General features: G+C 72.4%; 46 protein-coding genes and 1 tRNA gene (1 of these 47 only partly in view). 19 read left to right on the top strand and 28 right to left on the bottom strand.

Features of this window, described 5'->3' with window-relative positions:
* The 4 genes from ABTZ03_RS07905 to ABTZ03_RS07890 all read right to left on the bottom strand — a co-directional run.
* On the bottom strand, nt 1–1204 hold the 5' portion of the coding sequence (locus ABTZ03_RS07905) for a tyrosine-type recombinase/integrase (protein WP_350511984.1). 2 nt of this gene lie to the left of the window's left edge; 1204 of the gene's 1206 nt are visible here — the first part of the coding sequence; its start codon is at nt 1202–1204; the stop codon is cut by the window's left edge — 1 of its three bases falls inside, at nt 1.
* Nucleotides 1204–1422, bottom strand: a complete 219-nt coding sequence (locus ABTZ03_RS07900; protein ID WP_350511983.1) for an excisionase family DNA-binding protein — start codon at nt 1420–1422, stop codon at nt 1204–1206. Before ABTZ03_RS07900 ends, ABTZ03_RS07905 begins: the two co-directional genes overlap by 1 nt.
* On the bottom strand, nt 1407–2828 hold the full coding sequence (gene repSA / locus ABTZ03_RS07895) for a replication initiator protein RepSA (protein WP_350512068.1): 1422 nt from the start codon (nt 2826–2828) through the stop codon (nt 1407–1409). Before repSA ends, ABTZ03_RS07900 begins: the two co-directional genes overlap by 16 nt.
* A 334-nt stretch (nt 2829–3162) precedes the next feature.
* Complete coding sequence (locus ABTZ03_RS07890) at nt 3163–3930, bottom strand: GntR family transcriptional regulator (protein WP_350511982.1); 768 nt, start codon at nt 3928–3930, stop codon at nt 3163–3165.
* A gap of 908 nt (nt 3931–4838) precedes the next feature.
* Between ABTZ03_RS07890 and ABTZ03_RS07885 the strand changes: the two genes are divergently transcribed.
* Nucleotides 4839–4910, top strand: a tRNA-Arg gene (locus tag ABTZ03_RS07885).
* Nucleotides 4911–5049: 139 nt separating this feature from the next.
* Here ABTZ03_RS07885 and ABTZ03_RS07880 read toward each other — a convergent pair.
* From ABTZ03_RS07880 to ABTZ03_RS07865, 4 genes are all read right to left on the bottom strand, one after another.
* Nucleotides 5050–6045: a trypsin-like serine peptidase gene (locus ABTZ03_RS07880; protein ID WP_350511981.1), complete on the bottom strand. Its 996-nt coding sequence runs from the start codon at nt 6043–6045 to the stop codon at nt 5050–5052.
* A 103-nt stretch (nt 6046–6148) separates the two neighbouring features.
* Nucleotides 6149–7084, bottom strand: coding sequence for a carbohydrate kinase family protein (locus tag ABTZ03_RS07875; protein ID WP_350511980.1), 936 nt, complete (start codon nt 7082–7084; stop codon nt 6149–6151).
* A gap of 81 nt (nt 7085–7165) precedes the next feature.
* Complete coding sequence (locus tag ABTZ03_RS07870) at nt 7166–8710, bottom strand: MFS transporter (RefSeq protein WP_350511979.1); 1545 nt, start codon at nt 8708–8710, stop codon at nt 7166–7168.
* A gap of 209 nt (nt 8711–8919) precedes the next feature.
* Complete coding sequence (locus ABTZ03_RS07865) at nt 8920–10629, bottom strand: DUF885 domain-containing protein (RefSeq protein ID WP_350511978.1); 1710 nt, start codon at nt 10627–10629, stop codon at nt 8920–8922.
* Nucleotides 10630–10803: 174 nt separating this feature from the next.
* Here ABTZ03_RS07865 and ABTZ03_RS07860 point away from each other — a divergent pair, with 174 nt between their 5' ends.
* The gene (locus ABTZ03_RS07860) at nt 10804–11562 is read left to right on the top strand and encodes a TetR/AcrR family transcriptional regulator (RefSeq protein ID WP_502894409.1); all 759 of its coding nucleotides are present in this window, start codon (nt 10804–10806) and stop codon (nt 11560–11562) included.
* A 154-nt stretch (nt 11563–11716) separates the two neighbouring features.
* Here the strand turns inward: ABTZ03_RS07860 and ABTZ03_RS07855 are convergent, their stop codons facing one another.
* The gene (locus ABTZ03_RS07855) at nt 11717–12568 is read right to left on the bottom strand and encodes a fumarylacetoacetate hydrolase family protein (RefSeq protein ID WP_350511977.1); all 852 of its coding nucleotides are present in this window, start codon (nt 12566–12568) and stop codon (nt 11717–11719) included.
* Nucleotides 12569–12864: 296 nt separating this feature from the next.
* Between ABTZ03_RS07855 and ABTZ03_RS07850 the strand changes: the two genes are divergently transcribed.
* Nucleotides 12865–13605, top strand: coding sequence for an MBL fold metallo-hydrolase (locus ABTZ03_RS07850; RefSeq protein ID WP_350511976.1), 741 nt, complete (start codon nt 12865–12867; stop codon nt 13603–13605).
* Here the strand turns inward: ABTZ03_RS07850 and ABTZ03_RS07845 are convergent.
* The 7 genes from ABTZ03_RS07845 to ABTZ03_RS07815 all read right to left on the bottom strand — a co-directional run bounded on the left by ABTZ03_RS07845 (nt 13519) and on the right by ABTZ03_RS07815 (nt 20340).
* Nucleotides 13519–14769: a serine/threonine-protein kinase gene (locus ABTZ03_RS07845; protein ID WP_350511975.1), complete on the bottom strand. Its 1251-nt coding sequence runs from the start codon at nt 14767–14769 to the stop codon at nt 13519–13521. The genes ABTZ03_RS07850 and ABTZ03_RS07845 overlap by 87 nt on opposite strands.
* A 123-nt stretch (nt 14770–14892) precedes the next feature.
* A complete protein-coding gene (locus tag ABTZ03_RS07840) occupies nt 14893–15879 on the bottom strand; it encodes an ABC transporter substrate-binding protein (RefSeq protein ID WP_350511974.1) in 987 nt (328 codons plus the stop codon).
* A 36-nt stretch (nt 15880–15915) separates the two neighbouring features.
* Nucleotides 15916–16668, bottom strand: a complete 753-nt coding sequence (locus ABTZ03_RS07835; protein WP_350512066.1) for an amino acid ABC transporter ATP-binding protein — start codon at nt 16666–16668, stop codon at nt 15916–15918.
* A gap of 23 nt (nt 16669–16691) precedes the next feature.
* Nucleotides 16692–17693 (bottom strand): amino acid ABC transporter permease, encoded by a 1002-nt coding sequence (locus ABTZ03_RS07830; protein ID WP_350511973.1) that lies wholly within the window; start codon nt 17691–17693, stop codon nt 16692–16694.
* A gap of 28 nt (nt 17694–17721) precedes the next feature.
* Entirely contained in the window at nt 17722–18666 is a 945-nt protein-coding gene (locus ABTZ03_RS07825) for an ABC transporter substrate-binding protein (protein WP_350511972.1), read from the bottom strand.
* A 10-nt stretch (nt 18667–18676) separates the two neighbouring features.
* Nucleotides 18677–19198 carry a GNAT family N-acetyltransferase gene (locus ABTZ03_RS07820; protein ID WP_350511971.1) on the bottom strand — a complete coding sequence of 174 codons (522 nt, stop codon included), beginning with the start codon at nt 19196–19198 and terminating at the stop codon, nt 18677–18679.
* Nucleotides 19195–20340 carry an LLM class flavin-dependent oxidoreductase gene (locus tag ABTZ03_RS07815; protein ID WP_350511970.1) on the bottom strand — a complete coding sequence of 382 codons (1146 nt, stop codon included), beginning with the start codon at nt 20338–20340 and terminating at the stop codon, nt 19195–19197. The genes ABTZ03_RS07820 and ABTZ03_RS07815 overlap by 4 nt, the downstream gene beginning before the upstream one ends.
* 639 nt (nt 20341–20979) lie before the next feature.
* On the opposite strand from ABTZ03_RS07815, the gene ABTZ03_RS07810 reads away from it, so the two are divergent.
* Both ABTZ03_RS07810 and ABTZ03_RS07805 read left to right on the top strand, forming a co-directional pair.
* Nucleotides 20980–21933: an amino acid ABC transporter permease gene (locus tag ABTZ03_RS07810; protein ID WP_350511969.1), complete on the top strand. Its 954-nt coding sequence runs from the start codon at nt 20980–20982 to the stop codon at nt 21931–21933.
* Entirely contained in the window at nt 21930–23855 is a 1926-nt protein-coding gene (locus ABTZ03_RS07805; protein ID WP_350511968.1) for an FAD/NAD(P)-binding protein, read from the top strand. The genes ABTZ03_RS07810 and ABTZ03_RS07805 overlap by 4 nt, the downstream gene beginning before the upstream one ends.
* A gap of 25 nt (nt 23856–23880) precedes the next feature.
* Here ABTZ03_RS07805 and ABTZ03_RS07800 read toward each other — a convergent pair whose 3' ends face one another.
* Nucleotides 23881–25728: a serine/threonine-protein kinase gene (locus ABTZ03_RS07800; RefSeq protein ID WP_350511967.1), complete on the bottom strand. Its 1848-nt coding sequence runs from the start codon at nt 25726–25728 to the stop codon at nt 23881–23883.
* A gap of 140 nt (nt 25729–25868) precedes the next feature.
* Between ABTZ03_RS07800 and ABTZ03_RS07795 the strand changes: the two genes are divergently transcribed.
* Nucleotides 25869–28154, top strand: a complete 2286-nt coding sequence (locus tag ABTZ03_RS07795) for an FdhF/YdeP family oxidoreductase (protein WP_350511966.1) — start codon at nt 25869–25871, stop codon at nt 28152–28154.
* Nucleotides 28155–28219: 65 nt separating this feature from the next.
* On the opposite strand, the gene ABTZ03_RS07790 is transcribed toward ABTZ03_RS07795, so the two are convergent.
* Nucleotides 28220–29788, bottom strand: coding sequence for an NlpC/P60 family protein (locus ABTZ03_RS07790; protein WP_350511965.1), 1569 nt, complete (start codon nt 29786–29788; stop codon nt 28220–28222).
* A 382-nt stretch (nt 29789–30170) separates the two neighbouring features.
* On the opposite strand from ABTZ03_RS07790, the gene ABTZ03_RS07785 reads away from it, so the two are divergent.
* Together ABTZ03_RS07785 and ABTZ03_RS07780 are read left to right on the top strand one after the other, a co-directional pair.
* Entirely contained in the window at nt 30171–31355 is a 1185-nt protein-coding gene (locus tag ABTZ03_RS07785) for an inorganic phosphate transporter (RefSeq protein ID WP_350511964.1), read from the top strand.
* Between the two features lie 29 nt (nt 31356–31384).
* Nucleotides 31385–31639: a hypothetical protein gene (locus ABTZ03_RS07780; protein ID WP_502894408.1), complete on the top strand. Its 255-nt coding sequence runs from the start codon at nt 31385–31387 to the stop codon at nt 31637–31639.
* Between the two features lie 118 nt (nt 31640–31757).
* Here ABTZ03_RS07780 and ABTZ03_RS07775 read toward each other — a convergent pair whose 3' ends face one another.
* Nucleotides 31758–33254: an MDR family MFS transporter gene (locus ABTZ03_RS07775; protein WP_502894414.1), complete on the bottom strand. Its 1497-nt coding sequence runs from the start codon at nt 33252–33254 to the stop codon at nt 31758–31760.
* 202 nt (nt 33255–33456) lie between these two features.
* Nucleotides 33457–33906: a MarR family winged helix-turn-helix transcriptional regulator gene (locus ABTZ03_RS07770; protein ID WP_350511962.1), complete on the bottom strand. Its 450-nt coding sequence runs from the start codon at nt 33904–33906 to the stop codon at nt 33457–33459.
* 112 nt (nt 33907–34018) lie between these two features.
* On the opposite strand from ABTZ03_RS07770, the gene ABTZ03_RS07765 reads away from it, so the two are divergent.
* Nucleotides 34019–35068 (top strand): ABC transporter permease, encoded by a 1050-nt coding sequence (locus tag ABTZ03_RS07765; protein WP_350511961.1) that lies wholly within the window; start codon nt 34019–34021, stop codon nt 35066–35068.
* 84 nt (nt 35069–35152) lie between these two features.
* Here the strand turns inward: ABTZ03_RS07765 and ABTZ03_RS07760 are convergent, their stop codons facing one another.
* The 4 genes from ABTZ03_RS07760 to ABTZ03_RS07745 all read right to left on the bottom strand — a co-directional run bounded on the left by ABTZ03_RS07760 (nt 35153) and on the right by ABTZ03_RS07745 (nt 40455).
* Nucleotides 35153–36394, bottom strand: coding sequence for an ROK family transcriptional regulator (locus ABTZ03_RS07760; protein WP_350511960.1), 1242 nt, complete (start codon nt 36392–36394; stop codon nt 35153–35155).
* Nucleotides 36395–36447: 53 nt separating this feature from the next.
* Entirely contained in the window at nt 36448–37002 is a 555-nt protein-coding gene (locus ABTZ03_RS07755) for a GtrA family protein (protein ID WP_350511959.1), read from the bottom strand.
* A gap of 76 nt (nt 37003–37078) precedes the next feature.
* Nucleotides 37079–39475: an endopeptidase La gene (lon, locus tag ABTZ03_RS07750; protein ID WP_350511958.1), complete on the bottom strand. Its 2397-nt coding sequence runs from the start codon at nt 39473–39475 to the stop codon at nt 37079–37081.
* A gap of 164 nt (nt 39476–39639) precedes the next feature.
* Complete coding sequence (locus tag ABTZ03_RS07745; protein WP_350511957.1) at nt 39640–40455, bottom strand: rhomboid-like protein; 816 nt, start codon at nt 40453–40455, stop codon at nt 39640–39642.
* 563 nt (nt 40456–41018) lie between these two features.
* On the opposite strand from ABTZ03_RS07745, the gene ABTZ03_RS07740 reads away from it, so the two are divergent.
* The 6 genes from ABTZ03_RS07740 (at nt 41019) to ABTZ03_RS07715 (ending at nt 49545) form a co-directional block, all read left to right on the top strand.
* On the top strand, nt 41019–41756 hold the full coding sequence (locus ABTZ03_RS07740; protein WP_094742879.1) for a response regulator transcription factor: 738 nt from the start codon (nt 41019–41021) through the stop codon (nt 41754–41756).
* A 79-nt stretch (nt 41757–41835) separates the two neighbouring features.
* Nucleotides 41836–42966, top strand: coding sequence for a sensor histidine kinase (locus tag ABTZ03_RS07735; protein WP_350511956.1), 1131 nt, complete (start codon nt 41836–41838; stop codon nt 42964–42966).
* Between the two features lie 314 nt (nt 42967–43280).
* On the top strand, nt 43281–47015 hold the full coding sequence (locus ABTZ03_RS07730; protein WP_350511955.1) for a multifunctional oxoglutarate decarboxylase/oxoglutarate dehydrogenase thiamine pyrophosphate-binding subunit/dihydrolipoyllysine-residue succinyltransferase subunit: 3735 nt from the start codon (nt 43281–43283) through the stop codon (nt 47013–47015).
* Nucleotides 47016–47184: 169 nt separating this feature from the next.
* Nucleotides 47185–47367 (top strand): DUF6104 family protein, encoded by a 183-nt coding sequence (locus tag ABTZ03_RS07725; RefSeq protein WP_350511954.1) that lies wholly within the window; start codon nt 47185–47187, stop codon nt 47365–47367.
* A 197-nt stretch (nt 47368–47564) separates the two neighbouring features.
* Nucleotides 47565–48488: a DUF4097 family beta strand repeat-containing protein gene (locus tag ABTZ03_RS07720; protein WP_350511953.1), complete on the top strand. Its 924-nt coding sequence runs from the start codon at nt 47565–47567 to the stop codon at nt 48486–48488.
* Between the two features lies 1 nt (nt 48489).
* The gene (locus ABTZ03_RS07715; RefSeq protein ID WP_350511952.1) at nt 48490–49545 is read left to right on the top strand and encodes a PadR family transcriptional regulator; all 1056 of its coding nucleotides are present in this window, start codon (nt 48490–48492) and stop codon (nt 49543–49545) included.
* 145 nt (nt 49546–49690) lie between these two features.
* Here ABTZ03_RS07715 and ABTZ03_RS07710 read toward each other — a convergent pair whose 3' ends face one another.
* The gene (locus ABTZ03_RS07710; RefSeq protein WP_350511951.1) at nt 49691–50653 is read right to left on the bottom strand and encodes a zinc-binding dehydrogenase; all 963 of its coding nucleotides are present in this window, start codon (nt 50651–50653) and stop codon (nt 49691–49693) included.
* A 215-nt stretch (nt 50654–50868) separates the two neighbouring features.
* Complete coding sequence (locus ABTZ03_RS07705) at nt 50869–52062, bottom strand: NAD(P)-dependent malic enzyme (protein WP_350511950.1); 1194 nt, start codon at nt 52060–52062, stop codon at nt 50869–50871.
* Nucleotides 52063–52651: 589 nt separating this feature from the next.
* Between ABTZ03_RS07705 and ABTZ03_RS07700 the strand changes: the two genes are divergently transcribed.
* From ABTZ03_RS07700 to ABTZ03_RS07685, 4 genes are all read left to right on the top strand, one after another.
* Nucleotides 52652–53578: an ABC transporter substrate-binding protein gene (locus tag ABTZ03_RS07700; protein WP_350511949.1), complete on the top strand. Its 927-nt coding sequence runs from the start codon at nt 52652–52654 to the stop codon at nt 53576–53578.
* 457 nt (nt 53579–54035) lie between these two features.
* Nucleotides 54036–54965 (top strand): ABC transporter substrate-binding protein, encoded by a 930-nt coding sequence (locus tag ABTZ03_RS07695; protein ID WP_350511948.1) that lies wholly within the window; start codon nt 54036–54038, stop codon nt 54963–54965.
* Between the two features lie 37 nt (nt 54966–55002).
* On the top strand, nt 55003–55977 hold the full coding sequence (locus tag ABTZ03_RS07690; RefSeq protein WP_350511947.1) for an amino acid ABC transporter permease: 975 nt from the start codon (nt 55003–55005) through the stop codon (nt 55975–55977).
* Nucleotides 55974–56777 carry an amino acid ABC transporter ATP-binding protein gene (locus ABTZ03_RS07685; protein WP_350511946.1) on the top strand — a complete coding sequence of 268 codons (804 nt, stop codon included), beginning with the start codon at nt 55974–55976 and terminating at the stop codon, nt 56775–56777. Before ABTZ03_RS07690 ends, ABTZ03_RS07685 begins: the two co-directional genes overlap by 4 nt.
* A gap of 81 nt (nt 56778–56858) precedes the next feature.
* Here ABTZ03_RS07685 and ABTZ03_RS07680 read toward each other — a convergent pair whose 3' ends face one another.
* Entirely contained in the window at nt 56859–57173 is a 315-nt protein-coding gene (locus ABTZ03_RS07680; protein WP_350511945.1) for a hypothetical protein, read from the bottom strand.
* Between the two features lie 69 nt (nt 57174–57242).
* Nucleotides 57243–57578 (bottom strand): hypothetical protein, encoded by a 336-nt coding sequence (locus ABTZ03_RS07675; protein ID WP_350511944.1) that lies wholly within the window; start codon nt 57576–57578, stop codon nt 57243–57245.
* Between the last annotated feature and the right edge of the window lie 93 nt (nt 57579–57671).

Here is a 57671-nt window from a genome sequence, read left to right as displayed (position 1 = left end):
AGTCCTGTGCCCCAGCCGTGCCCGTGGGCTCCTCCGGGGGCTTCCGTCGGCTTCGAGGCTTCTTGGCCTTGCCCCGCGCCTTCTTGATCGCGTCGTCCATGCCCTTGGCGATCAGCCTGTCCCGCTCACCGCGCATGTGCTGGTAGCGCAGGGCCGCGTCCATGGTCGAGTGCCCCATCCGGTGCATGAGTTCACGGGTGCTGGCCCCGGTGTCGGCAGCCAGGTTGTTGCCGGTGTGCCTCAGGTCGTGGAACCGGACGCTGTCGGCCCCGGTCTCCTCCAGGGCCTGTGTGAAGTCGAGACCGGTCTTCTCCAGGGCGGCCGTCCAGACGTCGTGGAAGTTGCTGCGACGCAGGCGCCCGCCACGGGGGCCGACGAAGACCCGGCCGGCGGACCCGGATTCACCGAACCAGCGCAGGTGCTCGGCCAGCTCCGCGAGGATCGAGACCGGGAAGGCAACCGGCCGAACGCCCGCATCGCTCTTGGGCCGCTTCACCTTGAGCTGGCCCGTCTGGAGTTCGGCTTGGGCACGACGGACGCGGACGATGCCCCGCTCCAGGTCGATGTCCCGGCGCTGAAGTGCGGCGAACTCCCCGAAGCGCAAGGTGGAGAAGGCCGCCATCAGCACGAGTGCCCGGTAGCGCGGCTCGATCGCGTCGGCGATCGCGTAGACCTCCTCGATCGTCAGGACCGGCCGCTCGGCGGAGTCCTCCTTGTCGGCCCCGGGAATCCGGCAGGGGTTCCGCTCGATCAGTTCGTCATCCACGGCGGTGGTCAGGATCGCCCGTAGCACGCGGTAGGACTTGGCGACCGTCGCGCCGCCCACCTTGACCTCCAGGAGCTTCGCACGCCAGGAGCGCACCTTGGCCGTGGTGATCTGGCTGACGAAGGCCGCGCCGAAGGTGGGCTTGATGTAGAGCCGGAGGACGCCCTCGTACCGCTCCAAGGTCCGGTCGGCCAGGCCCCGCTCCTTGAGCCAGGTGTCCGCGTACTCGCCGAAGTTGGTCTTCCCGGCGTCCGGGTCGACCCACTTGCCGCGCGTGATGTCGGCTTCGAGCTGGCTCAGCCTGATCTCAGCGTCGGTCTTGGTGGCGTAGGTCTTCTCGTCGGGCCGCCGGAGCCCGGTCACCGGGTCGCGGTAGCGCACCTGCCAGCGGCCGGACGGAAGCTGGCGAACCGATCCGAAGCGCTTCTTGCCAGCCATCAGGCCACCACCCGCAGGCGACGGGACCGGGTGACCGGCTGAACGGTGTTCGCGGACACGAAGTCGGCGAGGGCCGTCTCCGGGATGCGGACGTGGCGGCCGACCTTGACGAAGGCTATCCGGCGCTCTTCGATCAGGCGGCGCGGGAAGCGCTCCTTGCTGATCTCCCAGGTGCCGAGGCGCTCGGCCACCTCCTTGACGGTCAGCAGGCGGTCCATGCCTGTTCCCCCTCTTCTCGCGCGAGCTGTGCGCGCATCTCCTGTCGGTCGGTGGTGTGGCGTTCGTGCAGGTCCCGGGCGATCGAAGCGGCGAGCATCGACTCTCCCGGGGAGTTCCCGGCGCCGGCGAAGGCCCAGTGGGCGACGACCAGCGTTTCCGCTTCGGGCAGGTCGTCCAGGTCCGGGAGCCCGGCGGCGAGCAGGCGTTCCCGGAGTTCGGTGCGAGCCTGGTCGGCGCGGTAGTCGGCGCGGACCTGCCGCAGGGCACCGAGCGTGGTCGAGTACGCCGGGGACTTGGACGAGAAGTGCCCCCGGAAGCCGAGCATGTGGGACCAGTGCGCCAGCAGGCGGCCGGGGAAGTATCGGTCGAGGTCCCAGCAGGCTTCGATCAAGCGCCGGGTGTGGGCGGGCAGGTCGTGCCGGTCGAGTTCGTGGCGCTCCAGGATGCGGCGGTCCACGGTCTCGGTGGTCTCGGCGGACTTGGTGGCGTACTTGGCCACGTACGAGGCCACCGCGCGCTCCGTGATCTCCCCACCAGCGAAGGCGCCGATCGGGCGGACGTCGACCTGCGTGCCCCACTCCAGGACCCGGGCGGGCTGGTCACCACCGGCGGCGATGGGGAGACCGGCGCGGCGGGCGGCGGCCCGGATCGCGGCGTCCAGCAAAGCGACCGTGGCCCATACGGGCGGAGGCGTGTCGGGACCATCCGGGCCGTCGATGCGGATCACGGCGTGGAAGTGCACGGCGCCCCGGCGTTGGTACTCGGCGACCTTGCCGAACGAGATCCGGGCCCGGTCGCGGAAGTCCTGCTGCGTGAGCCCGACCATCTTCGCCATGACCCGGAACAGGTAGATCGTGAAGCGCCGCCACAGGTCCGGGGCGTGGTTGTTCCACAGCACCGCGTGCCCGTACTCGTACTTCTCCGGGTCGAGCGGCGTGCCCAGCACCGGGGAGCCCTTCGGGTGGTCGAAGCCGCAGCGGCAGGTGCCCTTGTCGGGCCGGTTGTGGACCGGGCCGAACGAGGGGGCCGTGAGGGTGGCGAAGACCCGGGGATGGGAGCGGACCGCGACCGGCACTCCCTTGGCGGTGTCTCCGGCGAGCCCGGCGCGGATCAGGTGGAAGGTGTCCGCCGAGTACGTCCGCGCGCACGACGGGCAGCGGGAGGCCCGGCGGTTGCCGCAGGCGACCTTGAGGCGACCTCCGGGTTCGTGCTCCGTTGAGTAGCGGTGCCAGACGGCACCAGTCGGGGCATGAGTGAGGGTGCGGAAGCCCTTGAGATGGACCGGGTTCGAGCACCCGCCAGTACGCCGTAACTGATCCTGGAGGCGGGGAAGGTCGCCCCGGGAGGCGAGCCGAGCCAGATCCGCAAGCGCAAGCGAGTGACTGTGAGCGGAAGCGGCACACACTGCGCTCAACCCTCCAGTGTCTTCGAGCCGCCGCAGGTCAGACACCAGATGTCGGCACCGGTCGTGTCCCACCCCGTACCAGCGCAGTCCGGGCACGGGATCCAGGTGCGGGCGGCGAGCGCGGCCGAGCACGTGTCAGGAACCGCCCGGTGGGTCTCGGAGCAAGCAGCGCACTCACGACCAGAGCGGGAACGGGCGATGGGGGCACGCGAAGCAGACACAACCGCCTCCAGCGGGTAGGACCTTCACTCAAGTACTCCTCTACTGTTATAGAGGAGTTTCCAGACGCAAGCAAGCCCCTGCCGACAAGAGACAGGGGCCTGGGCGAGTTAGGTCAGTCCGCCGGGAAGTCGTACTGGAACAGGTGCTTGTCGGCCGACACTACCGAGTCGAAGACCTCGACGGCACGGCCACCCATGTCGATCGCCGTGCGAGTCAACGAGACCACAGGTACTCCCGGCTGAAGCCGCAGAGCCCTCTTCTCCTCATCCGACGGCATTCGGGCTTGCAGTTCCTCACGGAAGGAGGAAAGGCGATGCCCACGCTCCTCCAGCCTGGCGTAACTGCCACCGGGGCCGGCGTTCTCCTCCCGGATCGGCGTTCCGTCGACCAAGTCCAAGGGGTAGTAGCTGTCAGCCAGCTGCATTGGCTCGCCACCGCCCCACATCCGTCGGCGCCGTACAAACACCAGACTGCCTTCGGGAACGTTCAGCCGCTCAGCGATTCGCCTAGGAGCGGGCACCTCGCCCAGGTGCAGCATCTCCTGCTTGTAGTCGAGACCAAGCGCCCGCATGTCGGCCGCAAAACCACCGAGGCCGGCAGCACGATTCGCGCGCGTGAGTCGCTGTGACGCCAACCGCAGAAGCGGACCTCGCTCCCGAACCCGAGTGCCCCGTCCGTGCTCGGTGACTACCAGGCCCTCACTGCGAAGGACCTCCAGGGCCCGGCGCGCAGTTCCGCCAGCAACACCAAAAGTCTTCATCAGCTGTGACTCGCTGGGCAGTGCCGCCCCGGGGGCAAGTTCACCTCGGTCGATGAGATCGCGGAAGTGATCCGCAATCTGCTTGAACACCGGCCTGTCGCTGTTCGGGTCGATCTCCATCGGTCCTCCTACGTGCTCTTCTACAAGAGTAGCGAAGCCTGTCAAGGGCTGCCAGCTAACTCGTGTACTCCGCGAAAGGACCCGGAAGGCACGTAGCCGAGCCGTCCGACTGCACCCAGGTCGACCCACAGCACGGGCACACCGGAAGTTGGTCAGGCACTCGGGAGATCTCCTGAGCAGGGCACATCGGGCACCTGCCATCCAGCAAAGACCGCTCAGCATTGCCGGACACGTCCAGGAGCGAGTAGCGCTCCCGAACCCCGTCGTGGTCGGTATTCACGCAGCGAAGAAACACCCGCTGAGCCTAGCCGCCGAGACGCCCGGCGGAGTGATACGAGGGGAAGGTAGGGGGTTGTTACGAGTTTCGCTACTGGTTCAAGGGCGCGCACAGCGCGCCAGCGCGCGGCCCTGCCGCTCGCCGTCGCTCCTGTCTGCGCCCCGCTTCGGCGGCGGCCAGCCGCGCACGCGAGCGTGCGGCCTTGGATGCCGATATGAGAGAGCCCGCCGGACGGCCAGTGGGCGTTAGAGCTATGGGGCGCTGCCCCAAACCCCGGCCCTCCTCGGAGGGGACCAGGGGCATGCCCATAAGTGCGGCTTCGACGTGGTGATCGTGGACGGGTCGCGGGAGGCCCCCTCCTCGACCAGGCACCCAGGGGCGTACCCGGAACCTCCAGGGGCCGCCAAGGCCAAGCGCACGCGTCACGGAGTGAGCCTTGGCGGCCCCTGGAGAACCCGGGTGCGGCGAAGCTGCCCGATCGAGGAGGGAACCACCCGCTCAGCCCGGAGTCTGCCGGCGGCGCCAAGGCCGTGCCCCGCGTGCCCCCAACCGTGCCCGATCGGGCGGGGAGCCACGGGGAACAGCGGCTCATCAGAGGTAGACCGGGCAGTACCGGCCCAGCAGGCATAAGGCCAGGTCACAGCCAGTGACTACCTCCCGCCCTCCGGAGGCGGGTGCGTAGGTTCGAATCCTACCGGGGGCACTTCGCAGGAAGTGCGACTGAGGCCCAGATCAGTGGAGTTGATCCACGGATCTGGGCCTTCGTCATGTCCGGGCGCGGGTCGGCCCCGGACGTTCCGACGGGCCCCGGCCCCGTGGGGGCGAGGCCGGGACCCGCCGGGTCAGGGGGCGCTGCCCTCGACCTGGGTGTACAGGGTGGCGATGGTGTGGTCGAAGTAGGCGCTGTACGAGGTGTCGTCGCTGTCGCCGCCCTGCTGGTAGCCGCCGATGGCGCCGACCACGTCACCGGTGGCGGTGTTGATCCACGGGCCGCCGCTGGTGCCGGACGGGTAGGACGGGCACTGGATGACGCGCTGGTAGGAGCTCTGCTGCCCGGTCGAGTTGGTGCAGAGGATGGGCTCCTCGGAGGCCGCCGGGTAGCCGTAGAGGCGGACGGTGGCACCGAACGGCTCGTCGGTGCCCAGCTTGTTGCCGCCGACCACGTCCTCGACGTTGCGGCCGTTGTTGGGGGCGGTCTCCAGGATCGCGAAGTCCTCGTCCACGTCGCCGTTCTGGGTCCAGCCGGCGGCGGTGTGCACCGCGGTCACCTGCCAGGTGCCGTACGGGGCGGAGCCGTCCCGGTAGCCGGGGGCGAAGGTGACGCCGTTGGCGCTGCTGAGGCAGTGCGCGGCGGTCAGCAGCAGATTGCCGGTGGCGCTGTGCAGCACGCTGGCCGTGCAGAAGTGGTTGCCCGGGCCGACCGGACCGCTGAACAGGGCGCCGACGGTGGAGGTCTCCCGGTTGTCGGCGGGGGCGGGGGCGGTCGTGCCGAGCACGACGTCGCGCACGGCGGGGGCTGCGGGGGCGGCGGCCGCGGTCGTCGGGGTGTCGGTGGGGGTCGGCGCGGCGGTCGGGGTCTGGGTCGGGGTCGGACTGCCGCTCGGGGTGGTGTCCGCGACCGGGGCGGGCTCCGCCGTACCGGCGGGCGCGGAGGACGACGGGGCGGTGGCGACGGTCCGGGTGGAGCGGGCGACCTTCCCGGCGGCGGTGGCGTCGGCCAGGCTGAACCCGTGCGTCCCGGCCACCACCCCGGCCACCACGACCGCGGACAGCGCGGTGAACAACGAGGGGGCCAGCAGACGGTGACGGCGTGACCTCGCGCGGCGGTGCTCGCCCATTCCTGACTCCCCTGCCTGGTCGGTGGCGCCTCGTACGGCCATGACTATGACGCGTCAGCCTGGAAGGCTCGTTACCGCAGGCTTGGAGCACGATGAGAATCCCTCACCGGTTCAGGAGCGTATCCAAAACGGCGGCCCCGACGAAGCCGGTGTGCGTCCCGGCGGTCGTGCAGGCGAAGGCGCCCGCCGCCGACCCGGCCCGGGCGCAGTCCAGCGGCGGGTGGCCGCGGAACCAGGCGTACAGGAAGCCGGCCACGAAGGCGTCCCCGGCACCGTTGCTGTCCACCACCGGACGGCCCGGGTCGACGGCGGGCAGGTGGTGCAGCCGGTCGTCCGCGCGGGTGAGCAGGTGGCAGCCCTCGGCGCCGGAGGTGGCGACCACCGCGGTGGCCCGGCCCTCGGCGAGGATCCCGCGCATCACCCGCTCGTAGCGGTCGCGGCAGCCGGCCGTGGAGAGGAAGACCAGGTCGGAGCCGAGCGCGTAGTCGCGGTGGTGCGGGTCCTCGCCGTCCCAGTCGTGCAGGTCGGTGGAGGTGCCGCGGCCCAGCCGGTGGAGGTCGGGGTAGAGGTCCCGGTTGACGCTGGTGATCGACAGGTGGACGTGCCGGCTGCGCTCCACGTACGGGAGTTGGAAGGCGCGCGGCAGCCGCAGGTCGGCGGGGTGGCGGCCGTCGAAGAAGGAGAACCGGCGGCCGGTCCGGTCCACCAGGTTGACCCCGCGCGGGGTGCCGTACGGGCTGACCAGGTGCGCGAAGTGCAGGCCGGACCGGTCCAGGGCGGCGCGGGCCAGGTCGCCCTGCGGATCGTCGCCGAGGAAGTCCAGCAGGGCGGTGCGCAGCCCGAGGTGGTGGGCGCCGAGGGCGACGCCGCTGCCGGTGTGGCCGAGGTGGTCGCGCACCGGCTCGACGTACGTCGAGTCACCGGGCGGCAGTTCCAGCCGGTCGACCCGGACGACGGTGTCGACGCCGACACCACCGACCACCAGCAGGTCGAACTCGGGTGCGTCGGGCGCACCGGGTGACGCGGTTGCGGGCAGCACGGCGGCGCCTCCTCGATCCTGGACGGTGGCCAGGAGTCAAGCAGGCGCCGGAGGTTGACTGCAAGACCTTGCTGAAAGCTTTCAGTCGGTTCGTGGCCGCTCCGTCCCCGCCTCCGCCCTCGCCTCGGCGGTCGGCACGGACTCCGGCCCGACCGGGACGGCGGTCACCCGGACCGGCGCCGGACGGTGGTCGATCACCAGGAAGGCCACCAGCGCGGCCGCCAGCAGCACGCCCATCGCGACCCAGGTCGCGGACACGTAACCGTGCACGGCGCCCTGGGCCCGCACCAGCGGATCGCCCGCGGCCCGGGTCGCCAGCCAGCTCGCGGTGGCGCTCGCGGCGATCGTGTTCAGCAGCGCCGTACCGAGCGAACCGCCCACCTGCTGGGCCGAGTTGATGGTGGCCGAGGCCGCGCCCGCCTCGTTCGGGGCGACCCCGAGGGTGGCCAGGCTCATGGCCGGCATGAACACCAGGCCCATGCCGAAGCCGATCAGCAGCACCGAAGGCAGCACCGTGGCGGCCCACGGGCTGTCCACCGTCATCCGGGTCAGCCAGGCCATCCCGCCCGCGGCCAGCAGCAGCCCGGGGGTGATCAGGTTCCGGGACGGCACCCTGGTCATCAGCCGGGCCGCGACGCCGGTCGAACTCAGCACGATGGCGGCCGTCATGGGCAGGAAGGAGATGCCGGAGACCACCGGCGAGAAGTGCTTGACGGCCTGGAGGTAGAAGGTCAGGAACAGGAACAGGCCGAACATGCCGATCATCGCCAGGCCCACCGAGAGCGCGCCGCCGCCACGGTTGCGGTCGGCCACGATGTGGATCGGCAGCAGCGGGTGCGCAGTGCGCTTCTCGACCAGGACGAACACCGCGATCAGGGCCGCGCCCAGCAGCAGCGAGCCGATCACCAGGCCGTCGCTCCAGCCCCGGGTGACGGCCTCGGAGGTGCCGAAGACGATCGCCAGCAGACCGCCGCAGCCGAGCAGCGCCCCGGGCAGGTCGAGCTTGATCCGGCGCCCCTTGGCGATGTGGTCGCGGTCCAGCACCCGGAACGCGGCGAAGGCGGTGGCCGCGGCGATCGGGGTGTTCACGAACAGGCACCAGCGCCAGTCCAGGTACTCGGTCAGCAGACCGCCGGCGATGAAGCCGATCGCGGCGCCGCCACCGGCGATCGCGCCGAAGATGCCGAAGGCCGTACTGCGTTCCTTCGGGTCGGAGAAGGTGGTGGAGAGCAGCCCCAGCGCGGAAGGGGCGAGCAGGGCGCCGAACGCGCCCTGGAGGGCGCGGGCGCCGAAGAGCATGGCCGGACCGGCCGCCGCGCCGCCGAGGGCGGAGGCGAGGGCGAAGCCCAGCAGGCCGACGGTGAAGACGCGCTTGCGGCCGAAGAGGTCGCCCAGCCGGCCACCGAGCAGCAGCAGCCCGCCGAAGGCGAGGGTGTAGGCGGTGATCACCCACTGCCGGTCGGCGTCGGAGATGCCCAGGTCCCGCTGGGCGGACGGCAGTGCGATGTTCACGATGGTGACGTCGAGGACGATCATCAGCTGGGCGACGGCGATGACCGCCAATGCCCACCAGCGGCGCCGGTCCGCGCTCTGGTGACCGATGACGGTTGCGGTGTGCGGAGACACTGGTCGAGCCTTCCGGAGCGGTTGCGGAGAAGGTCACGCAGTCGCCTACCAGCCAAACGCCGGGGTGGACGAAAGGCAAGGAAAAACCTTGCCAAATCGACCCATATTGGACAAAAGGACCAAGCCCTGGGACTCGCGGCGGAGGTCCCGGGGCCCGGTCCGTCGGGGCCCGATGGGGGCCGGTCCGTCAAGGCCCGGTCCGTCGGGGCTCAGAGCGCGGACAGCTCCGCGACCAGGTCGTCCAGGCCGAGCGAGCCCTGCGAGAGCGCCGCCATGTGCCAGGCCTTGAGGTCGAACTCCTCGCCGCGCGCCTCGTGCGCCGCCCGGGCCGCCGCCCGGCCGCGCAGCCAGGCGCGCTCGCCCAGCTTGTAGCCGATCGCCTGGCCGGGCATGCCCAGGTAGCGGACCAGCTCGCTGTCCAGGAAGTCGGTGGACAGCCCGCAGTAGCGGCCGAAGAAGTCCCGGGCGTGCTCCGGGCTCACCGGCTCGCCCGGCCGGTACGGGGAGTCCGCCGGGAAGTCCAGGCCGGCGTGCATGCCGATGTCCACGATGACCCGCAGCGCCCGCATCATCTGGGCGTTGAGGAAGCCCAGCCGGTGGCCCGGGTCGGTGAGGTAGCCGAGCTCGTCCATCAGGCGCTCGGCGTACAGCGCCCAGCCCTCCAGGTTGGCGCTCACCCCGCCGAGGCTCACCTGATAGGTGGAAAGCCGGTCGGCCACGTAGTTCCACTGCGCGAGCTGCAGGTGGTGGCCGGGGACGCCCTCGTGGTACCAGGTCGAGACCAGGTCCCAGACCGGGAAGCGGTCCCGGCCCAGCAGCGGCAGCCAGGTCCGGCCCGGGCGGCTGAAGTCCAGGGAGGGCGCGGTGTAGTACGGCGCGGCGGCACTGCCGGCCGGGGCGATCCGCGACTCGACCCGGGTGATCGGCTCGGCCAGGTCGAAGTGGGTGCCCTGGAGGTCCCGGACCGCCTGGTCCATCAGGCCCTGGAGGAACTCCCGGGCCGGCTCGGCGCCCTCGATCGCCGGGCCGTCCTCCTCCAGCCACTTCATCGCGTCCATCGGGTCGGAGCCCGGACGGACCTTCCCGGCCTCGGCGGTCATCTGCGCGTACAGGTCGTGGAACTCGCTCCAGGCCCAGGCGTAGGCCTCGTCCAGGTCCAGCTCGGAGCCGGTCCAGTAGCGCACCCAGCGGCCGTAGCGCTCCCGGCCGACCTGGTCCGGGGTGCCGGCGGCGGCCGGGCCGTACACGTCGCGCAGCCAGTCGCGCAGGGCGGCCAGCGCCTCCGCGGCGGCCACCGCGTGCCCGGACAGCTCGGCCCGCACGCCCTCCGGCGCGCCCTGGACGAACTCGCCGAACCAGCCGCCGGGGGTCTCCCCCGCCAGCCACTCGCCGTACTGGCCGAGCACCGTCTCCACCTGGCGCGGGCCGGACAGCAGACCGCGCTCGACGCCGGCGGCCAGCGTCCGCCGGTACTGCTCCAGCGCCAGCGGGATGCGGGCCAGCCGGCGGCCGATCCGCCGCCAGTCGTCCTCGGTGTCGTTGGGCAGCAGGGTGAAGGCCTCCCGCACGTTGTGCACCGGGGAACCCAGGTTGCGCACCGCGCGGTAGTTCTCCCCCGCGTCGTGGACGGCGAGTTCGGCGGTCAGCCGCTCGCGCAGCAGCCGGGCGCAGCGGCGCTCGGCCTCCTCCTCGGCGAGGCCCGCCCGCTCGGCCTCGTCCAGCCGGGCCAGGGTGCGCCGGGCGAGGTCGGCGAGCGCCTCGTCGCCTTCCGGGGAGAGGTCGGGCAGCCGGTCGTCCTCGGGGTTGATGCCGAGGTAGATCGCGGTCAGCGGGTCGAGGTCGGCCAAGGACCGGACATAACCGTCGGCGATGCGGCGGGGAGTGTGGTCGCCGCCGGAATTGATCAGTTCTTCAACCATTCGGACATCATCGCGTTGCCCGGGCCGATTGCAAGCCCCGTCACCGCCCGGTTGACCTGCCGTGGGCCGGGATCCGACGCACGTTGACGCACGGCGGGTGGGGCAAACACCCGTTCGGGGAGATCCGGCGCGCGACAGGTCCCGATCGGCCCGACGCCCATTACGCTGACCGCCATGGAAGCCCGCCCCACCACGGCGACCGACCCGGCCCCCATGCCGGCCGTCCCCGCACCGCGACCGCGCCGCGCCGGCTACCGGCGGCTGCCGGTCGAACAGCGGCGCGAGCAGCTGATCGCGGTCGCCCTGGAACTGTTCGCCGCCCGGCCGCCCGAGGAGGTCAGCCTCGACGACGTCGCCGAGGCCGCCGGCGCCTCCCGGCCACTGGTCTACCGCTACTTCGCGGGCGGCAAGCAGCAGTTGTACGAGGCCGCGCTGCGCACCGCGGCGGACGAGCTGACCGGCCGGTTCGCCGTCCCGCCGAGCGGGACGCCGTCCGAGCAGCTGGCGGCCGCGCTGGACGGCTACTTCGCCTTCGTGGCCGAGCACGACGCGGGCTACTCGGCGCTGCTGCGCGGCGGTTCGGTGGTGGAGACGGCCCGCACCTCGGCGATCGTGGACGACGTCCGGCGGGCGGCGCTGCGGCGGACCCTGCGGCACCTGGGCGTGCGGGAGGCCGGACCGCGGCTGACCCTGCTGGTGCGCTCGTGGATCGCGGTGGTCGAGGGGGCGTCGCTGAGCTGGCTGGACGAGGGACGCGTGCTGCCGGTGGCGGGGCTGCGGGACTGGCTGGTGGACCAGTTCACGGCGATGGCGGCGGCGACGGCGCTGCACGATCCGCAGACGGCGGAGGTGCTGGCGGGGCTGCTCGCGCTGGAGGGGCCGCGGGCGGAGCGGGCCGAGCGGCTGCGGGCGGTGCTGGGCGGCGGTTCGTAGCGCCGTCCGACGCGTTCGTCACGCCTTGCGGCGCGGCGGCGGTCCGTAACGCCTGCCGGTGCGAACGGCGGTCCGTAACGCCTGCCGGCGCGGCGGCAGTTCACCGCGCGGGGACCTCCCGACCCCCGTGCCAAGGGTCGGGCGGCGACGGCCGTCAGGCCTTGCCGAGCACCTGGCGCTGCCGGCCCAGACCGTCGATCTCGATCTCGACCACGTCGCCCGGGGCGAGGAACGGCGTGCCCGGACGGCCCAGGGTGACCCCGGCCGGGGTGCCGGTGATGATCACGTCACCGGGCTCCAGCACCATGAACCGGCTTGCGTAGCGGACCAGTTCGAGCACCGGGAAGATCATCTCCGCGGTGTCGCCGTGCTGCCGCTGCTCGCCGTTGACCCACAGCCGCAGCGCCAGCGCCTGCGGGTCGGCCACCTCGTCGGCGGTGACCAGCCAGGGCCCGAGCGGGGTGAAGGTCTCCGCCGACTTGCCCTTGTCCCACTGGCCGCCGCGCTCGAACTGGAAGGCCCGCTCGGTGACGTCGTTGGCGATCGTGTACCCGGCGATCACCCCGGCGGCCTCGGCGTGCGAGTCCAGGTAGCGGGCGGTGCGACCGATCACGACGGCCAGTTCGGCCTCGTAGTCGGTCTTCTCGCCGTCGCGCGGCACCAGCACCTCGTCGTACGGGCCGACCACGGTGGAACTCGGCTTGAGGAAGATCACCGGCTCGGCCGGGATCGCGGCCCCGGCCTCGGCCGCGTGGTCGCGGTAGTTGAGCCCGATGCCGACCACCTTGCCCGGCCGGGCCACCGGCGCACCCACCCGCAGGCCGGCCAGGTCGACCACCGGCAGGACGCCGGCGGCCACCTCCCGGGCCAGCGCGGCGGTGTCCAGCCCGGCGAGGAAGGCCCCGTCGAGGTCACGGGCCCGCCCGGAGAGGTCGTACGCGGTGCCGTCCTCGCCCAGCACGACCGGGCGCTCGGCCCCCGGGGGTCCGACGCGGAGGAGCTTCATCGATCCGTCACCAGCCTTTCGTCGCAGCTCACCGGGGCGGCACGGACACCGCTCCCGAGTCTGGCAACGAGGTATATCAACGGCCCGGGCCACTCGACCAGACCGTCCCGATGGGCGGATTCCCATCAAATCGCACCAGGGCGCGGGGGCCGGAATCGGCGGCCCGTACGGTTGACACCCGGGCGCCGTCGCCCGGGGACCGCCGCGCGACATCCGGGATCCGCCCGCAGCGAATCCGGCCACGCCCAGGGCGAACGCCCGCGTGCCACGCGGCCGCGGGGCGCAGGATCCGAGGCATGGAGATCACCCGCGTACGCGACGAACTGCACATGATCACCCTGGAGTTCGGCACCGCCTACCTCTGGCGGGACGACCACGGACTGACCCTGGTCGACACCGGCATCGCCGGGTCGGCGGACGGGATCGAGCAGGGCATCCGCAGCATCGGGCTGGAGCCGACGGCCGTCCGCCGGATCGTGCTCACCCACCACCACGAGGACCACACCGGCTCGGCCGCCGAACTGGCCCGCCGCTGGAGCGCGGAGGTGGTGGCGCACCGGCTGGAGGCGCCAGTCGTCCGGCGCGAGCAGCCGGCCGCGCCGCCCGTGCTCAGCCCCTTCGAGCAGCAGCTGTGGGACGGCCTGCCGCCGGTCCCGCCCGCCGAGCCCTGCCCGGTGCACCGCGAGGTCGAGGACGGGGACGTGCTGGACATCGGCGGCGGCGCGGTGGTCGTGCACGTGCCCGGGCACACCGACGGCAGCATCGCGCTGCACCTGCCCGGGCCGGGGGTGCTGTTCACCGGGGACATCGCCGCCAACGTCCAGGGGCAGACCCGGCCCGGGGTGTTCCACACCGACCCGGCGCGGGCCCTCGCCTCCTTCCACCGGCTGGCCGCGCTGCCGGTGGAGACGGCGGTCTTCGGACATGGCGACCCGATCGCCACCGGCGCCTCAGCCGCGCTGCGCGCCGCCGCGGCCGCCGCCCCCGGTTCCGCCCCCGGTTCCGCCGCCGGTGGCGAGCAGCGCGCGCAGGCTTAGCGGCCGCGCCCGGCCCGGGCCGAGCCGGGTGGCCTCGCCCTGCCAGTGGGCGAGGTCGCGCCGCAGGTCGGCCCGGGCCTCCGGGCCGGTGCCGGGCTCCGCCGTGAGCGCCTCCAGCAGGTCGGCGGCGGCGCCCGGGCTGCCGTCCCGGGCCAGCCAGAGGGCCAGGTCGTGGCAGGTGCGCAGGGTGCGCGGGTCGGCCGGACCGCAGATCCGGGCGAACTCGGGGACGAGCTGCACCAGCATGTCCACCGCGTCCCCGGCCCGGCCCTCGACGCCGTGCTGCCAGGCCTGGTCGGCCCGGCGGCGCAGCTGGTCCGGGCTGGCCCCGGGCGGCCGCATCCCGGGCCGGATCCCGCGCAGCCGCTCCAGCACCTCGCCGGCGGCGGCGGGCCGGTCCGCGGGCTGCTTGGCGAGCAGTCGGGCGATCAGGTCGGCCAGCGCCGGGTCCTCGCTGCGCACCCGGGGCGGGGTCTCGTCCATGTGCTTGCGCAGGTACTCGTACGGCGAGTCGGCGCGGAACGGCCGCCGGCCGGTGCTGACCTCGTACAGCATCACGCCGAAGGCGTAGAGGTCGGCCCGGCCGTCCACGCTGCCGCCGGACCAGCACTCGGGCGCCAGGTACGGGACGGTGCCGACCACGCTGCCGGTGGAGGTGAGCCCGGTGGACTGGGCCATCATCCGGGCGATGCCGAAGTCCAGCACCTTGGCGCGGTCGCCGCTGTCCGCGATCATCACGTTCTCCGGCTTGATGTCCCGGTGGATCACCCCGTCGCGGTGCGCGACGTCGAGCGCCTCGCAGATCTGGGCCATCCAGGTCAGCGCCCGGCCGTGGTCCGGCAGGCCGTCCTTGAGGACCGCGGAGAGCGGGCGGCCGCGGACCAGCTCCATCACCAGGTAGCGGATCTCCCCCTCCTCGTCGGTGACCCGGCCGTAGTCGTGCACCGTGACGATGTACGGGTTGGAGAGCTTGCTGGCCAGCTGGGCCTCGCTGACGAACCGGCCCACCGCCTCCCGGTCCTCGGCGTGCTCCGCCAGCAGCAGCTTGACCGCGACCGAGCGGCCCAGCACCAGGTCGGTCGCCCGCCAGACCACGCCGAAGCCGCCCCGGCCCAGGAACTCGTCCAGCCGGTAGCGACCGCCGAGCACCTTCCCCTTGTGCATGCGCTCCCCCAACATGCCCGTGCCCGAACGGCGTTCGCCGTCGGCGGGGCCACCATAGCGGCGGGCGGGGACGAACGGGTGAACGACGGGACGCGTCCTGTCACGGCTCGGTCCCGGGCCGGCTCACGGCTTGGGCTTGGGCAGCCCCACCGGGTTGATCTCGGAGTTCCGCACCGCCTCGTTCTCCAGGCCCCAGCGCTTGAGCACCTGCCCGTACGTGCCGTTGCGGATCACCTCGTCGAGCGCGCCGTTGAGCGCCTTGACCAGGCCGTTGTCCTTGCGGGTGGTCGCCGCGATCTTGCCCAGGACGTCCGCGCCGCCGCCGGAGTAGGTGCCGACCACCTCGGTCTGGCCGGTCTGCACGGCGTGGAAGGCCAGGCTGGGGTTGGGGCCGGTGTAGACGTCGATCCGGCCGGAGGAGAGCGCCAGGTAGTACTCGGTGCCGGAGAAGTACTTGATGTCGATCGGCTTGAGGCCGTTGCGGACGTTCTCCGCGCTCCAGGAGGTCAGCAGCTTCTCCTGGTTGGTACCGGTGGAGACGCCGACGGAGCGGCCGGCCAGGTCCTTGGCGCCGGTGACCTTGATCCCGCTGCCCTTCTTGGTCTCGAAGCCGAGGACGTCCAGCCGGTAGGTGGCGAAGTCGTACTTCTCCTTGCGCTCCTCGGTGACGGTGATGTTGGACAGGCCCGCGTCGTACTTGCCGCTGTCCAGGCCGACGAAGATGTTCTCCCAGGAGACCGGGTTGAACTCGACCTTGAGGCCGAGCACGTCGCCGATCAGCGAGGCGATGTCCGGCTCGACGCCGATGATGGTCCTGTCGTCGTCGGCGTAGAAGTCCAGCGGCGGGGTGGTGCCGATCGAGTCGACGACCTTCAGGGTGCCCCGCTTCCTGATCTCCTCCGGCACCAGCGCCGCGATCGCGTCGACCTTGGCGGTGCTCACCCGGTTCTGCTGCGGCGACAGGTTCACCACCGTGCCGTTCGGCGCGGTGCTGCCCCGGGCCCCGGCGAGGTCCGCCGAGGCGCCGGTGGCGCCGCTGCCGCAGCCGGCCAGGACGAGGACGGCGGCGAGCGGTCCGGCGGCCAGCAGGGCGCGACGGGGTAGGGACATGGTGGAACTCCTGCTCGGTGAAGGGGACGGGGTGGTTCAGAGGACCTTGGCCAGGAAGGCCCGGGTGCGCTCGTGCCGCGGGCGGTCCAGGACCTCGGCGGGCGGGCCCTGCTCGACCACCGCGCCGCCGTCCATGAAGACCACGGTGTCGGCGACCTCGCGGGCGAAGCCGATCTCGTGGGTGACCACGATCATCGTGGTGCCGCTGCGGGCGAGGTCCTTGATGACGTCCAGCACCTCGCCGACCAGCTCGGGGTCGAGCGCCGAGGTGGGCTCGTCGAACAGCAGCACCTTGGGCTCCAGGGCCAACGCCCGGGCGATCGCGACCCGTTGCTGCTGGCCGCCGGACAGCTGCCGGGGGTAGGCGGTGGCCTTGTCGGCCAGCCCGACCCGCTCCAGCAGGGCCTCGGCCGCCGCCCTCGCCGCGGCCCGGGGGCGGCCCAGCGCGGCGATCGGCGCCTCGACCAGGTTCTCCAGCACGGTGAGGTGCGGGAACAGGTTGAAGTTCTGGAACACGAAGCCGATGCCGGTGCGCTGGCGCAGCACCTCGCGCTCCTTGAGCTCGTACAGCCGATCGCCGGAGCGCCGGTAGCCGATCAGCTCACCGTCGATCGCGACGTAGCCGCGGTCGAGCTTCTCCAGGTGGTTGATCGCCCGCAGCAGGGTGGACTTGCCGGAGCCGGACGGGCCGAGCACCACGGTGACCGAGCCGGCCGGGACGTCCAGGTCGACTCCGCGCAGCACCTCCAGCCGGCCGAAGCTCTTGTGCAGGCCGCGGACCTGCACCATCGGGGCGGCCTCGGTCAGGGTGGTCACGGGGTTCCTCCGGAGGTGCTGGTGCGGGTCCGCGCGAACGCCCGCAGGCGCTGCAGCGGGGTGGGCGGCGGGGTGCGCCGGGCGCCGCGGGCGAAGTAGCGCTCGACGTAGTACTGGCCGATCGACAGCACCGTGGTCAGCACCACGTACCAGACCGTGGCGACCATCAGCAGCGGCACCACCCGGCCGGTCCGGCCGTAGATCACCTGGGCCTGGTAGAACAGCTCGCCGATGGCCATCACATAGACCACCGAGGTGCCCTTGAGCAGCGAGATCACCTCGTTGGCGGCGGCCGGCAGGATGCCCCGCATGGCCTGCGGCAGCACGATCCGCCAGGCCTGCCGCCAGCGCGGGATGCCGAGCGCGGCGGCGGCCTCGCGCTGGCCGGCCTCCACCGAGACGACGCCGCCGCGGATGATCTCGGCGGCGAACGCGGCCTGGTGCAGCCCGAGTCCGAGCACGGCGGCGCCGAGCGCGCCCAGCACGCCGACCGTCTCGAACTCGCCGAAGGTCGGGCCGAACGGGATGCCGAAGCCGAACCGCTTGTAGAGGTAGGAGAGGTTGAACCAGAAGACCAGTTGGACGATCAGCGGGATCGAGCGGAACACCCAGACGTACGCCCAGGCGAGGGTCTGCAGGATCGCGCTGCGGGACAGCCGCATCGCGGCCACCACGGCGCCCAGCGCGAAGCCCAGCACCGTTCCGTAGCCGGTGAGTTCGAGGGTGCGGCCGATCGCCTGGAGGATGGTGTCGGCGGTGAAGTAGAGCCGGAAGGTGGCCCAGTCCCAGCCGGGGTTGGTGGCCAGGCCGTGCAGGAACTGGACCAGCAGGACGAGGGCGGCGAGCCCGGCCGCCCAGCGCCACGGGTGGCGGGCGGGGACGGTCCGCAGACCCTCCAGCTCGGCGGCGTCGAGGCCGGCGCCGAGGCCGGCGCCGGGGCCGGCGCCCGGGCCGGACGCGGGGGCGGATCTCGACGGCGCCCGGGTGGTGACAGTCATCGGGGGACTCCTTCGACGGGCTCTGCGGTCAGGGGTGTTCGGGCGGGCTGATCTGCGATTCCTTGATCGCCGAGTCGGTGAGCCCCCACTTCCGGAGGATCCGCTGGTACGTCCCGTCCTTGATCAGCTGGTTGACCGCCGCCTGGAAGGCCGGGGTGAGCGGGGAGCCCTTCTTGAAGGCGAAGCCGACGTCCAGCCGGTGGAACTCGTTGAGGAAGCGCACCCCGGCGGCCTCCTGCGAGGCCTGGTGGCGCAGGCCGTTGATGGTGGACATCTCCACGTCCACCCGGCCCTGCTGGAGGCCGGTCAGCAGCGCCCCGCCCTCGCTGAACGCCTTGACCTCGTACGGTTTCCGGCCGGCGTCCGCGCAGACGCCCTTCTTCGCGTTGAGCGTGGTCTCGAAGGTGGTGCCGGCGCCGGTGCCGATGGTCAGCCCGCAGAGCTGGACCAGGTCGGTGACCGGCTGGACGGTGGTGTTGTCCTTCTTCACCGCGAAGCCCTGGCCGTCGTCGATGTAGGTGACGAAGTCGATGGTCTTCAGCCGGGCCGCGGTGACCCCGAAGTTGCCGGTGCCGACGTCGAACTTGCCGCTGTCCAGGGCGGGCAGGATGGTCTCGAAGGCGGCCTCCTGGCGCCGGACGGTCAGGCCGAGCACCTTGGCGACCGCGTCGGAGAAGTCCACGTCGACCCCGACCTGCTTCTTGCTCGCCTGGTCGGCGTAGAAGGCGGCGGGCGGGGCGCCGAAGGACGAGCCGAAGGTCAGCACCCCGGACGCCCGCACCTCCGCGGGCAGCAGGGCGGCGGCGGTGTCCGACGTGGCCAGGCCGGAGACGACGTCCTCGGTGGCGGTGGCGGCCGGTCCGCCCGCCGCCGGCCCCGCGATCTTCGGGTCCGAGCCGCACCCGGCCAGTGCCAGGACCGGCAGCAGGGCGGTGGCCGCGAGCAGCCGACGGCGGGCGGTGGTGGTTCTCACGGGGTGCCTTTCAGTGGGTCGGGAGCAGGGCCGGCAGCGGCTTCTCGAACCGGAGCGGGCCGATGGTCAGCGGGTCGGCGGTGACGTCGAACAGCGGGGTGTAGCCGGCCGCCAGGTAGAGGCCCCTGGCCTCGGGCTGGCGCGGACCGGTGGAGAGGAAGATCCGGCGGTAGCCGACGGCCGCGGCGGTCCGCTCCAGCTCGGCCAGCACCCGGCGGGCCAGGCCCCGGCGGCGGTGTGCGGAGTGGGTCCACATCCGCTTCACCTCGGCGGTCCGGTCGTCGTACCGCTTGTACGCGCCGCCGGCCACCGGCTCGCCGTCCTCCAGCAGGAGCAGCAGCACGCCGTGCGGCTCGGCGAAGGCGTCGACCGGGTAGCGGGTCATCTCCTGGTGGGCCTCGGGGCCGTAGCGGGTGACGTACTCGTGGGTGAGCTCGCGCAGCAGCGGCTCGACCAGCGGGTCCGCCAGGGTGACCTTCCGGAACTCCTGGTCGCGGCCGTCCCGGGACACCTGGTGGCGCCCGTCGCTCATGCCTGCACCGCGATCAGCTGGTGCCGGTCCCGCTCGGCGGCCCCGGCCTTGGCGGCGTCCCGCTTGGCGACCTCCTCGCGGACGATCGGGATGACGTACCGGCCGAAGTCGATCGCGTCGTCCAGCAGGTGGTAGCCGCGCGCGGAGAGGATGTCCACGCCGAGGTCGTAGTAGTCCAGCAGCGCCTGGGCGACCGTCTCCGGGGTGCCGACCAGCGCGTTGGAGTTGCCCGCCCCGCCGGTGGCCGCGGCGGTCGGGGTCCACAGCGCCCGGTCGTAGCGCTCGCCCGCCTCGGCGATCTCGATCAGCCGCTGGGAACCGGTGTTTTCGGGCTGGGTGGCCACCGGGCGGCGGCGGGGCGCGAGTTCACCGCTCTCCCGGCGGGCCCGGATGGCGGCCACCGTGCGGTGCGCCTTCTCCCAGGCCAGCTCCTCGGTGGGCGCGATGATCGGCCGGAACGCGACCTGGATCCTCGGCACGTCGCTCCGCCCGGCGGCCCGGGCCGCCTCCTTCACCCGCTCGATCTGCTCGGCGGTGCGGGCCAGCGGCTCGCCCCACAGGCAGTAGATGTCGGCCTCGGCGCCGCCGGCCGCGTAGGCGGCGTCCGAGGAACCGCCGAAGGAGACCGCCGGGCGCGGCTGCTGGACGGGGAAGACGTCGGAGACGAAGTCGTTGAAGCGGTAGTGCGGGCCCTCGTGGTCGAAGGGCTCCCGGCTGGTCCACGCCTTCTTCACGATGCCGATGTACTCGCGGGTGCGCTCGTAGCGCTGGTCCTTGGTGAGGAAGTCGCCCTCGCGCTGCTGCTCGTGGTCGGTGCCGCCGGTGATGAAGTGGACGGTCAGCCGGCCGTCGCTGATCCGGTCCAGGGTGGCGAAGGTCTTGGCGGCGAAGGTCGGGTAGGAGACGTTCGGCCGGTGGGCCAGCAGGATCTGCAGCCGGTCGAGGTGCGAGGCGAGGAAGGCCGCCGCGGCCGCGGGCTCCGGGGAGCCGGAGCCGTACGCGAAGAGCACCCGGTCCCAGCCGTGCTCCTCGTGCGCCCGGGCCAACCGCAGGGTGTAGTCGCGGTCGAAGGAGGCGGTGGTGCGCGGGCTGGTCTCCGAACCGTCGCCGGTGGCGGCGATGCCGAGGAATTCGACGGGCATGACGGAACCTTTCGGGGTGGGCTGGGCCGGGCCGCGGGTGGGCAGCCCGGCGGCGGCCGCGGCGGGGCGGCCGTCGAGCACGGAGCGAGGGCGAGGGGAACTGCCGGAGTGCAGCGCTGGGTCGGCGAAGTGCCGGGCGGCATGGCGATTCTGACGATGCGTCAGTCGGCGCGGTGGAGGTCGGCTCCCGGCCCGTGACGGGGCACACCGAGGGAGGGCGCCCCGAGGTGACCGGGGCCGGGGAGGATCAGGCCGGACGAGCGGCCCGCTGCCGGGTCAGCCGCGACACGCCGCGGACCACACCCGACCGAAGTCGATGTGGTCGCGGGTGACCAGGGGCTGCTCGGCGTACATGGCCTCAAGTTGAGCAGTCGGCCGACTGGTCCGTCAACCATCCATCATTGCCGCACTGTTGCGATCTCCTGTCGCATGTCCGACGTGTTGCGCGCGGCCGTCGAACGGCCCCGCCCGCCCGCCGGCCACCCTTGACAGCCGTCGATCGCGCATGCGTACGATCGCAGCGGAGTGCAGTGCCGTGCGCCGGCCGCGTTGAGGGACGCGGGCCGGCGTCCGAGGGTCCCGCGTACGTGATCACGCCCGTACCCCTCCCCGCCCGCACTCCGCCCAGGAGCCGCCGCCATGGCCACCCCGCAGGACCTCCTGCCCGCCCCCGCCCGCACCGACGGCCCACCTCCGCCACCGGCCGCCGAGGCCCGGATCGTCGCCCGCCGCAAGCCCGGACAGTGGATCGCCGCGGCCGTCGCCCTGTTGCTGGCCGCGATGGCGGTCGGCTCGGTGATCCGCAACCCGGCCTTCCAGTGGGACGTGGTCGCCGAGTGGTTCACCGCCCGCTCGGTCCTCGACGGCCTGGGCCTGACGCTGTGGCTGACCGGCGTCACCCTCGCCCTCGGCTTCGTGTTCGGCACCCTCCTCGCCACCATGCGGATGTCCACCAACCCGGTGCTGCGCACGCTCGCCTGGGGCTACATCTGGATCTTCCGGGCCACCCCGCCGCTGGTCCAACTGCTGTTCTTCTTCAACATCGGCGCGCTCTACCCGACCCTCGGCCTGGGCATCCCCTTCGGCCCCGAGTTCATCACCGTGAAGACCGTCAACCTGATCGGCCCCACCCTGACCGCCGTCATCGGGCTCACCCTGCTGGAGACCGCGTACGCCGCCGAGGTGATCCGCGGCGGCATCCTCTCCGTCGACCGCGGCCAGCTGGAGGCGGCCGCCGCGCTCGGGCTCGGCCGGTGGCGGGTGCTGCGCCGGATCGTGGTGCCGCAGGCGATGCGCGCGATCGTGCCGACCGCCGGGAACATGCTGATCGGCGCGCTCAAGGGCACCAGCATCGTCAGCGTGCTGGCCGTCTCCGACCTGCTCTACTCGGTGCAGCTGGTCTACCTGCAGTCCTACCGGGTGATCCCGATGCTGATGGTCGCCACCCTCTGGTACCTGGTGGTCACCACCGTGCTGTCCGTCGGCCAGTACTACGTCGAGCGGCACTTCGCCAAGGGTGCCAGCCGGGACGGCCGGCCGGCCACCCCGCTGCAACGCGCCCGCGCCGCGTTCGGGCGGGTGGTCCGGGCATGACGTCCCTGGTCATCGTCGGCGCCGGGCCGCGCGCCACCGGGCTGCTGGAGCGGATCGCCGCCAACGCCGCCGAACTCCTGCCCGCCGACCGGCCGTTGGAGATCCACCTGGTCGACCCGTACCCGCCCGGTGCCGGCCGGATCTGGCGCCACGAGCAGTCCCCGCTGCTGCGGATGAACTCGATGGCCGAGGACGTCACCATGTTCACCGACGAGCGCGCCACCATCGAGGGCCCGGTCCGCCCCGGCCCCTCACTGGCCGAATGGGCCCTGCGGCAGCACGAGTTCGCGCCCCACCGGGAGGTCGACGACCCGGCCGTACGGGCCGAGCTGCGCGACCTGGCGCCCACCGACTTCCCCACCCGGCGCGCCCAGAGCGCCTACCTGGACTGGGTGTTCCGCCGCGCCGTCGCCGACCTGCCGCCGCACATCACGGTCACCGTGCACCGGGACACCGTACGGCGGATCGACGGCCCGGCCGACGGACCGCAGACCGTGCACCTGGACGGCGGCACGCTCACCGCCGACCACGTCACCCTCACCCTCGGCCACCTCGACTCCGCCCCGCACCCCCGGTACGCCGCCGACGCCGAGTTCGCCGCCCGCCACCACCGCTTCCACCTCCCACCCGCCTACTCCGCCGACATCGAGGCCCGGCTGGACCGGATCGCCCCCGGCGAGCAGGTGGTGCTGCGCGGCCTCGGCCTGGCCTCGGTCGACCTGGTCGCGATGCTCACCGAGGGCCGCGGCGGCCGCTTCGAGCCCACCGGCGACGGACCCGCCCTGCGCTACCTGCCGTCCGGCCGCGAACCGGTGCTGCACCTCGGCTCCCGGCGCGGCGTCCCGTACCACTCCAAGACCGGCTACCGGCTCCAGGGACCGCCCGCCCCGCTCCCCCGGTACTTCGACGCCGCCGCCGTGGACGCCCTGCTCGCCACCGGCCGGACCCTCGAACTGCGGCGCGACGCCTGGCCGTTGATGGCCAAGGAGATCGGCTTCGGGCACTACCACGAACTGTTCCACGCCCACCCGGACCGCACCGCGCTGCCCTGGCCGGAGTTCCTGGAGCGGTACGACCGGCACGACTGGTACTCCCCCGAACTCGCCGCCCTGGTCGCCGAGGCCGTCCCCGACCCGGCCGACCGGATCGACTTCGAGCGGCTCGACCACCCCCTGGCCGGCCTGGAACTCGGCTCCACCGAGGAGCTCCAGGCCCACCTGCGCGGATACGTCACCGCCGACGTCGACCGCCGCGCCGACCCGGCCCACAGCGCCGACCTGGGCGCCTTCCTCGCCCTGCTCTCGCTGTTCGGCCAGCTGCCCCGACTGCTGGCCGGCGGCCGGCTCACCGCCCGCTCGGTCGCCGAGGAGGTGGACGGCTGGTTCTTCGGCTACTTCAGCTTCCTGGCCTCCGGCCCGCCCGGCTTCCGGCTGCGCCAACTGCTCGCCCTCTCCGAGGCCGGGGTGGTCCGCTTCCTCGGCGCGGGCGTACGGGTCGAACGGGACGAGCCCACCGGCACCTGGCGGGCCTCCGGCGCCACCGTGCCCGGCCACACCGTCACCGCCACCGCGCTGGTCGAGGCCTACCTGCCCCGGCACGCGCTGGCCCGCACCCTCGATCCGGTGCTGGGCGAACTGCACCGCGCCGGGCGGGTGGTGGAGGAGGTGCTGAGCGACCGGGAGCACACCCACCGCTCCGGCCTGGTCACCATCGACCCGGCCGACAGCCGACTGCTCGACCCCGCCCTGGGCGGCGCTCCGCACCCGCGCCGCACCGCGCTCGGCCCGCACACCAACCTGCGCGCGGCCGCCGCCTTCGCCCGGCCGCGCACCAACTCACCGGGGTTCCGGCAGAACGACGCCGCCGCCCGGGCACTGCTGCGGGCCCTGGCGACGCTCCCGGCGGGGACGCTGGTGGGGTGAGCCAGGCCCGGACCGGCCGGGGCGGTCAGGACCCGAAGATCTCCACCACCAGGTCCTCGTCCGTGACGAAGTCCGGCGCGGCGGCCACCCGTTCCCCGGCACCCCGGACGCCCGTCCCGCGCTCCAGCTCGCGGACCAGCTCCGGGACGGGCTCCCCGCCGGCCTTCCGGATCCACCCGACCAGCCGCAGCACCTGGTCACGGTCGATCCGCACCCGCCAGGCCCGGGCGATCCGGCCCGGCGCGCGGAGGACCCCGGCCCGCTTCCGGTACTCCGCCAGGTCGACCCTGGCCCGCATGCAGCGCCGGTCGGTGGAGCCGAAGGCCGTGACCAGCTGGGGCAACAGCTCCTCCAGCCGGGCCACCGCACCCGGGTAGTCGCCGCGCCGGGCCTGGCAGGCCGCGAGGTCGGTCCCGGCCCGGAGGACGAGCGGGCCGCGCGGACCCCGGACCGACCTCAGCGCCGGCAGCAGCGCGGTCAGCAGGCGGATCGCGGTGACCGGCTGGCCGCTCTCCCGGACCAGTACGGTCAGCTCGTACCGCACCTCCAGGACGAGCGGATCGAGCGGCCCGAGCGCCGAGGTCAGCTCCTCGATCAGGCCGTCCAGCTGCCGGAAGCCCTCGACCGGTCGGCCGGACCTCCCGAGGTACCCGGCGAAGTCCCGCCGGGCGGCGACCACCTCCGGATCGGTTCCGCCGAGCGCCCGCACGGCGGCTTCCAGCACCGGCCGCAACCGGTGCGCGGCCGGTGCGGGCCGCTCGTCCCGCGCCGCCCGTACGGTCTGCGCCAGCCGGGCCCGGGCGGCCGCCGCGTCCTCGACCGGCACCGGCGGCTGGACGGGCCGCCCGGCCCCGGCGGCCCGTGGCACCGGTTGGGGGTACAGCAGCGCCGGTCGGCCCACCGGGCGCAGCTTCGGCCCCCGGGGCTCCCGGGGCTGGGCGCGCCGCCGGACCGGCTGGACGGGCGGGGCCGGCGGCACCCGGTCCTTCACGGTCCGGACCGCGGGGGACGCCACGGGGAGCTCCGCCGGAGTCGGCTCCCGACCTTCCGCCAGGTCGGCGAGCCGCTGGGCGACCGTCCGGGCGTCGACCGGCCGGTCGGCCGGATCCTTGGCCAGCAACTGGGCGAGCAGGGGCGGCAGTTGGCGGGGGAGCCGATACTTCTCCGGATCCACCTCCGGGGGTGGCGCGTCGAGGTGCTGGTACATCAGCACGGGCGTCGAGTCCCCGTTGAACGGCCGCTTGCCGGTGAAGAGTTCGACCAGCACGCAGCCCAGCGCGTACAGGTCGGCCCGCCCGTCCACCCGGCCGCCGGTCCAGCGCTCCGGCGCCATGTACGGCGGGCTGCCGATCACCGTCCCGGTGGTGGTCAACCCGCCGGCGCCGACGTCCAGTTGGGCGATACCGAAGTCCAGCACCTTGGCCAGGCCGTCCTCGCCGATCATCACGTTGTCGGGCTTGATGTCCCGGTGCACCATGCCCGCGTCGTGCGCCGCCGACAGCGCCTCGCAGATCTGCCGCGCCCAGCGCAGGCCCTGCTGCGGCTCCGGGCGGCCGTCCCGGATCACCTGGGTCAGGGTGGGGCCGGTGAGCAGCTCCATCACCAGGTAGGTGAGCTGCTCACCGTCCGCCTCGGCGTGCCCGAGGTCGTGCACGGTGACGATGTGCGGGTGCGACAGGTTGCCCGCCGCCGACGCCTCCCGGGCGAACCGCAGCGCGGCCTTCGCCCGGTCGCCGTCGTCGTGCCGGATGACCTTGACCGCCACCGGCCGCCGCACCCTGGTGTCCTGGGCCCGCCACACCACCCCGAACCCGCCCTGACCGAGCTTCTCCCGGAGCTCGTACCGGTCGTCGAGGACGTCACCGACGCGCACGTACCCCTCCCCCTGATCGGCTGCGTACGGATCGACTCTACCGACGGCCCTCCCCCGCCACCGGCCCAGGTGGAAGGATGGACGGGGAGCCCCGCGACGGTGCGGCGGCCCGCCAGCAGCAGAGCCCGAGGAGCGCAGTCATGGCCAAGCAGGCCCCGCAGAGCGACCCGGTGCAGGACGCCCCCGAGGTGTCCGCGCCCCAGCACGCGGCCGCCGGCCTGCCCGCCGTCGGCCACAGCCTGCGGATGGCGGCCGAGCAGATGGGCGCCCGCCGCACCCTCGCCACCCTGCTCAAGGTCAACCAGCCGAACGGCTTCGACTGCCCCGGCTGCGCCTGGCCGGAGCCGGACAAGACCCACACCGCCGAGTTCTGCGAGAACGGCGCCAAGGCCGTCGCCGAGGAGGCCACCGAGCGCCGGATCCGGGCCGAGTTCTTCGCCGCCCACCCGGTCGCCGACCTGGCCGAGCGCTCCGGCTACTGGCTGGGCCAGCAGGGCCGGCTCACCCAGCCGATGCTGCTCGACGAGGGTGCCACCCACTACCGGCCGGTCTCCTGGGACGACGCCTTCGCGCTGATCGCCGAGGAGCTGCGGGCCCTGGACACCCCGGACGGCGCCGCCTTCTACACCTCCGGCCGCACCAGCAACGAGGCCGCCTTCGCGTACCAGCTGTTCGCCCGCCGGCTCGGCACCAACAACCTGCCGGACTGCTCCAACATGTGCCACGAGTCGTCCGGTTCGGCGCTCGGCGAGACGCTCGGCGTCGGCAAGGGCAGCGTCGGCCTCAAGGACCTCTACCAGGCCGACCTGATCATCGTGGCCGGCCAGAACCCGGGCACCAACCACCCCCGGATGCTCTCCGCGCTGGAGCGCGCCAAGCGGGCCGGGGCGACGATCGTCAGCGTCAACCCGCTGCCGGAGGCGGGCCTGGAGCGGTTCAAGAACCCCCAGCACGCCAGCGGCCTGGTCGGCCACGGCACCAAGCTGACCGACCTCTTCCTGCAGATCCGGCTCGGCGGGGACCTCGCACTGTTCCGCGCGCTCAACCGGATGATCGTGGAGCAGGACGGCGTCGACCGCGCCTTCGTCGCCGAACACTGCCACGGCTACGAGGAGTTCGAGGCGCAGGTGCTGCAGACCGAGCGTGCCGAGGTACTCGCGGCGACCGGTCTGCCCTGGGAGCAGATCGAGGAGCTCGGCCGGCGGGTGCTGGCCTCGAAGAAGATCATCGTCTGCTGGGCGATGGGCCTCACCCAGCACAAGCACGCGGTGCCGACCATCCGCGAGGTGGTCAACTTCCTGCTGCTGCGCGGCAACGTCGGCCGCCCCGGCGCCGGGGTCTGTCCGGTCCGCGGGCACAGCAACGTCCAGGGCGACCGGACGATGGGGATCTTCGAGCGCCCCGCCAAGGCCTTCCTCGACGCGCTGGAGAACGAGTTCGGCTTCGAGCCGCCGCGCGAGCACGGCCTCGACTCGGTGGACACCATCCGCGCGATGCGCGACGGCAGGGTCCGGGTCTTCTTCGCGATGGGCGGCAACTTCGTCGCGGCCACCCCGGACACCGAGGTCACCGAGGCCGCGATGCGGCGCTGCCGGCTGACCGTCCACGTCTCCACCAAGCTCAACCGCTCGCACGTGGTCACCGGTGCCCGCGCCCTGATCCTGCCCACCCTCGGCCGCACCGACCGGGACGTCACCGGCGCCGGCGCCCAGTTCGTCAGCGTCGAGGACTCGATGGGGCAGGTGCACTCCTCCCGCGGCGGACTGCGCCCGCCCGCCCCCGGCCTGCTCTCCGAGACCGCGATCGTCTGCCGGCTCGCCCGCGCCGTCCTCGGCCCGCGGGACACCGTGCCGTGGGAGGACTTCGCGACCGACTACGACACCCTGCGCGACCGGATCGCCCGGGTGGTGCCGGGCTTCGAGGACTTCAACGAGAAGGTCCGCCGCCCCGGCGGCTTCACCCTCCCGCACGGTCCGCGCGACACCCGCACCTTCCCCACCGCCACCGGCCGGGCCAACTTCACGGTCAACCCGCTGACCGCCCCCGAGGTCCCGCCGGGCCGGCTGCTGCTGCAGACCCTGCGCTCGCACGACCAGTACAACACCACGATCTACGGCCTCGACGACCGCTACCGCGGCATCAAGGGCGGCCGCCGGGTGGTGCTGGTGAACCCCGCCGACGCCGCCGAACTCGACCTCGCCGAGGGCCGCTACGTCGACCTGGTCAGCGAGTGGACGGACGGCAGCGAACGCCGCGCCCCGCACTTCCGGGTCGTCCACTACCCGGTCGCCCGAGGCGGCGCGGCGGCGTACTACCCGGAGACCAACGTCCTGGTCCCGCTCGACTCCACGGCGGACATCAGCAACACCCCCACCTCCAAGGCCGTCGTCATCCGCTTCGAACCCGACAGCGCGCCGACCGCCTGACCCCGCCCGGACAGCCGGGAGGCCGCCCCACGTCACCGGACGTCGGGCGGCCTCCTCGGGTCGACTCAGTGCGGCAGGCCGCCCAGCGGCAGCGTCGCGGTGGGGCTGCCCGGCGCGGAGGCACCGGAGGAGCCGGTGGCACCCGGGGTGCCGGTGCCAGTGCCGGTCCCGGTCGGGGTGCCGGTGCCGGTCGGGGTCTGCGTCGGCGTCTGGGTGGGCGTACCGGTCGGAGTCCCGGTGGGAGTCCCGGTCGGGGTGCCCGTCGGCGTCTCGGTCGGCGTACCGGTGGACGGCGTGGTCGGCGCGGTCGGCGTGCCCGGGTCGGTCGGGGTGGGCGTGCCGGTGGACGGCGTCCCGCCCGGGGCGGGCGTCGCCGGGGTGCCGCCGGGCGCCGGGGTCGACGGCGCGGGGTTGGACGGCGCCGGGCTGGGCGCGATCGGGGTGACGGAGTCCCAGCCCTTCGGCAGGTCCGGCACCTTCCAGGCGCCGCCGGCGTCGTCCGCCGTGCCGTCCGGGTCGGGCCGGACGGCCCCGAGGATCGGCATCGAGCCGATCGGCGACACCTTGATGAAGGCGCCCGGCCGCGGCGCCTGGACGACCAGTCCGCCGCCGATGTACATCGCGATGTGCGAGGCGTCCTGGAAGTAGACGACGAGGTCGCCGGGCCGCAGCTGGTTCAGCGGCACGTGCTGGAGCTGCGCCCACTGCTCCTGGCTGGTGCGCGGGATCGGCTTGCCGGCGTGCAGCCAGGCCTGCGAGGTGAGGCCGGAGCAGTCGTAGGAGTCCGGCCCGGTGCCGCCCCACAGGTACGGCTTGCCGAGCTGGGCCAGGGCGAAGGCGACGGCGCCGCGACCGGCCAGCGAGGGGGTGCGCTCGCCCTTGCCGAGGGCTCCGGAGGCGAGGAAGGCGAGCTGGGCCTCGTCGGCCTTGGCCTTCTCCAGCTGCTCCAGCTCGGTGCGCTGCGCGCCGGTGAGCGAGGAGACCAGCTGCTCGACGCCGGCGAGGTCGGCCGTGACCTTGGCCTTGGCGGCGTCCTGCTGGGCGACCAGCGCCTGCGAGGCCTTGAGGGCGTCCTCGGTCTGCTTCTTCAGTCCGTCGAGGGCTTCCCGGTCGGCCTTGAGCTTGTCCAGGAACTCGGACTGCGAGCGGCTGGCCGTGGCCAGCAGTTCGGCGATGGTGACCGCCTCGTACGGGTCCTTGGAGAGCAGCAGTTCGGCGTAGGCGGAGGCGGCGCCGTTGCGGTACTGGGCGGCGGCGAGCTGGGAGGCGATGTCCGTCCCGGCGTCGACCTGCTTCTGCTGGTGGTCGAGCTTGCCCTGGAGGTCGGTGAGCGCGGTCTGCTGCTCGTTGACCTTGGCGACCGAGCCGTTGTACTGCTCGGTCGCGAGCTCGGCGCTCTGGTAGAGCCCGTGCAGCTGGTCGAGCAGCGGCCCGAGGGTGGCCTTGGCCTCGGCGAGCGGGTCGCCCCCGGGGGAGACGGCCACGCCGGTGCCCGGGTCGGGTGCGGCGTAGGCGGCCTGGGTGGCCAGCGGCAGGGCGAGCGCGGCCGCCGCGAGAACGGCTCCGCACCGCAGGGCCGCCCGCACCCAGGGGCGTACGCCCGACGTTTCCGTGCGCTGTGCAGCCCCGCCCATGGATTGGTCCTCCCCGCCTTGCCCTGCCCCGGTGACGCCGACCGGGGCTCCCCCCGGACGATCCCGCAGATCCTCCCACGGGTTACTCGGCGGAAACAGAGCGCACGCGGACCGAGAGGTTAATTCTCGATTGATCTGTAGATGATCCGTTGATCTCTGGGCGACCTGTGAGACAGCTCTCAGCAAACGGGGGCGAACCGGGGCGTTCTCCGCTAATGTCCAGCTCAACGCGGCCCATGTCACCCCTCCGAAAGCTTCCAGCCATCGCCGGGCCACCATCGGAACCACGATTCCCGGCCCAGTTCACCTTCCGTTCACCAGACAGACCTACGGTCGCGACGTCAGCAACTGTCAGTGCGACAACTACGACGATTGTTTGGGTATGGAACACATCTCGTTCCTGGTGGCCGTTGTGATCATCACGGCGCTCGCCTTCGACTTCACCAACGGCTTCCACGACACCGCGAACGCGTCCGCCACCGCGATCGCGACCGGAGCCCTTCGTCCGAAGGTCGCGGTCACCATCGCGGCCCTGCTGAACTTCGCGGGCGCGTTCCTGTCCGTGAAGGTCGCCACCACCATCTCCGGCGGCATCGTCAACGAGAAGGCCGGCATCCACCCAGAGGTGATCTTCGCCGCCCTGGCCGGCGCGATCCTCTGGAACCTGCTGACCTGGCTGCGCGGCCTGCCGTCCAGCTCCTCGCACGCCCTGTACGGCGGCCTGATCGGCGCCACGATCGTCGGCGTCGGCATGAACGGCGTCAACTTCGACACCGTGATCTCCAAGATCATCATCCCGGCGGTCGCCTCCCCGATCGTCGCCGGCCTCGCCTCCTGGGGCGCCACCAAGCTGGCGTACGCGATCACCCGCAAGGGCAACTCCGCGGCCACCGACAAGGGCTTCAAGACCGGCCAGATCTTCTCCTCCTCGCTGATCTCGCTCGCCCACGGCACCAACGACGCCCAGAAGACGATGGGCATCATCACCCTGACCCTGGTCTCGGTCGGTGCCCTGCCGCACGGCGCGCTCCCCCCCACCTGGGTGATCGTCTCGGCCGGCGGCGCGATCGCGCTCGGCACCTACATGGGCGGCTGGCGGATCATCCGCTCGATGGGCAAGGGCCTGGCGGACATCAAGCCGCTGCAGGGCTTCGCCTCCGAGTCGGCCGTCTCCACCGTCATCCTGACCTCCTCGCACATGGGCTTCGGCCTCTCCACCACCCAGGTCTGCACCGGCGGCATCATGGGCGCCGGCCTCGGCGGCCCGAAGCCGGAGCTGCGCTGGAGCCTGGTCCGCCGCATGGTCTACACCTGGGGCCTGACCCTGCCGGCCGCCGGCCTGGTCTCCGGCGGCGCCGCCGTCCTGGCCCGCCAGGGCACCTGGGGCGTCGTCCTGGTCGGCGCCGTGCTGGTGGCCGGTTCGGCCGCGATGTGGATGATCTCCCGCCGTCAGCCGGTGGGCGCGGACAACGTCAACGACGTCCCCGAGGTCACCCCGGTCGAGGTCACCCCGACCACCCCGGCCAACGCCTCCCCCACCCCCGCCTCGACCACCGTCGCGGCCTGACCGCCGCCGCAGACCGAGGAGCACTCCCCATGACCCTGCACATCAAGTGGAACGCGCTGGCCCAGACCGCCGGCATCAGCTTCGGCGTCACCGTCGCCGTGGTCGCCGTCTTCGCCCTCGGCATCCTGGCGCTGTCCCGCCGCGAGGCCGCGGCGGGCACCGGCGAGGCGGGCACCGGTACGGCCGGCGGCGGCAAGCCGGCCCTGCTGGTCGGCGCCTACGCCTGCTTCGCGGTCTGCGCGGCCGCCGTGGTGTACGGCCTGGTGCTGATCGCCGCGCCGTAGCCGTAGTCCTTCCGGCGGTCCTCGCCCGGGCCAGGGCCCAGGGACCGCCGGAAACGCCGAACGGGCCGGGGAGTGCTTCCGCACTCCCCGGCCCGTCGCGCGTGTCCCCGACGCCCGGTCAGCCCTCCTGGGTGGTCCGCAGCGCGGTCTCCCGGATGAACAGCACGGTGACGAAGGCCAGCGCGGCGAACGGCGCGGCCCACAGGAAGACGGTGCCCACGCCGTGGCCGAAGGCGTCGGTCACCAGCGGCAGGATCGGGGCGGGCAGCTTCGACAGGTCCGGGATGCCGCCGCCGGAGGCCGCCGCCCCGGCCGGGATGTGCGCCGCGGCGAGGTTCTCGGCCAGGTAGTGGCCGACCTTGTTGGACATCAGCGCGCCCAGCGCGGAGACGCCCATCGCGCCGCCCATGGTGCGGAAGAAGGTGACCACCGAGCTGGCCGCGCCGAGCTCGTTGCGGGGCACCGTGTTCTGCACCGCGAGCACCAGGTTCTGGCTGGTCAGGCCGAGGCCGACGCCGGTGATCGCCATGTAGAGGGAGAGCAGCCCGTAGCTGGTGTCGACCCGGGCGGTGCCGAGCAGGGCGAAGCCGATCGCGAGCAGCGCGGTACCGGTGACCAGGTAGGCCTTCCACTTGCCGTACTTGGTGATCAGCCGGCCGGCCACCGCGGAGGAGACCGCCAGGCCGAGGATCATCGGCAGGGTCATCAGACCGGCCGTCGTCGGGGACTTGTCCTTGGCCAGCTGGAAGTACTGGCTGAGGAAGGTGGTCGCGCCGTACATCCCGACGCCGACCAGCACGCTGGCGATCGCGGCCAGGGTGACGGTGCGGTACCTGAACAGGTCCGGCGGGATGATCGGCTCGGCGGCGCGGCGCTCGACCACGACGGCCAGCGCGCCGAGCAGCAGGCCGCCGCCGACCATCACCGCGGTCTGCCAGCCCAGCCACGGGTAGTTGGTGCCGGCCAGCGTGATCCAGATCATCAGCAGGCTGACCGCGCCGGTGATGACCACCGCACCCAGGTAGTCGATCTTCACCTTGCGCTTGACCACCGGCAGCTTGAGGGTGCGCTGCACCACCACGATCGCGAGCAGCGCGAACGGGATGCCGACGTAGAAGCACCAGCGCCAGCCGAGCCAGGAGGTGTCCACGATGACGCCGCCGATCAGCGGGCCGCCGATGGTGGCGAGCGCGAAGACCGCGCCGAAGTAGCCGCTGTACCGGCCGCGCTCGCGCGGCGGGACCATCGCGGCCAGGCAGATCTGGCCGAGCGCGACCACACCGCCGGCCGCGATGCCCTGGAGGGCGCGGCAGGCGATCAGCTCACCGGTGTTCTGCGAGAGTCCGGCCAGCGCGGAGGTCCCGACGTAGATCAGCAGGGCTATCTGCAGCAGCAGCTTCTTGCTGACCAGGTCGGAGAGCTTGCCCCAGATCGGGGTGGCCGCGGTCATGGTGAGCAGGGCCGCGGTGATCACCCAGGTGTAGGCGGACTGGCCGCCGTGCAGGTCGGTGAGGATGTGCGGCAGGGCGTTGGAGACGATGGTCGAGGAGAGCACGGCCACGAACAGGCCGAGCAGCAGACCCGACAGTGCCTCCATCACCTGCCGGTGGGTCATCGGTCGGTCGTCGACGGCGGCTGCGGCGCCGGTCGAGGCCTGGGTGGTCGCGGTCATCTGGGTCCTTCGGCGAGGCGGGCGGAGTACGGGGGCAGGGGATGCGCACATGAAAATTCGTTGCCTTAAGCAACCATAGACCTGGATGGTTGACTTAGGCAACTTTCTTCAAGTTCCAGTAAAGCCCGCGGGCCCGACCTGCGACTCACTCCTCCGACGGTTCCCCCATCACCTCGTTGAACCGGTGCAGCAGCTCGGCGAAGCGGTCCACGTCCTCGCGCGACCACCCGCCCATCACCTCGCGCACCCGCCGCATCCGGACATCCCGGGCGGCCTCGTAGCGCCGCCGCCCGTCCTCGGTGAGCGAGACCAGCGCCGCCCGGCGGTCCAGCGGATCCGCCTCCCGGGCGACCAGTCCGAGCTCCTCCAGCGCCCGGATCTGCCGGCTCACGGTGGCCTTGCCGACCGCGAAGTGCACCCCGACGTCCGTCACCCGCACCCGCCCGGCCTGCTCGATGTAGCCGAGCATGCTGTACGCCGTGCCCTCCAGCTCGGGGTGCACCCGGCGTGAGAGTTCCGCCACTCTCGCGCGCCCCCGCCGGAACATCAGTCCGACCTCGCGCTCCACCGCCACCAGGGCTTCCTCGTCCGTCACCGCGTCAGTATCGCCCAGCGGCAGTGGCCGAGAAGCGGCGCGGGAGATGGGACAACCCAACTAGTTCATGGTATTAAGTATCCGATTTCCGCCGATACGCAAGGAGATGTGGATGGCCGCCCCGGGGCAGGGTTTCGTCGCTGAACTGAAGGGCGCGGTCACGCCGCGTGCGGCACTGCTCGTGCTCGGCGTGCTGCTGCTGCAGCTCGGCTTCATCACTTCGTACGTCGGGGCGCTGCACCACCCGGCGCCGCACAAGCTGTCGATCGCGGTGGTCGCCCCGCCGCAGGTCACGCCCAAGCTGGTCGGGGCGCTGGAGCAGGTCCCGAACGAGGCGGTCAAGCCCGTCACCGCGCCGGACGCCGAGACCGCGACCCAGCAGATCAAGGATCAGAAGATCTACGCCGCGCTGGTGGTGAACCCCACCGGCACCGAGGACACCCTGCTGGTCGGCGGCGCCCGCGGCACCTCCGCCGCCAAGGCCGCCGAGACCATCACCACCGCGCTGGACAAGGCCCAGGGCCGCACCGTCACGGTCCAGGACGTCGTGCCGCTGGCCAAGGGCGACACCAACGGCCTCTCCGCCTTCTACCTGGTCATCGGCTGGTGCGTCGGCGGCTACCTGGTCGCCTCGATCCTCGGCATCAGCGCCGGCTCCAAGCCGGCCAACGCCCACCGCCTGCTGATCCGCCTCGGCGCCCTGGCGCTGTACTCGGTGGTGGCCGGCCTCGGCGGCACGATCATCGCCGGACCGGTGCTGGACGCGCTGCCCGGCTCGGTGGCGGCCCTGACCGGCATCGGCGCCCTGGTGGTGTTCACGGTCGGCGCCTTCACCATGGCGCTGCAGTGCCTGTTCGACATCATCGGCATCGGTGTCGCGGTGCTGATCTTCGTGGTGCTCGGCAACCCGAGCGCCGGCGGCGTCTACCCGGCGCCGATGATGCCGCCGTTCTGGCGGGCGATCGGCTCGCTGATCCCGAACGGCGCCGGCACCAGCGCCACCAAGTCGATCGCCTACTTCGACTCCACCAACCTGGGCATGCCGATCCTGGTCCTGGTGGTCTGGGCGCTGATCGGCATCGGCATCGCCTACCTGGCCGTGCTGCGCGGCCCGCGCTCCGGCGGCCGCGAGATCGTCGCCGAGGCCCCGGCCGAGGCCTGATCCACCGAGCACCCGTCGCGGGAGCCCCCGGCCGCACCGGCCGGGGGCTCCCGCGCGTTCCGGGCGCTCAGGGCCGGACAGGGCCTAAGGCGTGAGCGAGCCCGGATCGGCGACGATGGCCCGCACCACACCCACCGCCGCGCCCAGCAGCGGCCCGCGCCGCCCCAGCCGGGAGACCGTCAGCCGGTCCTCCGCCCACGGCCGCACCGTCACCCGGGCGGCCAGCTCCCGCCGCATGGCCGGCAGCAGCCAGGGCGCCAGCCGGGCGTAGCCGCCACCCAGCACCACCTCGGCCGGGTCCAGCAGGTTGACCGCCCCGGCGGCGGCGATGCCGAGCGCCCCGCCGGCCCCGGCCAGCGCCGCCCGGGCCGGCTCGTCCCCGGCACCGGCGCGATCGGCGAGCAGCGTCACCCAGTCGCCGCGCACCCCCGCCAGCCCGGCCGCCCGCAGCACCGCCCTCTCGCCCGCGTACTGCTCCAGGCAGCCGTGCGCCCCGCAGGCGCAGCGCGGCCCCTCCGGGTGGACCGGGACGTGGCCGAGCTCGCCCGCGTAACCGCGCGCACCGCGCAGCAGCCGGCCGCCGACCACCACGGCCGCGCCGACCCCGGCCTCGGCGGAGACGTACAGGAAGTCCTCCGGGCCCTCGCCCAGCCAGCGTTCGGCGAGTCCGCCGAGGTTGGCCTCGTTGTCCACCTCGACCGGCAGCTCGGCCAGGCCGTCCCCGATCGGGCCCTCCCCCGCCGGACCGTCCCCGAGCAGGCGCAGCGCGGGGCGCAGTTCGGCGGCCAGCGGCACGCCCTGCCAGCCGAGGTTGGCGGCCCGCTGGAGCAGTCCGCCGGCGCCGACCAGTCCGGGCACCGCGAGGGTCAGCCCGGCCGGGCGCAGGCCCGACTCGGCGACGGCCGCGCGCACCAGCCGGGCGAGGTCGGCCATCACCGCGGCGGGTTCCCGGCCGCGGTTGGCGCTCTCCTGGCGCCGCCAGGCGCGCACCTCCCCGCGCAGGTCGACCACGCAGACGCCGAGGTGCCGGACGCCGATCTCGGCGCCGAGCCCGCCCGGCCCGAGCGGGTTGAGCCCGAGCGCGGTGCCCGGGCGGCCGACCTTCCCGCTGGGTGCGGCCGGGCCCTCCTCGACGACCAGGCCGGCCGAGATCAGCTGCTCGGCGAGCGAGGAGACCGCGGCCCGGGTGAGCCCGGTCGCGGCGGCCACGTCGGCGCGCGAGCGGGGGCCGCGCGCGATCACCCCGAGCACCAGGGCCAGGTTGGCCCGGCGCATCCCCTGCTGGCTGGCGGGCCCGGTCCGGACGCCGTCCGGCTCCCCGCGCATAACTCTCACCTCACGGTCTCGGAGCGGCTCACGGGCCGGTGCACCTCACGGACTTACGGCACATCCCGTGGCATCTCGGGTGCAGCGTAACCGGGTTCCGGGTCGGGGGCCCGCCCCTGGTGCGTCCGGGCCGCGGCGCTGGTGAAGACCCAGCGCTGCATCGCCCAGAAGCGGAACAGCATGGCGACGAAGGTGCCGACGACCATCCCGCTGAGGTAGTCCGCGACCTCCTGCTGGAACGGGGTGACATAGGGCTCGCGCAGGTCGAGGAGGTACCGGGAGAGTGCCAGCGGGATCACGTTGACGCCGATCGCCACCGCGCTGACCAGGAAGAACAGCAGGGCCTCGGGCCGCCGCCCGTCCGTCCGGAAGGCCCAGCGGCGGTTGAGCACATAGGAGACGACGGTGGCGATCACCGTCGCCACCGTCAGGGCCGCCACCGGCTGGTGCGTCAGGACGGTGAACTTGAGCTCGAAGTCGAGCACCGTGGTGAGCGCGAAGCAGCCGCTGCCGACCAGCAGGTACTTCACCAGTCGGCGGTGCCGCAGCAGTGCCGGCCGCAGCCGCGCGGGCACCCGGGCCAGGGCGCGCTGCGTGGGGGACGGCATCTCCGCAGTGTGGCACGCGGAGCCGCCGTCGGCCCGTGGAGAGCGCCGGGCCCGGGGGCCCGGCGCCCCGGGCGCGCTACGCGGCGGCGACCAGCACCCCGGCCGGCTCCAGGGCCAGCCGGAGCACCTCCCGCACGTCCGACACCGGGTGGACGGTGAGCCGCTCCAGCACCTCGGCCGGGACGTCGTCCAGGTCGGCCTCGTTGCGCTTGGGGATGATCACCGTGGTGACCCCGGCCCGGTCGGCGGCGAGCAGCTTCTGCTTCACCCCGCCGATCGGCAGCACCCGCCCGGTCAGCGAGACCTCGCCCGTCATCGCCAGGTCGGTGCGCACCTTGCGGCCGGAGAGCAGCGAGGCCAGTGCCGTGGTCATGGTGATGCCGGCGCTGGGCCCGTCCTTGGGGATGGCCCCGGCCGGGATGTGCAGGTGCACGCCGCGGTCGCGCAGCGAGGTGACCGGCAGCTCCAGCTCGGCGCCGCGCGAGCGCAGGTAGGAGAGCGCGATGTGCGCGGACTCCTTCATCACGTCGCCCAGCTGCCCGGTCAGGGTCAGCCCGGTGCCGCCGGTCTCGGCGTCGGCCAGCGAGGCCTCGATGTAGAGGACGTCGCCGCCTGCGCCGGTGACCGCGAGGCCGGTGGCCACGCCGGGGACGGCGGTGCGCCGCTCGGCGGGCTCCTGGGCGGACTCCGGCACGTGGTGGGGCCGGCCGATCAGGGCGCGCAGGTCCGCGGCGCCGACCGTGACGGGCAGTTCGCGCTCGCCGAGTTCGGCCTGGGCGGCGATCTTGCGCAGCACCCGGGCGATCGAGCGCTCCAGGGTGCGCACGCCCGCCTCCCGGGTGTACTCCCCGGCCAGCCTGCGCAGGGCCGCCTCGTCGACGCCGACCTGTCCGTCGCTCAGGCCGGCCCGCTCCAGCTGGCGCGGGAGCAGGTGGTCGCGGGCGATGACGACCTTCTCGTCCTCGGTGTAGCCGTCCAGGCGGACCAGCTCCATCCGGTCGAGCAGCGGCTCGGGGATGGCCTCCAGCACATTGGCGGTGGCGAGGAAGACGACGTCGGAGAGGTCGAGCTCGACCTCCAGGTAGTGGTCCCGGAAGGTGTGGTTCTGGGCCGGGTCCAGCACCTCCAGCAGGGCGGCGGCCGGGTCGCCCCGGTAGTCGGAGCCGACCTTGTCGATCTCGTCGAGCAGGACGACCGGGTTCATCGAGCCGGCCTCCTTGATCGCCCGCACCAGCCGGCCGGGCAGCGCGCCGACGTAGGTGCGCCGGTGGCCGCGGATCTCCGCCTCGTCCCGGACGCCGCCGAGCGCGACCCGGACGAACGTGCGGCCCATGGCGCGGGCCACCGACTCGCCGAGCGAGGTCTTGCCGACCCCGGGCGGACCGACCAGGGCCAGCACCGCTCCGCCCCGACGTCCGCCGATCAGGCCGAGCCCCTGGTCGGCGCGGCGCTTGCGGACGGCCAGGTACTCGACGATCCGGTCCTTGACGTCGCCGAGGCCGGCGTGGTCGGCGTCGAGCACGGCGCGGGCGCCGGCGATGTCGTACGCGTCCTCGGTGCGCTCGTTCCAGGGCAGCTCCAGGACGGTGTCCAGCCAGGTGCGGATCCAGGAGCCCTCGGGCGACTGGTCCGAGGACCGCTCCAGCTTGTCGACCTCCTTGAGCGCGGCCTCGCGGACCCGCTCCGGCAGGTCGGCGGCCTCGACCCGGGCGCGGTAGTCGCCCTCCTCGTCGGCCGGGTCGCCGTTCAGCTCGGCGAGCTCCTTGCGGACGGCCTCCAACTGGCGGCGGAGCAGGAACTCCTTCTGCTGCTTGGCCACGCCCTCCTCGACGTCCTTGCGGATGGTGTCGTTGACCTCCTCCTCGGCGAGGTGGTCGCGCAGCAGGGTGAGCGCGTACTCCAGGCGGGCGACCTGGTCGGCCTCCAGCAGCACCTTGAGCTTCTGCTCGGCGGTGGCGAAGGGGGCGTAGCCGATGTTGTCGGCGAGCTCGCCGACGCCCTCGATCTGCGCGACCCGGTCGACGATCTGCCAGGCGCCGCGCTTGCGCAGCCACTGGGTGGACAGCGCCTTGTACTCCCTGACCAGCTCGGCGGCCCGGCCGGCCACCGGGGTGCCGACCGAGGACTCCTCGAAGGGCGTGGTCTCCACCCAGAGGGCGGCGCCGGGGCCGGTGGTGCCGACCCCGATCCGGACCCGGCGCACGGCGCGCACCAGGGCCGCCGGGTCTCCGTCGGCCAGCCGGCCGACCTGCTCCACGGTGGCCAGCGTGCCGGCCGCCGCGTACGAGCCGTCCACCCGCGGGACCAGCAGGACCTGCGGCTTGCCGGAGCCGGTGGCCGCCGCGCGGGCGGCCTCGACCGCGGCCCGCACCTCGGTGTCCTTCAGGTCCAGCGGGACGACCATGCCCGGCAGGACGACCTCGTCGTCGAGCGGCAGCACGGGCAGGGTGAGCGGTGTGGACGTCGATGCCATGATCTCTCCCCGGTCAGTGAACTTGAGTCGACCTGACTAAGGCTTCACGAGCGTCGGATGTTCCCCGACCCGTGTTCGCTGCGAGCGAACACGCCGTCACCGGAACGGCCGGAGGGAAGCCCCGTCAAAAGAACAGGGAAAGAACGGCCCAAGAGACCCGGGCGTCAGCGCACGGTGGACGGCCGGGTACCGGCCCGCACCACGGCGGGGGCCCGGACGGCGGCCCGGACGGGACCGGCGCCGACCAGCGGGAGCCGCGGCAGCCGGAGCCGCGGCCGGGACGGTCCCCGCTCGACCCATCGCACCCAGCGCCACCGCGCCACCCCGGTGAGCAGCGCGGCCGGATGCCCGATGGCCGTGACCAGGTCCCTCTGGGAGGCGATCTGCTGGGCGATCATCAGTGCGGCACCGGCCAGCGCCGGCACCCGCCAGCGCAGCGGGAGCGACGCGATCACCGCGCCCAGGCAGGCGAACACCCCGTAGCTGACCCCGATGTCCAGGCGGTCCATCGCCTCCGGCGCCATCCGCCCGAGCCGCACCGCGGTGATCACCACGCCCTGGGAGAGCAGGGTGGCCACCACGTGCCCGGCCGCGAAGACCGCCGCCGCCCGGGCGGAGCCGACCCGGCGCTCCAACGGCGCCAGGGTGACGGCGAACCCCCACAGGTAGGGCGTCCACGATCCCCCGGCCACCCAGAACCCGCTGAGCACCAGGACCCGCAGCGGGTGCAGCAGCAGGTTGTGGCCGTCCGAGCTGGAGGCCTCCTGGAGGTGCTGGACGAGTTCCGGGTCGGCGAGCCTGGCGAAGGTCGCGGTGATCCCGACCACGGCCAGATATCCGAGGGTGAAGGGAGTGCGCCGGGGCGTCGGAACGCGTTCCAGCAGCCATTCGACGACGCCGGTGCGCAGCCCCCCGCGGAGCATTCCGTACGGCGACCCCACGGCCGCGCGCCGGTCGGTGTCCTGCCGCAGTCCCGCCATGCCGACCTCCGCTCCACCCCCGCGGCCACCAGTGCCGGAAGGTGCCCAACGTACCGACGCGAAGGCCGGTTTCCGCCCTGCGGGGCGCCGTCGCCGCCACGGTACGTCGAGGTTCTGAGAGGCACCTGAGAAAAGCCGGTGAAGACCGTCGACGCGGAGAACGGTCGGATTCCCGGCATTGGTCCAGACCTTCTGTCGATTAACGCGCCAGTAGGGCCTCTGACCGGCGACTTGGCGTCAACTGAACTGCATACGTACCGTTACGCAGAGAAAATTCGCCGGGTAAGGTATCGGCCCGTGCCCACTCGTGCGGTGGGCCCGAGGGCGGCCGGACAGCCGGCCCACGGGCCGGAAACGTCCGGTCCGCCTGCCGGGAGGCATCCGCTGTCCGTACGCTGCGGAGTGCGTGGGAGAAGTGGACGGAAGACCATCCGTGCCGCGGCTCCCGGGCGTACGAACGGGACGGCGGACCCGGCACAGTCCACGACGGAACAAGACTACGAGCGGAGCCCCGCCATCCCCACAGGTGGCCGGCCCGCAGCCCTGGGGGCGGTGGCGTGACCGTGACAGAAATTCAGCAGGACAACCCCAACACCGGTGGCACGGTGAGCAGCCAGCGCAGAGTGCTGGTGGTGGAGGACGAGCCCACGATCGCGGAGTCGATCGCGGCCCGACTGGGCGCGGAGGGGTTCAAGGTCGCCGTGGCCCACGACGGCCCGGGCGCGGTGGACGGCTTCCACACCTGGCAGCCGGACCTGGTGGTCCTGGACATCATGCTGCCCGGCTTCGACGGGTTGGAGGTGTGCCGCCGGATCCAGGCCCAACGCCCGGTGCCGGTACTGATGCTGACCGCCCGCGACGACGAGACGGACCTGCTGGTCGGCCTCGGCGTCGGCGCCGACGACTACATGACCAAGCCGTTCTCGATGCGCGAACTGGCCGCCCGGGTCAACGTGCTGCTGCGCCGGGTCGAGCGTGCCCAGCAGGCCGCCCGGACGCCCGCGCTCGGCAGCCTGCGCTTCGGCGAGCTGGAGATCGACCACGTGCAGCGCCGGGTCCGACTGGCCTCGGGCGACGTCCACCTGACGCCGACCGAGTTCGACCTGCTGGCCTGCCTGGCCGCCCAGCCGCGCGCGGTGCTCACCCGCGAGCAGCTGCTGGCCGAGGTCTGGGACTGGACCGACGCGTCCGGCACCCGGACCGTGGACAGCCACGTGAAGGCGCTGCGCCGCAAGATCGGCGCCAGCTGGATCCGCACCGTGCACGGCGTCGGATACGCGCTGGAGGCCCCGCTCTCCTGACGGGGGCTCCGGGCGACGGGCCACCGGGGGGCCCGTGTCCGGCACCGCCGTGCAGACCGCGCGGGGATCACAGGGACCAATGACCTTTCCACAGCAACGCAACGGGGACGCCGACGGCGCGCGCCCGCAGACACTGGCCGCCCGAGCGGCCAGCCGGGTCTGGGCCGACATCCGTCCGCTCGACCCGGTCCGCTCGATCAAGGGCAAGCTCGCCCTGTTGGTGATCGTCTCCGTGTTCCTGGCCACCGGGATGGTGGTCGTGGCGATCCGATCCGAGACCCAGATCCGGATCATCATGGTCTTCTCCATGATCGCCTCGCTGCTGTTCATGCAGTTCCTCGCGCACGGGCTGACCGCCCCGCTGCGCGAGATGACGGCCGCCGCCCGTGCGATGGCCTCCGGCGACTACAGCCGCCGGGTCGAGGTGAGCTCGCGTGACGAGATCGGCGAGCTGGCGGCCGCCTTCAACGCGATGGCCGCCGACCTCCAGGCCGCCGACCGGCACCGCCGCGAGCTGGTCGCCAACGTCTCGCACGAACTGCGCACGCCGATCGCCGCGCTGCGGGCCGTGCTGGAGAACGTGGTGGACGGCGTGGTGCAGCCCAATCCGGCGACGCTGGGGGCCGCGCTGGAGCAGACCGAGCGGCTCGGCCGCCTGGTCACCCACCTGCTGGACCTCTCCAAGATCGACGACGGCGTGGTCGACCTGGACGCCAGACCCTTCGAGGTGCGGGAGTTCCTGGACGGCGTGCTGCGCGGGGTCACCGTGGACGGCGCGACGGCCGGCGGGGCCTTCTCCCGGCGCGGCGACGTCCGGCTGGCCCTGGAGGTCAGCCCGACCGGACTGACCGCCGTGGCGGACCCGGAACGCCTCCACCAGGTGGTCGCCAACCTGGTCGACAACGCCTGCAAGCACTCGCCGCCCGGCGGCACCGTGACGGTGCGCGCCCGGCCCGAGGGGGACGACGGCGGCCTGCTGCTGGAGGTCCAGGACGAGGGCCCGGGCATCCCGCTCGCGGACCGCGGCCGGGTCTTCGAGCGCTTCAGCCGCAGCGGCACCGCGACCGCCGCCGGACCAGGCGCGGACGGCGGCACCGGTCTGGGCCTGGCGATCGCCCGCTGGGCGGTGGACCTGCACGGCGGGCGGATCGCGGTGGCGGAGTCGCCGCGCGGCTGCCGGATCGAGGTCCGGCTGCCCGGGCACGCCTGAGCGGACGGTCCCGGGTGGGCGGTCCTGAGCGGACGGGACATTTGTCACAGATCCGGCACAGCCGCACACGAAGATCGTCTGCGGATTCTTATCCCTGCTTGTCCGCTTTCGCCCCACTTTGGTGGGCGATCGACCCCGGTCGCTTCCCCTCAGATACGGCTTTCTAACGCACTTTTTCAGCCAAATTGCAGGTCAGGACTGTGATCTGGGCGACGCCTGGGGCCCGGGGACTGCGCGATCACTGGTCAGGGGCGTAGCCTTAATCCCCGCTGTCCAAACATCCCAAAAGGAAGCGGAAGAGGGCGGTTGCCGCCGTGTCGCCACAACCTGAAACCCCCAGCTCGGCAAGCTCCACTGGCTTTGGTCCAAATGAGTGGCTCGTCGATGAGATCTACCAGCAGTACCTCCAGGACCCGAACTCGGTCGACCGAGCCTGGTGGGACTTTTTCGCCGACTACAAGCCCGGTACCGAGGTGACCCCAGTGACCCAGGCCGCGACCCAGGCCGGCCCCACGCCGACCCCTGCCGCTGCCCCCGCGCCCGCTGCTGCTGCGCCGGCCGCACCCGCCGCTCCGGCCCCGGCTGCTCCGGCCCCGGCCGCCGCCGCCCCGCTGGCCGCCGCGCCCGCCGCGCCGCCGGCCCCCAAGGCCGCCGCCCCGGTCGCGCCCGCCGCCACCGCCGCGGCCGGCCCCGAGCTGGTCCAGCTGCGCGGCCCGGCCAAGGCCGTCGCCACCAACATGGACGCCTCGCTGGAGGTGCCGACCGCGACCTCGGTCCGCGCCGTCCCGGCGAAGCTGTTGATCGACAACCGCATCGTCATCAACAACCACCTGCAGCGCGCCCGTGGCGGCAAGGTCTCCTTCACCCACCTGATCGGTTACGCCCTGGTCCAGGCCATCAAGGCCTCCCCGGGCATGAACCACAGCTACAAGGTGGAGGACGGCAAGGCCTTCCTGGTCAAGCCGGAGCACGTCAACCTCGGCCTGGCGATCGACCTGGTCAAGCCGAACGGCGACCGCCAGCTCGTCGTCGCGGCCATCAAGAAGGCCGAGACCCTCGACTTCTTCGGCTTCTGGCAGGCCTACGAGGACATCGTCCGCCGGGCCCGCGCCAACAAGCTGACCATGGACGACTTCACCGGCGTCACGGTCTCGCTGACCAACCCCGGCGGCATCGGCACCGTGCACTCCGTGCCGCGCCTGATGCAGAACCAGGGCACCATCGTCGGCGTCGGCGCCATGGAGTACCCGGCCGAGTTCCAGGGCTCCGCCCCGGAGACCCTGTCCCGGCTCGGCGTCTCCAAGATCATGACGCTGACCTCCACCTACGACCACCGCGTCATCCAGGGCGCGGCGTCCGGCGAGTTCCTGCGCGAGATCCACCGCCTGCTGCTCGGCGAGAACGGCTTCTACGACGAGATCTTCGAGTCGCTGCGGATCCCGTACGAGCCGGTCCGCTGGGCCACCGACGTCGCCACCACCCACGACGACGAGGTCAACAAGACCGCGCGCGTCATGGAGCTGATCCACTCCTACCGGGTCCGCGGCCACCTCATGGCCGACACCGACCCGCTGGAGTACAAGCAGCGCAAGCACCCCGACCTGGACGTCACCACCCACGGCCTCACCCTGTGGGACCTGGAGCGCGAGTTCGCGGTCGGCGGCTTCGGCGGCCAGAAGATGATGAAGCTCCGCGACATCCTCGGCCTGCTGCGCAACACGTACTGCCGCACCGTCGGCATCGAGTACATGCACATCCAGGACCCGAAGCAGCGCAAGTGGCTGCAGGAGCGCCTGGAGAAGCCGTACGCGAAGCCCGAGCGCGAGGAGCAGCTGCGGATCCTGCGCCGGCTGAACTCGGCCGAGGCCTTCGAGACCTTCCTGCAGACCAAGTACGTCGGCCAGAAGCGCTTCTCGCTGGAGGGCGGTGAGTCGCTGATCGCCCTGCTGGACGCGACCATCGACTCCGCCGCCGAGCAGCGTCTGGACGAGGCCGTCATCGGCATGGCCCACCGCGGCCGCCTGAACGTGCTGGCCAACATCGTCGGCAAGCCGTACGGCAAGATCTTCGGCGAGTTCGAAGGCAACCTCGACCCGAAGTCGATGCACGGCTCCGGCGACGTCAAGTACCACCTCGGCTCCGAGGGCACCTTCACCGGCCTGGACGGCGAGACCATCAAGGTCTCGCTCGCCGCGAACCCCTCCCACCTGGAGACGGTCGACCCGGTCGTCGAGGGCATCGCCCGCGCCAAGCAGGACATCCTGGACCAGGGCGGCACCACCTTCCCGGTGCTGCCGATCCAGATCCACGGCGACGCGGCCTTCGCCGGCCAGGGCGTCGTCGCGGAGACCCTGAACATGTCGCAGCTGCGCGGCTACCGCACCGGCGGCACCGTGCACATCGTGGTGAACAACCAGGTCGGCTTCACCGCCGCCCCGGCGTCCTCGCGCTCCTCGATGTACTGCACCGACGTGGCCCGGATGATCGAGGCCCCGATCTTCCACGTGAACGGCGACGACCCGGAGGCCGTGGTCCGCGTCGCGCGGCTCGCCTTCGAGTTCCGCCAGGCGTTCCACAAGGACGTCGTGATCGACCTCATCTGCTACCGCCGCCGCGGTCACAACGAGGCCGACAACCCGTCGTTCACCCAGCCGCTGATGTACGACCTGATCGACAAGAAGCGCTCGGTGCGCAAGCTGTACACCGAGGGCCTGATCGGTCGCGGCGACATCACCATGGAAGAGGCGGAGCAGGCGCTCCAGGACTTCCAGGGCCAGCTGGAGAAGGTCTTCGCCGAGGTCCGCGACGCGGCCCAGGCGCCGGCCGACGCCACCGCCGGCAAGCCGGTCGCCGACTTCCCGGTCTCCATCCAGACCGGCATCTCCCAGGAGATGGTCAAGCGGATCGCCGCCTCGCAGGTCAACCACCCGGACTGGCTGACCGTCCACCCGCGCCTGCTGCCGCAGCTGCAGCGCCGCGCCGCCTCGGTCGAGGACAACACCATCGACTGGGCGATGGGCGAGACCCTCGCCATCGGCTCGCTGCTCATGGAGGGCCACCCGGTCCGCCTGGCCGGCCAGGACAGCCGCCGCGGCACCTTCGGCCAGCGGCACGCCGTCCTGATCGACCGCAAGACCGGCGAGGACTACACCCCGCTGCAGTACCTCACCGAGGACCAGGCCCGCTACACCGTCTACGACAGCCTGCTGTCGGAGTACGCGGCCATGGGCTTCGAGTACGGCTACTCGCTGACCCGCCCGAACGCGCTGGTCATGTGGGAGGCGCAGTTCGGCGACTTCGTCAACGGCGCGCAGACCATGGTGGACGAGTACATCGCCTCCGCCGAGCAGAAGTGGGGCCAGCACTCCGGCGTCACCCTGCTGCTGCCGCACGGCTACGAGGGCCAGGGACCGGACCACTCGTCCGCCCGCCCGGAGCGCTTCCTCCAGCTGTGCGCGCAGAACAACATGACGGTCGCGGCGCCGACCCTGCCGTCGAACTACTTCCACCTGCTGCGCTGGCAGGCGCACAACCCGCACCACAAGCCGCTGGTCGTCTTCACCCCGAAGTCGATGCTGCGTCTGAAGGCCGCGGCGAGTGCGACCGAGGAGTTCCTGTCCGGCTCGTTCCGCCCGGTCATCGGCGACACCACCGTCGACCCGGCGCAGGTCCGCAAGGTGGTCATCACCTCCGGCAAGTTCTACTACGACGTGGCTGCGGCCCGCACCGAGCGCGGCGTCACCGACACCGCGATCGTCCGGGTCGAGCGGCTCTACCCGCTGCCGGTGGCCGAGCTCCAGGAGGAGCTGGCCCGCTACGGCGACAACGTCCAGTTCGTCTGGGCGCAGGAGGAGCCGGCCAACCAGGGTGCCTGGCCGTTCATCGCGATGAACCTGGTCGACCACCTGCAGGTCGTCATCGGCCGGACCGGCGGCGACGCCCGTCTGCGCCGGGTCGCCCGCACCGCGGCCTCGTCGCCGGCCGTCGGCTCGGCCAAGCGGCACGCCGCCGAGCAGCAGGCGCTGATCGAGGAGGTCTTCTCGCTCTGACGAGCCGAGGACCCGCAGCACCACTGACGCCCGCGGCCCCCGACCCCTTCCGAGGGGGCGGGGGCCGCGGGCGTTCCCGTCGCCCCCGTACCGCCCCCGTACCGCTCCGGCCGCCGACCGGCGCGGACTATCCTGACCAGGTCAATCCCCAGCGGACCGGAGCGAACCCGTGTACTTCACCGACCGAGGCATCGAGGAGCTGGCGAACCGGCGCGGCGAGGAGGAGGTCAGCTTCGAGTGGCTGGCCGAGCGCCTGCGCGAGTTCGTCGACCTCAACCCGGACTTCGAGATCCCGGTCGAGCGGCTGGCCACCTGGCTGGCCCGGCTCGACGACGAGGACGACGACGAGTGACGTCCTGATCTCGTGACCGCCGAGGGCCCGGGAGGCGACCGCCTCCCGGGCCCTCGGCGTCCTCCCCGTAGGGGGAGACCTCCGGGTCGGGTCCGGGGCGGGCTCGGGGGTGGAACCGCTTGCTTTTCCCAGCACGCGATATATCGTCTTCTACAGAGAACGCGATACATCGCGATCCGCTACGGGAGGCGGCAGAGATGAGCCAGTGGACGATCGAGGGGCCCGGCAGGACCACCTTCGAGGACGAGGTCCGCGCGCTGCACGTGCGCGTCATCGACGGCACCGTGAACGTGGTCGCGGCCGAGGGCCCGGCCCGCCTGGAGGTCACCGGCCTCAAGGGCGACCCGCTGCACGTGACGCTCGTGGACGGCGTCCTGACCGCCACCTACAAGGACATCAACAGCTGGGGCGAGTTCGGCGACTGGATCAAGTCCATCGGCTCGGTCCGCAGCTTCTTCGACTCCTTCAAGCGCAAGCGCTCCGTCGACCTCACCCTGACCGTGCCGGCCGGCACCGAGGTCAAGGTCGGCACCGTGTCCGCGCACTCCACGGTCAGCGGCATCGACGGCCACGTCTCGGTGCAGAGCGCCAGCGGCGGCACCACCCTGGCCGGGGTCACCGGCCGGATCGACGCCGGCACCGTCACCGGCGACGTGGAGGCCCAGGCCGTCGGCGGCCGGCTCAAGGTCAACACCGTCTCCGGGCAGCTCACCGTGATCGCCGGCACCGCCGACCGGATCCAGGCCAACACCGTCACCGGGGCCGTCACCCTGGACCTCGACGTGGCCGGCGAGACCGACATCAAGGTCAACACCGTCAGCGGCCCGGTCGTGGTCCGCATCCCCTCGCTGGCCGACGCCACCGTCGAGGCCGGCTCCACCAGCGGCGACGTCTCCAGCACCTTCGACGAGCTGACCATGAACAGCACCTGGGGCGCCAAGAAGATCTCCGGCCAGCTCGGCGACGGCCGCGGCAGCCTGCACGTCACCACCGTCTCCGGCGCGGTCACCGTGCTGCGCCGCCCCGAGCCGGAGGACGACACCCCGGCGGCGCCCAAGGAACTCCCGGCCGCGCCCGTCTCCGACGCGCCCACCGGCCCCGACCTCACCAAGGAGGCCTGAGATGACCCCCGTGTTCGGCCACGGCCGGCTCCGGCTCTACCTGCTGAAGCTCCTGGACGAGTCCCCGCGGCACGGCTACGAGGTGATCCGGCTGCTGGAGGAGCGCTTCCAGGGCCTCTACGCGCCGTCCGCCGGCACGGTCTACCCGCGGCTGGCGAAGCTGGAGCAGGAGGGCCTGGTCAGCCACAGCACCGAGGGCGGCCGCAAGGTCTACCGGCTGACCGACGCCGGACGCGCCGAACTCGAAGCCCGCCAGGTCGAGTTGGACGAGCTGGAGGTGGAGATCCACGACTCGGTGGCCCAGCTCGCCGGGGCGATCCGGGAGGACGTCCGGGACAGCGCCAAGGACCTGCGCGAGGAGCTGTGGCAGGCCGCCAAGCAGGCCCCCCGGCCGGAGGGCCCCAAGGCCTGGACCGGCACCGACCCGTGGGCCGGCCCCTGGGGCGACAACGAGTCCTGGCAGCGCGCCAAGGAGGAGTTCGCCGAGTTCAAGCGGCAGGCCAAGGAGCAGGCCAAGCGCGCCCGGGAGCAGGAGCGGGCCGCCAAGGCCAAGGCGAAGGCCGCCGAGGAGGAGGCCCGCCGGCTGCGCGAGCAGGCCAAGGCCTCCCGCACCGCCGCCCAGCAGGAGGCGCTGCGGATCAAGCGCCGGGTCGAGCAGCAGGTGCGCGAGCACGCCGCGAAGGGCGACTGGCCGACCGGGCTGGCCGAGGGCCTGTCCGAGCTCACCAAGGGCCTGGCCGGGCTGGCCGACGCGGCCCGCTGGGGCCACCCGACGGAGGGGTCCGCCGAGTCGTCCGAGCAGGTCACGGTGACCCGGATCGACCTGGACAAGGACGCCTCCGACCAGGGCGACCGGTCCGCCCCCGCCGACCTGCCGCCGTGGGCGCGCACCGACCCGGCCGGGGACCCGGCCCGCGAACTGGAGCGGCTGCTCGACCGCTTCCGCGACCAGGTCCGCGACGCGGCCCGGGACGGCGGGGTCGGCCCCGAGAAGCTGGCCGAGGCCCGCTCGGTGCTGGGCACGGCCGGCGAGCGACTGAAGCGGCTGCTCGGCTGACACACCGACGCGTCGACACGTCGACGGACCGACGGCTCCGGCCCGGTGCCTCCTCCGCAGGGGACACCGGGCCGTCGCACGCCGGGAGTTGAGCCCAGCGGGGGTTGAGCACGCGATGGGTTGAGCGCGCGAGGGGTCGAGCACGTCAGGGGTTGAGCACGATCTTGCCGAAAACCTCGCCCCCGGCGAGCCGGGCAAAGCCCTTCCGGGCCTCGGCCAGCGGCAGCACGGAGTCGATCACCGGACGGATCCCCGTGTTGGCGCACAGCGCCAGCAGCCCGGCCAGCTCCTCCTTGGTGCCCATGGTCGAACCGACCACCTTGAGCTCCAGGAAGAAGATCCGGTTCAGCTCGGCGGCGCTCGGGTTGGGGCCGGAGGTGGCCCCGGAGATGACGACGGTGCCGCCCGGGCGCAGGGACTTCACCGAGTTCGACCAGGTCGCGGCGCCGACCGTCTCCATCACCGCGTCCACCCGGGCGGGCAGCCGGGCACCGCTCTCGAAGGCCGCGTCCGCACCGAGCTCGACCGCCCGGCGGCGCTTGGCCTCGTCCCGGCCGGTGACCCAGACCCGCAGGCCGGCCGCCTTGCCGAGGACGACCAGGGCGGTCGCCACCCCGCCGCCCGCCCCCTGCACCAGCACGGTGTCACCGGGCTTGACCCCGGCGTTGGTGAACAGCATCCGGTAGGCCGTCAGCCAGGCCGTGGGCAGGCAGGCGGCCTCCTCGAAGCTCAGCTCGGCCGGCTTCGGCAGCAGGTTCCAGGTGGGGACGGCCACCCGCTGGGCGAAGGTGCCCTGGTAGCGCTCGGTCAGGATGGACGGGCGCTCGGTCGGGCCCACCCCGTGCCCGGTCCCGCCGATCACCGAGTGGACCACCACCTCGTTGCCGTCCTCGTCGACGCCCGCGGCGTCGCACCCGAGGATCATCGGCAGCCGCTCGGCGGGCAGCCCGACCCCGCGCAGCGACCACAGGTCGTGGTGGTTGAGGCTGGCGGCCCGGACCGTGACCACGCTCCAGCCGGGACGGGCCTGCGGCTCGGGGAGTTCGCCCAACTCCAGCCCGCTCAGCGGGTCGTCGGCGTCGATACGGGCGGCATAGGCAGCAAACATGCCCCGGACACTAGCCGGGACGGCCGGGGCCGGGAACAACGCGTGAGTGTGACGCGTGTCCCGGCCCCGGCCCCCATTACTCCCCTGCTCGCCTCCGAGCGCTCGAACCCGCTGCCGACGGTCGTCGCTCCAGCGCTCGTGCCTCGCTTGTCGCTCCTCGCTTTCGGCAGCGGCGCGCCCTTCGGCTCACGGGGGGCGTGTCGAACGTCGGACCGTCAGATCCGGGCCACGCCCTCGGCCCGGGCGGCCTCGGCGACGGCCTTGGTGACCGCCGGGGCGACCCGCTCGTCGAACGGCGAGGGGATGACCTTCTGCGGGGTCAGCTCGTCGGCCACCACGCCGGCCAGCGCCTTGGCGGCGGCCAGCTTCATGCCCTCGGTGATCCGGGAGGCCCGCACCTGGAGGGCGCCCGCGAAGATGCCCGGGAAGGCCAGCACGTTGTTGATCTGGTTCGGGAAGTCGCTGCGCCCGGTGGCGACGACCGCCGCGTACTTGTGCGCCACCTCGGGGTGGATCTCCGGGTTGGGGTTGGCCATCGCGAAGATGAACGCGCCCTCCGCCATGGTCGCCACGACCTCCTCCGGCACGGTGCCGCCGGAGACGCCGATGAACACGTCGGCGCCGGCCAGCGCGTCGGCCAGGGTGCCCTTCAGGCCGGTGCGGTTGGTCAGTTCGGCGATCTCGGCCTTGACGTCCGTCAGGTCCTCGCGGCCCTGGTGGACCACGCCCTTGCGGTCGCACACGGCCACGTCGCCGATGCCCGCCGCCAGCAGCATCTTGGCGATCGCGATGCCGGCCGCGCCGGCGCCGGAGATGACGGCCCGCAGCGAGCCGATCTCCCGGCCGGTCACCTCGGCCGCGTTCCACAGAGCCGCGGTGGTGACGATCGCGGTGCCGTGCTGGTCGTCGTGGAAGACCGGGATGTCCAGGGCCTCCTGGAGCCGGCGCTCGATCTCGAAACAGCGCGGGGCGGAGATGTCCTCCAGGTTGACGCCGCCGAAGGACGGGGCCAGCCGGACCACCGTCTCGACGATCTCGTCCACCTCGGTGCAGGCCAGCGCGATCGGCACCGCGTCCACGCCGCCGAACTGCTTGAACAGGATGGCCTTGCCCTCCATCACCGGGAGCGAGGCCTCCGGGCCGATGTCACCGAGGCCCAGCACCGCGGTGCCGTCGGTGACCACCGCGACGGTGTTGGACTTCCAGGTGTAGTCGTTGACCAGCTCCGGCTGCTCGGCGATGGCCGTGCACACCCGCGCCACACCGGGGGTGTAGGCGAGGGACAGGTCGTCCGCGTCCTGCACCGGCACGGTCGCCCGGATCTCCATCTTGCCGCCGCGGTGGAGCGCGAAAACGGCGTCGACGGGATCGACGGTGTCCTGGGTGCTGCTGATGATCTCCGCTGCCACGATGACCTCTTCGTCATTGATCTGGCGAGGTGCGCGGCCGACGGACGGGCGCCCCGGCCGGAAACCGGAAACCGGGTACGCCGAGGGCGGACCCGGGGTCGGGGCGGGGGCGCTACCGTCGGATGGCGCCCTCGGATGAGGGTTTTTATGGGGTCTGGTCTGTTGTCCGCGTTGTGCTACCGGGCCGAGCGTAGGTCGGACCAAGGCATCGCACCTATGCCTTTTCGTCCTCGTCACGCACCGTTCATCGCCGTGCTGTCGCGTCTGCTGGGGCCCAGGTGTCGGAAGCACCGGACTCCGGCGGCGGCAACGGCGTGGCGGCACGCTTACCCGCGGGGGTGAACGCAGGCCCGTAGGGGATTCGGCGCTCCGGATACGGAGCCACGTGATGACTTCCGTTCCCGAGCGCCCCGAGCCTGTCGGGGCTCGTCGGCCTGGTTCGAGCATTCGGGGGTCACCCGGTACCGAATTCTGACACACCCGCTGCCGGGCCCGGCAGGGCGGGATGGCAGGATCGTCTGTCCGCCATTCCGCGTACCCGAGTGCGACACCGCCGCGGTGACCGCGGTCCGCCCCCAGGAGCACCCTCATGCCTCACCTCCCCCCTGCCCGTCGCCCGGCCTTCGCCGCCGCCGCCCTGGCGGCGGCCGGAGCCCTGCTGCTCACCGGATGCGGCGGTGGCGGGCAGGCCGCCGCGAGCGACCCGGTCAAGGACGTCCGCGACAAGCTGCCGAAGGCCCAGCGCTCGGCCGGGGTGCTGCGGATCGGCATGGACGTGAACTACGCGCCGGTGGAGTTCCGCGGCCCGGACGGCAAGCCGACCGGCCTCGACCCGGACCTCGCCGCCGCCCTCGGGAAGATCCTCGACGTGCGGGTCGAGTTCGTGGACACCCCGTTCGACAAGCTGATACCGAACCTCCAGGGCAAGCAGTTCGACGTGGCGATGTCCGCGCTCAGCGACGTCCGCCAGCGCCGCGAGGGCCTGGACGAGAACGGCAAGCAGGTCAACCCGGGCGTCGACTTCGTTGACTACTTCATCGCCGGGACCTCGATCGTCGTCCCGAGGGGCAACCCCAAGGGGATCCGGAACCTGGACGACCTGTGCGGCCGGACGATCGCCTTCCAGCAGGGCACCACCCAGGACGACATCGCCACCCGGCAGGTGGCGGTCTGCGCCCGCACCGGCCGCCAGCTGACCGTGCACCGCCTCGACACCGACGCCAAGGCGCTGGCCGAGATCTCCTCCGGCACCGCGGCGGCCGGCCTGAACGACTTCCCGGTGGCCGCCTACGCGGCGAAGAACACCGACGGCGGCGCCCGCTTCGAGGTGACCGGCGCCCAGTCCACCTCCACCCCGTACGGGATCGCGGTGCGCAAGGAGGACACCGAGCTGCGCGACACCCTGTCCAAGGCGGTGGACCAGCTGATCCGCAGCGGCGAGTACGACAAGGTCCTCGCCAAGTGGAGCGTGAGCGCCGGTGCGGCGCAGAACGCGGTGGTCAACGGCGGCATCTGAGCCCGCCGGGGCCCTTCGGGGCTCCGCCGGGGGCCCCTCCCGTCCCGGCGGGGCTTCCGGCGGAGCACAAACAGATCTGCATACTTATACGCAGGGTGACAGGGGCACGCGATCCGTCCGAATAGCGGACAGCTTGAGCCCTCGTTATCCGATTTTGATCTGGATGAGGGCCATCTGACTGTCATCAGATGGCAGGATTCCCCCCATCTCGGATCGAGCCGGCCACCGGTCGAGGCGGTTCCAGGTCGACGTCCACCTCGGCGGAGGGTGGCGGAAGCAGTACCCGCACCACCCTGGGCAGCCCCCATCCGCCCAGGCAACTGCACCACCCGGCAACGCACGTACGACGACGTACAGCGACATACCCATCCGTACGGCTCCGTACGGCCAGCTGCCCCGGTGCGCCGCTCCCGCGGCGCCTCCGCCCGATTTCTCTCCCCAGGAGGAGATCCCCCTCATGAGCGTCCGTACCCAGCGCACCCGCCTCTTCGCGGCCGGCGTGGCTGCCGTCTCCGTCTCCCTGGCGCTGACCGGCTGCAGCAGCAGCAAGAGCGACACGGGCAGCGGCGCCCCGAACGCGTCCGCGACCGTCAACACGGTCAAGGCCGACGACAAGCTGGCCGCCCTCGTCCCCGCCGACATCAAGTCGACCGGGAAGCTCCTGGTCGGTGCGGACGCCTCCTACGCGCCGGACGAGTTCAAGGACGACAGCGGCAAGGTCATCGGCATGGACGTCGACCTCGCCACCGCGATCGCCGCCAAGCTCGGCCTCAAGGCCGACGTCCAGGACTCCGGCTTCACCGCGATCATCCCCGGCATCCAGTCGAACAAGTTCCAGCTCGGCATGTCCTCCTTCACGGACAACAAGGAGCGCGAGCAGGTCGTCGACATGGTGACCTACTTCAACTCCGGCAGCGCCATCGCGGTCAAGAAGGGCAACCCCAACAAGGTCGACCCGAAGGACCTCTGCGGCAAGAAGGTCTCCGTCCAGACCGGCACCACCCAGGCCGACGAGATCAAGGACACCCGCAACCCGGACTGCGTCAAGGCCGGCAAGCCGGGCATCCAGAACGAGGGCGACAAGTTCGACCTCCAGACGGACGTCACCAACGCCGTGGTCTCCGGCCGCGACGACGCGATGATGGCCGACTCCCAGGTCGTCGACTACGCCATCAAGCAGTCCGGCGGCCAGCTGGAGAAGCTCGGCGACACCTACGGCGTGGCCCCCTACGGCATCGCGCTGGCCAAGGGCTCCAAGCTCACCCCGGCCGTCCAGGGCGCCGTCCAGTCGCTGATCGACGACGGCACCTACAAGCAGATCCTCGCCAAGTGGGGCGTCGAGGCCGGTGCCCTCGACAAGTCCGTCGTCAACGGTGCCACCAGCTGACCCCTCGTACGCTTCTTCTCTCCCCCGAGGCCACACCGTGAACTCTCTGGACAAGGGGACGGCGGCGAAGGGACGGCCTGAGACCATCAAGGCCGTCCCGGTCCGCCACCCCGGACGCTGGGCGGGCGCCGTCGTCATCGCCCTGCTCGCGGCGATGCTGCTGAGCGCCCTCTTCACCAACCCCGCCTTCAAGTGGGACATCGTCGGGCAGTACCTGTTCCACGACAGCATCATGCACGGGCTGCTCGTGACGCTGGAGCTGACCGCCCTCTCCATGCTCATGGGTGTGGTCGGCGGCATCATCCTCGCGGTGATGCGGCTGTCCCCGAACCCGCTGCTGGCCGGCACCGCCTGGGTCTACATCTGGGTCTTCCGCGGCACCCCGGTGCTGGTGCAGCTGGTGTTCTGGAACTTCCTCGGCCTGATCTGGGCCAAGCTCTCGATCGGCGTCCCGTGGGGCCCGGAGTTCTGGTCCGGCGAGACCAACGTGCTGATCCCGACCTTCGTCGCCGCCCTGCTGGGCCTCGGCCTCAACGAGGCCGCCTACATGGCGGAGATCGTCCGCGGCGGCATCCAGTCGGTGGACGAGGGCCAGGCCGAGGCCGCCCACGCGCTCGGCATGAGCCGCTTCCAGACCATGCGGCGGATCATCCTGCCGCAGGCGATGCGGGTGATCATCCCGCCGACCGGCAACGAGACCATCTCGATGCTGAAGACCACCTCGCTGGTCTCGGTGATCTCCCTGGAGGAGATCTTCCGGGCCGGCCAGGTCATCTACTCTCGGAACTACCAGAACATCCCGCTGCTGATCGTGGTCAGCCTCTGGTACCTGTTCTTCACCTCTGTACTGACCATCGGGCAGTACTACATCGAGCGCTACTACGCCCGAGGTTCCAACCGCACCCTCCCGCCCACCCCGCTGCAGCGGCTGCGGGGCCTGTTCGCCGGGAAGCCCGCCCCGAAGACGACCACCGACGTGGTCCCGGGGCTTGAGGGAGGTGGTCACGTATGACCGATCTGACCAAGACCACCGCCGACACCGCCCCTTCCGGGCAGCCGATGGTCCGCGCCGAGGGCGTCCACAAGTCCTACGGCCCGGTCGAGGTGCTCAAGGGCATCGACCTGGAGGTCCGCAAGGGCGAGGTGTTCTGCCTGATCGGTCCGTCCGGTTCCGGCAAGTCGACCTTCCTGCGCTGCATCAACCACCTGGAGAAGATCAACGGCGGCCGCCTCTGGGTGGACGGCGAACTGGTCGGCTACCAGCAGAGGGGCGACAAGCTCCACGAGCTCAAGGACCGCGAGGTCGCCCTCAAGCGGCGCGACATCGGCATGGTCTTCCAGCGCTTCAACCTGTTCCCGCACATGACCGCCATAGAGAACATCATGGAGGCGCCGGTCCAGGTCAAGGGCGAGAGCAAGGCCGAGGCCCGGGAGCGCGGCATGGCCCTGCTGGAGCGGGTCGGCCTCACCGACAAGGCGAGGAACTACCCCTCCCAGCTCTCCGGCGGCCAGCAGCAGCGCGTCGCGATCGCCCGCGCGCTGGCCATGCAGCCCAAGCTGATGCTCTTCGACGAGCCCACCTCGGCGCTCGACCCGGAGCTGGTCGGCGACGTCCTGGACGTCATGCGCGGGCTGGCCGAGGACGGGATGACGATGATCGTCGTCACCCACGAGATGGGCTTCGCCCGCGAGGTCGGCGACGCGCTGGTGTTCATGGACGGCGGCGTGGTGGTCGAGTCCGGCAACCCCCGCGAGGTGCTCACCGACCCGCAGCACGAGCGCACCAGGGCCTTCCTCTCCAAGGTCCTCTGAGGTCCTCCGCGCCCGTACGACCGGCGCCCGGCAGGCGGTTTCCTGCCGGGCGCCGGCCCGGGTCACTCCGGCTTCAGCCGGTCACGAGCAGCCGATGACCAGCCAGTCGCGGTCGGCGAACTGGATCGCGAAGTAGCCGTAGCCGTAGCCCGGCACCGTCTGGCAGCCGCTTTCGCGTCCCGACGACGGGAGGCGTACCCGGAAGCTCTGCGCGTCGGCACACCTGTTCCTGACCGTGTAGATGATGCTCGCCTCGTCTCCTCCGGCATTCACTCCGGAACGGACCCCGCAGAAACCCGGATCCGCCGAGGCCGTGGTCGCGGGGGCCGCGACCGAGACGGTGAATGCCAGGCCAGCAGTGGCCGCGCCGACGGCCAGTGTCCGACCGATCGCCATGCTTCGCACCTTCATGTACCGTCCGTTCTCCCAGTGAGTCTGTTCAGTGCGTTCGCGAACCTGCGGCGACTAGCAGTTACGGACCTCCCACCACGTCGTCTCGCCCATGTACGTGTACGAGTAGCTCTCGTACGGGTCGATGGTCTCGCAGAACGTGGACCTGCCGATCTCCGGGAAGTAGACCTTGAACGCATGTGCGTCACCGCACTTGTTGCGGACGCGGTAGGCGTAAAGTGCGACGCCGGGAACGATCGTCGGACCGTCCACCCGCACCCCGCAGAACCCGGGGTCGGCGGCCGCCGGTCCGGCCGGAAGCACCACCAACGGCACCGCCCCGAGGAACGCTGCGAGCGCGGCGCCCACCGCGCGCCGGGTACCGCGGCTCCAGCCCTGTCGAAGCTTCACGAGTCTCCTTTCGCCAAGCGATCGAAGGCGCACTGGGCCGCTTGTCGAACCCAGTCTTATGACATGGACACTACACATCAGCGCCTTGCCTGT

This window comes from Kitasatospora sp. NPDC096077 (assembly GCF_040303245.1).
Classification (GTDB): domain Bacteria; phylum Actinomycetota; class Actinomycetes; order Streptomycetales; family Streptomycetaceae; genus Kitasatospora.
This window is presented reverse-complemented; position numbering and strand designations above follow the sequence as displayed.

Coding starts and splice junctions, on each gene's coding strand:
- ABTZ03_RS07900 (WP_350511983.1), bottom strand. CDS start 1,422: ATGGACCGCCTGCTGACCGTCAAGGAGGTGGCCGAGCGCCTCGGCACC.
- ABTZ03_RS07890 (WP_350511982.1), bottom strand. CDS start 3,930: ATGGAGATCGACCCGAACAGCGACAGGCCGGTGTTCAAGCAGATTGCG.
- ABTZ03_RS07880 (WP_350511981.1), bottom strand. CDS start 6,045: ATGGGCGAGCACCGCCGCGCGAGGTCACGCCGTCACCGTCTGCTGGCC.
- ABTZ03_RS07865 (WP_350511978.1), bottom strand. CDS start 10,629: ATGGTTGAAGAACTGATCAATTCCGGCGGCGACCACACTCCCCGCCGC.
- ABTZ03_RS07860 (WP_502894409.1), top strand. CDS start 10,804: ATGGAAGCCCGCCCCACCACGGCGACCGACCCGGCCCCCATGCCGGCC.
- ABTZ03_RS07855 (WP_350511977.1), bottom strand. CDS start 12,568: ATGAAGCTCCTCCGCGTCGGACCCCCGGGGGCCGAGCGCCCGGTCGTG.
- ABTZ03_RS07850 (WP_350511976.1), top strand. CDS start 12,865: ATGGAGATCACCCGCGTACGCGACGAACTGCACATGATCACCCTGGAG.
- ABTZ03_RS07845 (WP_350511975.1), bottom strand. CDS start 14,769: ATGCACAAGGGGAAGGTGCTCGGCGGTCGCTACCGGCTGGACGAGTTC.
- ABTZ03_RS07840 (WP_350511974.1), bottom strand. CDS start 15,879: ATGTCCCTACCCCGTCGCGCCCTGCTGGCCGCCGGACCGCTCGCCGCC.
- ABTZ03_RS07835 (WP_350512066.1), bottom strand. CDS start 16,668: ATGGTGCAGGTCCGCGGCCTGCACAAGAGCTTCGGCCGGCTGGAGGTG.
- ABTZ03_RS07830 (WP_350511973.1), bottom strand. CDS start 17,693: ATGACTGTCACCACCCGGGCGCCGTCGAGATCCGCCCCCGCGTCCGGC.
- ABTZ03_RS07820 (WP_350511971.1), bottom strand. CDS start 19,198: ATGAGCGACGGGCGCCACCAGGTGTCCCGGGACGGCCGCGACCAGGAG.
- ABTZ03_RS07815 (WP_350511970.1), bottom strand. CDS start 20,340: ATGCCCGTCGAATTCCTCGGCATCGCCGCCACCGGCGACGGTTCGGAG.
- ABTZ03_RS07810 (WP_350511969.1), top strand. CDS start 20,980: ATGGCCACCCCGCAGGACCTCCTGCCCGCCCCCGCCCGCACCGACGGC.
- ABTZ03_RS07805 (WP_350511968.1), top strand. CDS start 21,930: ATGACGTCCCTGGTCATCGTCGGCGCCGGGCCGCGCGCCACCGGGCTG.
- ABTZ03_RS07795 (WP_350511966.1), top strand. CDS start 25,869: ATGGCCAAGCAGGCCCCGCAGAGCGACCCGGTGCAGGACGCCCCCGAG.
- ABTZ03_RS07790 (WP_350511965.1), bottom strand. CDS start 29,788: ATGGGCGGGGCTGCACAGCGCACGGAAACGTCGGGCGTACGCCCCTGG.
- ABTZ03_RS07785 (WP_350511964.1), top strand. CDS start 30,171: ATGGAACACATCTCGTTCCTGGTGGCCGTTGTGATCATCACGGCGCTC.
- ABTZ03_RS07780 (WP_502894408.1), top strand. CDS start 31,385: ATGACCCTGCACATCAAGTGGAACGCGCTGGCCCAGACCGCCGGCATC.
- ABTZ03_RS07775 (WP_502894414.1), bottom strand. CDS start 33,254: ATGACCCACCGGCAGGTGATGGAGGCACTGTCGGGTCTGCTGCTCGGC.
- ABTZ03_RS07765 (WP_350511961.1), top strand. CDS start 34,019: ATGGCCGCCCCGGGGCAGGGTTTCGTCGCTGAACTGAAGGGCGCGGTC.
- ABTZ03_RS07760 (WP_350511960.1), bottom strand. CDS start 36,394: ATGCGCGGGGAGCCGGACGGCGTCCGGACCGGGCCCGCCAGCCAGCAG.
- ABTZ03_RS07755 (WP_350511959.1), bottom strand. CDS start 37,002: ATGCCGTCCCCCACGCAGCGCGCCCTGGCCCGGGTGCCCGCGCGGCTG.
- lon (WP_350511958.1), bottom strand. CDS start 39,475: ATGGCATCGACGTCCACACCGCTCACCCTGCCCGTGCTGCCGCTCGAC.
- ABTZ03_RS07745 (WP_350511957.1), bottom strand. CDS start 40,455: ATGGCGGGACTGCGGCAGGACACCGACCGGCGCGCGGCCGTGGGGTCG.
- ABTZ03_RS07735 (WP_350511956.1), top strand. CDS start 41,836: ATGACCTTTCCACAGCAACGCAACGGGGACGCCGACGGCGCGCGCCCG.
- ABTZ03_RS07720 (WP_350511953.1), top strand. CDS start 47,565: ATGAGCCAGTGGACGATCGAGGGGCCCGGCAGGACCACCTTCGAGGAC.
- ABTZ03_RS07715 (WP_350511952.1), top strand. CDS start 48,490: ATGACCCCCGTGTTCGGCCACGGCCGGCTCCGGCTCTACCTGCTGAAG.
- ABTZ03_RS07710 (WP_350511951.1), bottom strand. CDS start 50,653: ATGTTTGCTGCCTATGCCGCCCGTATCGACGCCGACGACCCGCTGAGC.
- ABTZ03_RS07700 (WP_350511949.1), top strand. CDS start 52,652: ATGCCTCACCTCCCCCCTGCCCGTCGCCCGGCCTTCGCCGCCGCCGCC.
- ABTZ03_RS07695 (WP_350511948.1), top strand. CDS start 54,036: ATGAGCGTCCGTACCCAGCGCACCCGCCTCTTCGCGGCCGGCGTGGCT.
- ABTZ03_RS07685 (WP_350511946.1), top strand. CDS start 55,974: ATGACCGATCTGACCAAGACCACCGCCGACACCGCCCCTTCCGGGCAG.
- ABTZ03_RS07680 (WP_350511945.1), bottom strand. CDS start 57,173: ATGGCGATCGGTCGGACACTGGCCGTCGGCGCGGCCACTGCTGGCCTG.